A 56,687-nucleotide genomic window follows, 5' to 3' on the forward strand; every position below is an offset into this window, starting at 1 on the left:
CTGATGACGCCCATGATCTTCGTCGCTTTCATGGGATAACCGTTACGTTGGTAACTAGACGCGGGGAGCCGGGGGGCTCCTCAAGCCACTTCAACCGGGAGGCATCATGTGCCTTGGACGTGGTTCGCTCGACAGTGCGCCGCTGTGCGCACTGTCCGAGGAAGTGTTCGCTGCCCTGCCCTGGCCCTGCGCCGTCTGGCAGCGCGACAGCGGGCGGGTCGTCATGGTCAACGGAGCCTTCCTCAGCGAGTTCGGCATCAGCCGGGGGCGCGCCGGTCCGGCGTGGATCGACCGCCATCTGGAACCGGACGGCGATGCCGGCGAGGTCGTTTTTCGCGACCGGCATGCACCCGCGCGGCGATTCCGGATGACCCGCCAGGCCATCGACGCAGCCTCGGGGCCTTTCGAAGCGGTCTTCCTGATGCCACTGCCCGACGACGAAACCGGCAAGGATGGGGCGACCGTGACGTCGCACGCCACCTCGTTGCGACCGGGTGTGGGCCTGACACGCCGCGAGTCCCAGGTCCTCGACGGCATCATGCAAGGCAAGCTCAACAAGGTGATCGCCGGCGAGCTCGACATCAGCCCGAAGACCGTCGAGCTTCACAGGGCAAACCTCATGGCCAAGCTTCGCGTACACAATGTGGTGGAACTGGCGCGTGCCGTCCTGGACGGGACGGTGTCGCCCTACCTCGACGAGCCGGCGATCGCGATGCCCGTCGCGGTCGACTAAAGGCTCACCCGGGAACGACGGCCGGCGCCGACCGGGCAAGAAAAAAGGCCGCACCCAGGGGGCGCGGCCTTCTTTTTTTCTGGTGGCTAGAGGCGGGCTCGAACCGCCGACCTCAGCATTATGAGTGCCGCGCTCTGACCAGCTGAGCTACCTAGCCGTGAAACCTGGTCGTCCGCGAGACGGGCTCGCGAAGGCCGGGCAGTTTAATCGGCGCGGGCTTCCCGTTCAAGTGGCGCCTTGTACACGCTTCTCGCGGTGTGGTTGAATCGACCGTATCGCGTGAATCCGGCCACCGCCGGCTGGCGCGGCAGGTTCGCGGAGGGCGGATGATCGACGCTGATGGCTATCGACCGAATGTGGGGATCGTTCTCCTCAACGGGGACGGCCGCCTGTTCTGGGCGCGCCGGGTCAATCGTGACGGCTGGCAGTTCCCCCAGGGCGGCATGCGCAGCGACGAGACGCCGCTGGAGGCGATGTACCGCGAACTGGAAGAAGAAACCGGCCTGCACGCCCACCACGTGGAAGTGCTGGCGGAAACCCGGGGCTGGCTGAAATACCGGCTGCCGAGCCGCTTTGTCCGCCATCACCAGCGCCCCACCTGCATCGGCCAGAAGCAGGTCTGGTTCCTGTTGCGGCTGACCGGCAGCGAAGACGCACTCAAGCTCGACGCCTGCGAGAAGCCCGAGTTCGACCTCTGGCGCTGGGTGGACTTCTGGTATCCGGCCAACCACGTGGTGAACTTCAAGCGCCAGGTCTACGAACGGGCGCTGCGCCAGTTTGCCCCGACCGTCGAGGTGACCTGCTCGGTCACCATAGGCACCTGCCCGCAGGAAGCCGAGGCGCTGCGCCTGGCCCGCGGCGGCGAATAAGCCCGCCTTCACATCTGTGTAGTTGACAATCGTTCGCATTCGTATTCGAATGCGCACCCATGTACATCTGCATGTGCAACGCCGTCACCGACCACGCCATCCGCCGCGCCGCGGCCGAGGGAGTGGAGTCGTTCGCCCAGTTGCAGGCCCGCACGGGCTGCTCGGATTGCTGTGGCGCCTGTGAGCCCGAAGCCCGCCAGTGCCTGCGCGATGCCGTCGAGCAGACGCGGTCGGTGCTGAGCTTCCTGCCGACGCCGGCCTGAGCCCTTTCGCAGCGCGTTCGCGGACGCGAACCGTCTTCATTCTCGTTTCGTCGTGCGCTTTCGCCGCGACGTATAGTCATGCCCTTAACAGTCAGGGAGACCCCTCATGAAGGGCGACGCAAAGGTCATCGAATTCCTCAACAAGGTGCTCTACAACGAGCTCGCCGCCATTAACCAGTACTTCCTGCATTACCGGATGTTCAAGGACTGGGGCTACAACGAACTCGCCAAGCACGAGTACGAAGAGTCGATCGAGGAGATGAAGCATGCGGACAAACTCATCGAGCGGATCCTCTTCCTCGACGGGCTGCCGAATCTCCAGCATCTGGGCAAGTTGCGCATCGGCGAGAACGTGGTCGAAGCCCTCCAGGGCGACCTCGACCTCGAGATGATCGCCACCAAGGACCTGCGCGAGGCCATTGCCTATAGCGAGGGCATCCACGATTTCGTCAGCCGCGACCTGTTCAAGTTCATCCTTGGCCAGGAAGAAGAGCACATCGACTGGCTCGAGACGCAGTTCAGCCTGATCTCGGACATCGGACCGGAACGTTACATGCTGAGCAAGGTCGGCAAGCTGTCCGACTGATTCCGCATTTCGTGCCTGCGTTGGGAAAAGCCGCCGGTGAGGCGGCTTTTTCTTGGGAGCGATCGCTAGCACCCTTCGCCGATGAATCGGCTCCTGCAGCGAAGCGCTATCGACGTCCGAGCGCGTTTCCAAGGGTGACCCGGCTCCCAGAATTCGAGAGGTCTTGGGTCGCTTGGTTGACCCTGGGGGGAGGGGCGGGCTATACCATCCGGCCTTCACGCCCTCTCCACGGAATTCTGCATGGCCTCGCGGCACCCACCACGGTTTGTCGTGCGCACCCTCGCCGACACGGTGCGCGAGGGCCGCAAGCGAGTCATCTTGCTCGGCGCCTGGGCGGCCAGCCTCATCGTGGTCGGCTGGCTTGCCTGGCTGATCGCCGGACACGGGCCGGCGGTCGCCGCCGCCCGGAGCAACGGCGGGGTGTCCAGTGCGGAGGTCGAGGATTTGCGCCAGCAGGTGGCCAATCTGCAACGGGCCAGCCAGGTCGCCGGCATTGCGGCGAAGGAACTGACACGGAACCTGGCCGAGCGCGACGAAGAAATCAGCGGTCTGCGCACCGACCTCGCCTTTTACTCGCGGCTCGTCGGCGGCAATGGCCAGCGCGACGGCCTCAAGGTGCAGGGCGCGCGGACCGAGCCCGTGAAGGGTTCGCCGAATGCCTGGAACGTGGTGGTCACCCTCACCCAGAACGCCCGGCGCGGGGAACTGCTCAAGGGCAGCCTGACCCTGGCCGTGGAAGGCATCCAGGGCAACAAGGTCGCGACGCTCGAGGGCCCGGGCCTCGGCCAGGCCGCCGCGTCGCGGGGCCTGCCGTTCTCCTTCAAGTACTTCCAGCAGGTCCAGGGCAGCTTTACCCTGCCGGCCGGGTTCAAGCCGACGCGCCTGCGCGTCGTGGCGAGCGCGGAAGGCGATGAACCGGTCACCAGCACGATCCCCTGGGCAGACGCCACCCGCAACGACGAGGTCAACGATGTTCAGCAGTAACCGGAAGAACCAGGCGCCCTCCGTCGGTGCCGCGGCCACCAGCCTGATCGCCCGCGGGGTCACCATTCGCGGCGACGTGCAGTTCAGCGGCACCCTGCATCTGGACGGCATCGTGGAAGGTTCGGTCCACGCCGATGCCAGCGGCGACGGCGTGCTCACGATCAGTGAGACCGGGCGCGTCGTCGGTCGTATCGAGGTGCCGCATGCCGTGATCAACGGAGGCGTCACCGGCGATATCGAGGTCTCGGAACGGCTGGAGCTGGCCCCGCTGGCCCGGATCGACGGCGACGTGCAGTACCAGGTGCTGGAAATGGCGGCCGGTGCCCAGGTGAACGGCAAGATGATTCACCGCGCACCCGCCACGGTCCGCCAGCTCGCCCAGGCCGCCATCGAAGCTGCCCCGGTAGCCGCCGAGGCTTGACCTGCCGCCGAACGGCGCCATTATGGGTGGCATGAACAACCCCTTCCCCATGGCGCCGTCCCCGGACTACCGGTCCGCTGGTGCGCCGCTGATCTTCACCGAGGCCGCTGCCCGCAAGGTGCACCAGCTGATCGAGGAAGAAGGCAATCCCGGCCTGAAGCTGCGCGTCTACATCAGCGGCGGCGGTTGCTCGGGCTTCCAATACGGCTTCACTTTCGACGAGGACCAGGCCGAGGACGATCTCGCGGTCTCCCGGGAAGGTGTCACCCTCGTCGTCGATCCGCTCTCGCTGCAATACCTGACCGGGGCCGAGATCGATTACGCGGAGTCGTTCAGCGGCTCCCAGTTCGTCATTCGCAATCCGAACGCGAAGACGACCTGCGGCTGCGGCTCCTCGTTCAGCGCATGAGCGGCTGCACGGCGTGACGATCGACCAGGAGCGCGACCGGGCCGTGGCGGTGCGCGCCCGCGAGAACGTGTTCGCGGGCATCGATATCGACCGCATGGCGGAACGACGCGACGATCGTCTCTGGGTCGAAGAACTCGAGCGCGCGGCCAGCAGCCGCTTCCTCGTCCTCGACAGCGATGGCCAGGCATTCGCACGCGGCGCCGACGACGCCCCCGAGTGGATGTCGCCGACCACGCGTGGCGAGCGCTTCGGCGATATCCCGGCGACGTTCCTGGGCCTGGCCGACGATATCGGATGGTTCGCCCTCGTCGTCGACGAAGCGCAGGCCGAGCTCTTTACGACGCTGACCGGCGCACGCCGTGTCTCGCTGCGCGAGGCGGGCCTCGCCTTCGCCGCGTTCGACGCGGGGCTGTTCGCCTTCGCCAAGGGCATCACGCATTGGCAGCGCCAGACCCGCTTCTGCAGCCAGTGCGGCGCGCCGACCCTGGTGGTCGCCGCGGGCCACCGCGTGCAGTGCACGAACCCGGATGGCGCGCACATGCATTTCCCGCGGACCGATGCCGCGATCATCGTGATCGTCGAAGACGGCGACCGTTGCCTGCTCGGGCGCCAGCGTGGCTGGCCCGCCGGACGTTATTCCACCCTGGCCGGTTTCATCGAGCCGGGCGAGTCGCTGGAAGACGCCGTACGAAGGGAAGTGCGCGAGGAGTCCGGCATCGAAGTGCTCCACGCGACCTATCATTCGTCGCAGCCCTGGCCGCTACCCGCGTCGTTGATGGTCGGCTTCACCGCCACGGCGAAGACGCGCGAGATTCACCTGCGCGATGACGAACTCGAAGACGCCCGTTGGTTCACCGTCGACGACATCGTGACCGGCATGGCCACGGGTGCGCTCGGCGTACCGCCGCCGCTTTCGGTTTCCTACCGGCTGATCGAGCACTGGCTCGGCCTGCGCGGCGTCAGCCTCGACGAACTCATCGCGAGTGCGCCGCCCCGCGGCTGATCCCCTACAATCGGGGCATCGACCAGCGGATCGCGCTCGCCATGGCTCTACGTCTCCTCGCCGTTCTCATCGCCCTCGCCATCGTCTGGAGCGTGCCGCAGCTCGCGCGGTGGCGTGACGACCGCTGGTTCCGCGGGTGGGTGAACCGCCTGGGCGACACCTCCGGCCCCGGGCGCGTCGCTGTCGTCCTGCTCGTGCCCGTGGTCGCCGCCGCGATCATCGCCGGCCTGCTTGCCTCACTGCCCTTCTTCGACCTCGCGTGGCTGATCTTCTCGATCGCCGTCCTGGTCTATGCGCTGGGTCCGCGTGAAATCGAAACCGATATCGACGCCATCCTGCGCGCGCCCGATACGCTGCGTCGCGACGAGGCCATGGCCGCCCTGCGCCACGACGAGAACGCGCTGACCTGGTTCGCTCCGGCGCTGGTCGAAGCGGCGTTCTACGGCGCGCTGCGCCGCCGCTTCGGCGTGATGCTCTGGTTCCTGTTGCTGGGCCCTGCCGGCGGCCTCGGCTACCGGCTCGCGCAGATCCTCGGCCGCGACGCATCGCTCGCCCTGGACAGCGCCACCCGCGCCACGGCCCAGCGCGTCGCCGATGCGCTGGACTGGATTCCCGCCCACCTGATGGTGTTCGCCATGGCCCTGGTGTCCGATTTCGACGCCGTCATCGGCGCCTGGAAGCATTGGCACCACACCTCGGGGAGCCCGCGTTCGCGCCTCGAGCCGGACTTCCTCGGCGCGGTCGCTCGCGCCGGCGTGGACGCCGATGTCGAAGCCGGGGACGGCTACGTGCAGGACGTGAGCGATCCGGTGACCGAACTGGAGGACGCACGACGCGTGATCCGCCGTGTGCTCATCGTGTGGCTCGCCGTCGTCGCCGTGATCGTCCTCGCTGCCTGGGTCGCCTGACTCAGGCCTTGTCGCCGCGAAGCTCGCCGACCCGGTCGCGCAGCACCGACGCATTCACATCGCTGGCCGCCAACGGTGCGCCGCCGACCAGTTCGATCTTCGACCAGAACCGGCGCGGCAGGCGCGAACGGTGCAATGCGCTGTCGCGCCGGCTGAAGATGCTGCCCCACATGCCGCGCAGCGCCAACGGCACGACCGGTACCGGACGGCGCGCGAGAATCTGGTCGACACCGGGGCGGAAATTCGCGATGCCGCCATCCTTGGTCAGGCCGCCTTCGGGGAAGATGCAGACGACTTCGCCCGCCGCCAGCGCCTCGTCGATCCGCTCGAAGGCGCGCATCAGCAGCGCCTCGTCTTCGTGGCGACCGGCGATCGGAATCGCCTTTGCCGTGCGGAACACGAAGTTCAACACCGGGATATTGAAGATCTTGTAGTACATGACGAAGCGCATCGGCCGACGCACGCTGGCCATGAGGATCAGCGGATCCATGAAGCTCACGTGGTTGCAGACGACCAGGGCCGCGCCTTCGTCCGGCACGTTCTTCAGCCCGTCCACGCGGACGCGGTAAAGCGTGTGCACGAGCACCCAGGTGATGAAGCGCATCATGAACTCGGGCACGAGCGTGAAGATGTACACCGCGACGGCGATATTGATCAGGCCCGTGATGAGGAAGATGGTCGGCACGCTGAGGCCGAGCATCGTCAATCCGATACCGAATACCGAAGCGGTGCAGATCAGCAGCGCGTTGACGATGTTGTTGCCGGCGATGATCCGCGACAGCCGTTCGCGCGGTGCGCGACTCTGCACGAAGGCGAACAACGGCACCACGTAGAAGCCCGCGAACGCACCGATCATGGTGAGATCCAGCACGACGCGCCATGCACCCGGTACCGCCAGGAAGGCCATCCAGCCGAGCTGGACGCCCGACGTCACCGCCGGATGCGCGAAGAACAGGTCCACCGCGAACACGGTCAGGCCAAAGGCGCCCATCGGCACCAGGCCGATTTCCACGCGCCTGCCGGAGAGCCTCTCGCAAAGCAGCGAGCCCACGCCCGTGCCGATCGAGAAGAGCGTCAGCGCCAGCGTATTCACCGAGCCATCGCCGCCCAGCACGTGCCGCGTGTAATTCGGCAGTTGGGCGATCATCACCGTGCCGAAGAACCAGAACCACGAGATGCCCAACACGGCGTTGTAGATGGCGCGGTCTTCATGGGTGAGCTTGAGGACGCGCCAGGTTTCGCTCAGCGGGTTCCAGTTGAAGGTGAGGTCCGGTGCCGTGGCCGGCGCCGCGGGAATCGAACGACTCACCAGGTAACCGGTGACGGCGATGGCGATCGTGGTGAGCGACGCCGCCAGGGTGCCGTAGCCGGCGATCAGCATGAGCGAGTTGCCGACGATCATGCCGACCAGCATGGCCAACTGCGTGCCCGTCTCGACCAGCGCGTTGCCGCCGACCAGTTCAGCGCGCTCGAGGGCTTGCGGCAGGATCGAGTACTTGATCGGCCCGAACATCGTCGAGTGCATGCCCATCAGGAACAACACCACGAGCAGCAACGCGATGTGGTGGGTGAAGAATCCGACCGCGGCGATGACCATGGCCGCGATCTCGAACAGCTTCACGAAGCGGATGAGGCGGGTCTTCTCGAACTTCTCGGCGATTTGCCCCGCGGTGGCGGAGAAGAGAAAGTACGGCAGGATGAACAGCGCCGGCGCGAGATTCGTATAGAGCGACACCTGCGCATCGGGCAGGGCCATCTGGAAAGCGACAAGCATGACCATCGCGTTGCGAAACGCGTTGTCGTTGAACGCACCGAGCGCCTGCGTCCAGAAGAAGGGCGCGAACCGTCGCTTGCCGAGCAGAGAAAACTGGGACATTCCGTGACCACCACCGTTTAGTCGCGGTGAGTGTACCCGAGCCCCTGCGTCACGACGTCAGAGCCGCGCCAGCGCGCGATGGGCTATGTCGCGGCGAAAGAACGCCCCGTCGAAGCGAACCGTCTCCAACGCGGCATACGCAGCGGCCCGCGCAGCCATCAGATCGTCACCCACGGCGCAGACGGTGAGGACACGGCCCCCGGCGGTGACAGGGCGGCCATCGGCCGACAGGGCGCTGCCGGCGTGGAAGACCTTCACGTCCTCGCCGAAGTCGACATCGGCGCCTTCGATCGCATCGCCGGCGCGGACCTTGCCCGGGTAACCGCCGGCGGCAAGCACGACACCGAGCGCGGGACGTGGATCCCATTCGGCGTGCGCCTTTGTGACATCGACGTCGAGCGCCGCCTCGATCAGATCGACGAGATCGGAGGTCAGGCGAAGCATGATGGGCTGGGTTTCCGGGTCGCCGAAACGAACGTTGAACTCGATGACCTTGGCCACGCCGGCCTTGTCGATCATCAGCCCGGCGTAGAGGAACCCGGTGAACGGCGCGCCATCGGCGGCCATGCCGTCGAGGGTCGGCTGGATGATCTCGCGCATCACGCGCGCGGATACGTCCTCGGTCACGACGGGCGCGGGCGAATACGCACCCATGCCCCCGGTGTTGGGGCCGAGGTCGCCATCGTCGCGGCGCTTGTGATCCTGGCTGGTCGCCATCGGCAAGGCATGCTTGCCGTCGGCGATCACGATGAAGCTGGCTTCTTCGCCATCGAGGAATTCCTCGATGACCACACGCGACGAGGCGTCGCCAAACGCCTGCTGACCAAGCATGTCTTCCAGCGCCGCCTCGGCTTCGCCCAGGCTCATGGCCACGACCACGCCCTTGCCTGCGGCGAGGCCGTCGGCCTTGATCACGATGGGCGCGCCGGTCTGCCGCACGTGGGCCAGCGCGGGCGCCAGCTCGGTGAACACCGCGTAGTGCGCCGTGGGAATGCGATGCCGGGCGAGGAAGTCCTTGGCGAAGGCCTTGCTGCCTTCGAGCTGGGCCGCCTTCGCCGTCGGGCCGAAGCAGCGCAGGCCTGCCGCGGTGAAGCGGTCCACCACGCCGGCGACCAGCGGCACTTCCGGCCCGACCACGGTGAGACCGACGCCCTCGCTCTTTGCCAGCGCGAGGAGGCCGTCGATATCGGTTACGGCCACCGGCGCGTTACGCAGGCCCGGCTCGCGAGCCGTCCCGGCATTACCCGGCGCCACGATGACCTCGTCCACGCGGGCGGACTGAGCGAGCTTCCAGGCCAGCGCGTGTTCGCGGCCACCGCCGCCGATAACGAGGACTTTCATGGGGTGTCTCCAGACTTTGAACCCGGCATTCTACCCGGCGTCGCCGACAACGTGCCCTGGAATCGCCTTCTGGACGCCCCGCCGCGACCCCGACCCACCGGCAGGCTCGGTCCGGACAGCACCTCACCGTTAGGGAGATTCACCATGCCTCGTCTCGCCGCCCTGCTTGGCGCCCTCGCCGCCCTCGTCTTCGCGACCACCATTCACGCCGACACATGGCGCGAACATCCCGAGTGGGGTCGCGCGTTCGCCCGGGCCCATCTGCAGGGCACGCTGCTCGTCTATGAGGAAGGCACGAAGACCATGCATGTCTTCGACGCCAAGCGGGCACGCCACGCTTACCTGCCTGCCTCCACGTTCAAGATTTTCAACGCCATGGTCGCCATCGATACGGGTGCCGTGAGCGACGAGTTCGAACCGATTCCCTGGGACGGCACCGTGCGCTCCGTCGGCGGCAAGCCCATGGCCGAATGGAACCGGGCGAACAGCCTGGCGAGCGGCATGCGCTACTCCACCGTATGGTTTTACCAGGAGGTGGCGCGGCGCGCCGGACAGCAGCGCATGCAGGCCTGGATCGACAAGGTCGGCTACGGCAACCGCGATATCTCTGGGGGTATCGACCGTTTCTGGCTCGATGGAGGCCTGCGTATCTCGGCCGAGCAGCAGGTGAGCTTCCTGCGCCGCCTGGCCGACGGGACCCTGCCGTTCTCCGAGCGCGCCCAGGAAATCGCCCGCCGCATCACGGTCTACGAATCGGCACCGACGTACGAACTGCACGCCAAGACCGGATGGGGCACGAACGCGGCGCAGGACAACGCCGACCCGACCAAGGCCAGCGACATCGGCTGGTATGTCGGCTGGGTGGAGCACAACGGCAAGCGCTGGTTCTTCGCCATGAACATCGATATCCGCCTGCCCGACGATGGCGCCAAGCGCGTCACCCTCACCCGGCAGATGCTTCAGGACATGGGTGCGTTCAGCGGCTGACGAGCAGTTCGATCAACTGCGCCCTCGGCAGTTTGCCGGTCTCGTTACGCGGCAACGCATCCACCAGGCGTAGCGGCCGCGGCAGGAACACCGGATCCATCGCGTGGCGCAGCGCATTCAATACCGCATCGGCGGTGAGTGTCGGCGCCACGACCAGGCCGGCGATGCGGCGAATGCCTGCCGCGTCGGCTTCGTCCAGTTGGAACAACACGCCGTCGCGCACGCCATCGATGGCCAGCAGGCGGCGGTTGAGATCGCCCAGCGATGCGCGCTTGCCGGCGATTTCGAGCAAGTCCGTGTTACGCCCACGGAGACGGAAGCGACGTCCCTCGTCGTGCAGCGAGACGATATCGGCCAGCGCGATGGGCGCGTCCAGCTGCGGCGCGTCGACCAGCGTGCCATCCGGCTGCGGGTGCAGCACCACGCCTTCGTAGAGCTGCCAGTCGTCGTCGACCGCGGTCCGCCGGCTGGCGAACACACAGGTTTCGGTGGAACCGAATACTTCGTACAACGGTGCGCCGAAGCAGGCCTCGGCCGACGTGGCGAGCTCGACCGACATCGGCGCGGTCGCCGAGACGAAAGCGGCCAGCGGCGGCAGGTCGATACCGGATTCGATCAGGGCGCGCAGGTGCACCGGCGTGGTCACCAGGACACGCGGCTCTGGCAGCGAAGCGAGCGCGGTCGCGACGTCCGCCGGAAAGAACGGCCGGCCGGCGTGCACGCCGACATCGGAGAGCAACGGCATCAGCACGGACATCTCGATGCCGTACATGTGCTGCGGCGGCACCGTGGCGACGACATGGAACGCGTCGCCGATGGCGAGGCCGAGCATGCGGGCATTGCCTGCGTTGCTGGCGACGAAGCTGCCCCAGGTCTTGATGTTGGGCTTGGGTTTGCCGGTCGATCCCGAGGTGTAGCCGATGGCGACCACGGCCTCGGCGGGAATCGAGGGAATGCCACCGTAGGCGGGCGACACGTCGTCCAGCACGGGCATGCGCAGGTAACCCGGCGGCGACGGTGCCAGGTCGAGTTCGCCGATGGCGTATGCCCCGGGATGATTCGCCATCACTTCATCGACGGCGTGGGCCGCCCGCGAGGGTGGCAGCAAGTTGGTCTGGCCGCGCAGGACCAGGGCCGTGAAGGCGACGAGGAAGGCGTAGCGGTCCTCGCACAGATTGACCGCGCTGTCGGCCTCGGGAAGCGTCGCCGCCACCTGGCGCACATGACCCAGGAAGGTCGCCGCCGTGACGGCCTGTCCGTCGCGCCAGGCAACCACGCGGGAAGGCGCACCGACGAGCAATGGGAAAGACGCTGCGCCAGGGCGCCCGGAAATCTCGGAATGGAAGATCGACAACGGCGGCTCCCCCTCTCAGGCGCGGATGATAGCGCCGCTGAGGGCGTCGCGGATGGTGGTGGGGCGTTCCTGGCCGCCGAGTGGCGCCTCGAGCACACCGTCGAGGCGATCGCCGAAGTAGCGCGCCAGCGTGGTCACGTCGCGCGCCGGTGCTTCGCCGTGCGGGTTGGCGCTGGTGGAGACCAACGGCGCGCCGAAGGCACGACAGAGCGCGGCGGCGGGTGCGTGTGCGGTGACCCGCAAGGCGATGCCCGCATGCGCGCCGGCCACCCAGTCGGGAACCGCCGCGCTGCGCGGAAAAATCCAGGTGTGAGGCCCGGGCCAGGAGGCACGGACGTCGCCGAGGACGGCAGGCGGCACCGCGGCCAGGTCGATGTAGGGCGCGATCTGTTCGAAATCCGCGGCGATGAGCAACACGCCCTGCGTCGCCGGCCGTCCCTTCAGGGCGAAAAGTCGATCGAAGGCGTGGCGATCGTGCGGATCGCAGCCGAGGCCGTAAACGGCCTCGGTCGGATAGGCGAGCACGCCGCCATCGCGCATGAGCGCGGCAGCCGTGTCGACCGTGGCCGTCGTGAACCGGCGCATGTCAGTCGACGGAGGGAGAAACCGACTTGGCGACAGCCGATTTGGCGGGCGCCTTTTTCGCCGCGGCCTTTTTCGCGGCGCTCTTCTTGGTTGCCGCCTTCTTGGTCGCGGTCTTCTTGGTCGACGTCTTCTTCGCGGCGGCCTTCTTCGTCGCCGTTTTCTTCACCGCCGTTTTCTTCGCCGTGGCGTCCGCCGGAGCGGCGGCTTTCTTCGTCGCGGCTTTCTTGGCGGCGGCCTTCTTCGTGGCGGTCTTCTTTGCTGCCTTGCCGCCACGCGGCTTCTTGACCGGCGCGGCAGCGAGGAGTTCGAGACACTCGGGCAGGGTCAGCGTCTTGGGCTCGCGATCCTTGGGAATGCGCGCATTCTTCTCGCCGTCGGTAATGTATGGACCGTAGCGGCCGTTGAGCACCTGCACGTCGTTGCCGAAGTCGGTGATGATGCGGTTGGCTATGGCTTCCAGCTTCTCCTGCACCAGCTGCAGCGCGCGCGGCAACTCGATGGTGTACGGGTCGTCCTCCGGCTTGAGCGAGGCGTACGTGCTGCCCTGCTTCACGAACGGACCGAAACGGCCCACGCCGACGGTGATGTCTTCACCGGCCTCGGACTGGCCGAGGTTGCGCGGCAGCTTGAACAGCTCCATCGCATCGTCGAGCGTGATGGTGTGCATGCTCTGGCCGGGGCGCAGGCTGGCGTAGGTCGGCTTGGCTTCGTCGTCCTTGCTGCCGATCTGCGCATAGGCACCGTAGCGACCCAGGCGCACGGAAACCGGCTTGCCGGTCTTCGGGTCTTCGCCGAGTTCGCGCGCGCCGGTGGCTTCGTTGCGGTCCACCGATTCGGTCTTGTCGTCCACCAGGGTCTTGAACGGCAACCAGAAGCGCTCGAGCAGGGGCACCCAGGCTTCTTCGCCACGGCTCACGGCGTCGAGTTCGTCTTCGAGGCGGGCGGTGAAGTCGTAATCGACGTACTGGGCGAAGTGACCCGAAAGGAACTGGCTCACGGCGCGGCCGACGTCGGTCGGGCGGAAGCGACGGCTCTCCAGCAGCACGTATTCGCGGCTGAGCAGCACCTGGATGATGCTCGCGTACGTCGACGGGCGGCCGATGCCGTATTCCTCGAGCGTCTTGACCAGGCTGGCTTCGGAGAAGCGCGGCGGCGGCTCGGTGAAATGCTGGTCGGCCACGATCGCGGCCACGGGGACGACATCGCCCTGGGCCAGGCGCGGCAGGCGGCGCTGCTCGTCGTCGTCCTCGGTTTTCTGGTCCTTGCCTTCCTCGTAAACGGCGAGGAAGCCCGGATCGATCACGGTGGTGCCGGTGGCGCGGAACGCCGACTCACCCACCGGGAACTCGACCGAGACGGTGTTGAGGGTGGCGTGGACCATCTGGCAGGCGACGGTGCGCTTCCAGATCAATTCGTAAAGCTTGCGCTGGTCGTCGTTGAGGAAGGCCGCCACCGTGCGCGGCATGTGCATCGCCGAGGTCGGGCGGATGGCCTCATGCGCTTCCTGGGCATTCTTGGACTTGGATTTGTAGACCTGGACGGCGTCTGGGAGGGCGCCCTTGCCGTATTCGCGGGTAATCAGCTCGCGCAGCTCGGCGACGGCGTCGTCGGACAAGGCCACCGAGTCGGTACGCATGTAGCTGATCAGGCCGACGTTACCCTCGCTGCCCAGCGACACGCCCTCGTACAGGCCCTGGGCCACGCGCATCGTGCGGCTGGTCGAAAAGCCGAGCTTGCGGGCGGCTTCCTGCTGCAGGGTGGAAGTGGTGAAGGGCGGCGCCGGACGGCGCTTGCGCTCGCGACTGGTTACTTCGCCGACGGTGAACCGGCCCGCGGCAGCCTTCTCCAGTGCCGCGCGTGCGGCCGTGGCGTCGGCCTCGTTGGTCAGGTCGAATTGCTCGAACTTCTTGCCGTCGAGCTTGACCAGGCGGGCGTCGAACGCCCCTTCCGGGTGGGCCATGTTGGCCTGGATGGTCCAGTACTCGCGGGCCGTGAAGGCTTCGATCTCGAGCTCGCGCTCGACGATCATGCGCAGGGCCGGCGACTGTACGCGGCCTGCCGAGAGGCCCCGCTGCACCTTGCGCCAGAGCACCGGCGAGAGGTTGAAGCCGACCAGGTAGTCGAGGGCGCGGCGGGCCTGCTGGGCGTCCACGAGGTCGTGGGACAGCTTGCGCGGGTTGGCGACCGCTTCCTTGATGGCGCGCGGCGTGATTTCACTGAAAACGACGCGCTGGACGTCCTTGCCCTCGAGCAGGCCGCGCTCGCGGAGGATTTCGCTGATGTGCCAGGAGATGGCCTCGCCTTCGCGATCCAAGTCGGTCGCGAGATAGATGCTGGTCGCCACCTTCGCCGCCTTGGCGATCGCGTCGACGTGTTTCTCGTTGCGGTCGATGACCTCATAGGCCATGGCGAAGCCGTGGTCGGGATCGACCGCGCCCTCCTTCGGTCGCAGGTCGCGCACGTGGCCATACGACGCCAGCACCTGGAAGTCGGGTCCCAGGTACTTGTTGATCGTCTTGGCCTTGGCCGGCGATTCGACGATGAGGAGGTTCTTAGCCATGCGTTAGTCGGTTCCGAAGTCCGCCGGGGCGAGTGAACCCCAGCGTATGTATATATTTAGTTGGAAACATATCGCCGTGATGGCTGTCAAGCGTCGGGCGATCAGACCACGCGCTGATATCGGTTCCCGGGCAGGGAGGCGACCTCGCCTTCGAGCTCGAGCATCAGAAGCATCGAAGACAGCGCGCCAGCGGTGAAGCCCGTCGTACCGATCAGGGCGTCCAAAGAGGCGGGATCGTAACCCATGGCGTCGAGAAGGCGGCGATATTCGTCATCCTGGCGCCAGTCGAAGGGACCGGTCTTGCGCCGTCCGACCGCCGATCCGGCCTCGGAGCGCTCCAGACGGGCCCGCAACTCGGCACCCAGCTCCATGGCCGCAGGGGCCAGCACAGCCAGGATCTCATCGGCGCGCTGGACCAGGCGGGCTCCCTCGGCGATGAGAGCGTGACAGCCTTCGGCCAGGGCATTGTGAATGGAACCCGGTACGGCGAACACGTCGCGGCCCTGTTCCCCTGCCACGCGGGCCGTGATCAGTGAGCCGGAACGCAGGCCGGCCTCGATCACCAGGACGCCCAGGCTCAGGCCCGCGATGATCCGATTGCGCTGCGGAAAGTGCCGGGGCAGCGACGCTACCCCGGGCGGATACTCGCTGACGATGGCGCCGTGGGCGGCGATGCGCTGCGCCAATGCGTGGTGCTTGGCCGGATAGACGCGATCCGGTCCGGTCCCGACGACCGCGATGGTGGGCTCGCCGGCGTCCAGCGCCGCCTCGTGGGCCGCCCCATCGACGCCGTCGGCCATGCCGCTGGTAACCAACAGGCCACCCACGGCCAGCGCCTCGGCGAAGCGCCGCGCATTCGCGAGGCCGGGCGCCTGGGCCCGGCGCGCACCGACGATGGCGACCTGGGGCCTGAGCAGGAGCGAGGCATCGCCTTTGACGAAGAGCGCGGCGGGTGGATCGGGAATGGCTTCGAGCTGGGGCGGGAAATCCTCGTCCGTGCAACGCAGCAGCCGCTGGTCCTCGCCGGCCAGCCAGGCGAGGTCACGGGCGAGCGTGGCTTCGTCGGGGGCATCGACCCAGGCTCGTCCCTCCGCCGAAAGCGGGCCTTCGGGACGGCCCAGCCAGCGCAGCAGGGCGACGGCGCCGCCCCGGTTTACCAGGCCTTCGCGCAGGCGGCGGGCATTCATGCCCGGGGTACGCAGGAGGATCAGCCACTCGCGAAGGTCGTCGGAATCGATCATCCGGGCAGTGTAGACGCCGGACCGGCCGCCCGCGGAAGTGGAAACGGCCGCCCCGGGGGCGGCCGTTTCGTCGTCTTTCCCGGCAAGCCCGGCCCCACCGGCGGTAGGGGCGGGCTGAGGCCGTTATTCCGGAAGCGTGAGCTTGTCGCCCTTCTGGATCGGCTTGAGGGCATCCATAACCAGGGCGTAGCTGACATGATCGAAGGTGCGGAAGACCATGACGTGGCCACCGTATTCGTCAGGCAACTGGACCTTGCGCGAGGTATCGCGGCGGTTGTAGTTGCCGGACACTTCGTCGGCGATCTTGTCGCCCTGGTGCATCACGGTGAACGTCGTACCGTTGTCGATGCCGTCGGCCGTACCCGCCGAGATGGAGACCACCTGACGGCTGCCGGCGCCATTGAGCGCATCGGTATAGCCGATCACCCGCGGATCGGCCGGCATGGCCTTGGGCGCATGCGGGTAGAAGTACGGGTCATAGGGTTTGTCGTCGACCTGCATCAGGCGATCGCCCTTGCGTACTTCGAGCGTCGACTCCACGAGGACGAGGCTGGCGACCTCGCCGTTGGTGGCGATCACCTCGGCGGTACCGATGACGGAAACCTCGACGCCCTGATCGGTACCACGGCCGTTGTGGGTGTCGTGGCGCGAGTCCTCGCGCCACGGACCCGGTGCCATGGAGACGTCGCTGTCGAGTTCGTCGGCCACGAACGAGCCATGCTCGCGGTTGCCGAGCATGTCGATATTGCCGACGTCGCCGCCGTGATCGCGGAAACGATTGGTCGGCCGGACGATGGCCCAGCGCTGGCCCGGCGCGGCGGAGTCCAGGTCTTTGGCGTAGATCTTGTTGCCCGGTGTGGCGCGCAGGTGGTTCTCTTCGAATCCGACCAGGTACGGCGACTGCTCGACGGCATCGGCGTCCATGACACGAAGTTCCTTCAGGAACATACGCAGATCGGCAAGGGGGATCGCCGTGACGGCATCTCCCTCGGTGCGAACGCGCGGCTGCAGGCCGAGCTGTGCGCTGCCACCGTACATCGAGAGGTTGAGCACGTCGCCGGGGTAGATCAGATGCGGGTTGCGCACCTGCGGGTTGGCCTGCCAGATTTCCGGCCAGAGCCACGGCTTCCTAAGAAAGCGCGCCGAAATGTCCCACAGCGTGTCGCCCTTGCGCACCGTATAGGTGTCCGGGTGATCGGGACGGAGCTGGGCCGCCGCGGCATAAACGGCCACGGTAAAAAACATGCCGCCCAGCAGCATGGCGAACTTCTTGATCATGCGGGATTTCCCCCTTCCCCGGTGCTGTCGCGAGTGTAACTGAATCGTTAACGGGCACAATACGTGCGCAGGCTCGCCCGGCCCCTGCTGCCCGCGTAGAATACGGGGTCATCCTACAGGGTCGCGCTGCTTGGATTTCGCCGACTTGCCCGCATTTTTCCAGGCACGACGCGCCGCAGTGGCCCGTAAACGTTCAAGGTGACACCGTGTCTACGCTATCCATCCTGGAATTCCCCGACCCGCGCCTGCGCACCGTCGCCGCCCCGGTCACCGTCTTCGACGACGAGCTGAAGCAGTTCGTCGCCGATATGTACGAAACCATGTACGCGGCTAACGGCGTCGGGCTGGCGGCCACCCAGGTGAACGTCCACAAGCGTGTCCTGGTGGCGGACATGAGCGACGACCGCGACCAGCCCATGGTGCTGGTCAATCCCGAGATCCTCGAGAAGGATGGCCAGCAGGTCTACCAGGAAGGCTGCCTGTCGTTTCCCGGAATCTATGCCGACGTCACCCGCGCCCTGCGCGTGAAGGTCCGCGCGCAGGATGCCTCCGGCGAAGAGATCGTCGTGGACGTGGAAGGGCCGTTGGCGGTCTGCATACAGCACGAGATGGATCACCTCGCCGGCAAGGTCTTCGTCGACTACCTCTCGCCGCTCAAGCGGGGCATGCTCCTGAAGCGGATGGACAAGCAGCGCAAGGCAAGCGCCTGAGCGCGCCGGCCCGCCCCCTGCGCGTCGTCTTCGCCGGGACACCCGATTTCGCCGTTCCCTGCCTCGAAGCCTGCCGCGCCGCGGGCGCCGAGGTCGTGGCGGTGTATACGCAACCCGACCGTCCGGCCGGACGCGGGCGCAAGCTGGCCGCCAGCCCGGTCAAGACCGCCGCCCTTGCGGCCGGGATTCCGGTGGAGCAACCCGAATCGTTCAAGGCGGAATCCGACCGCGATCGACTGGCGTCGTATGCGCCGGACCTCATGGTCGTGGTCGCTTACGGGCTTATCCTGCCGCGCAAGGTGCTTGCCATTCCGCGCCTCGGCTGCTGGAACGTGCATGCCTCGCTGCTGCCGCGCTGGCGCGGCGCGGCGCCGATCCAGCGGGCCATCCTCGCCGGCGACGAGGTCTCCGGCGTGGACCTCATGCAAATGGAGGCAGGCCTGGATACCGGCCCCGTGCTGGTCGAGCGGCGCACGGCGATCGAAGCGAACGACACCGGCGGCACCCTCCACGATCGTCTCTCCGCGCTCGGCGCGGATGCGCTCGCCGAAGGCCTGCGCCGGACCATGGCCGGTGAAACACTGACCCCGCGCATTCAGGCCGAAGGGGGCGTCGAATACGCCCACAAGCTCGACAAGGCCGAGGCGCGCCTGGATTTCCAGCTTGCCGCCATCGCGCTCGAGCGCAAGGTCCGCGCGTTCAATCCCTGGCCCGTCGCCGAGGCCGATGTCGCCGGCGAACGCCTGCGCATCTGGTCGGCTCGCGCGCTGGACGGCGTATCGTCCTCCGCCGAACCAGGCCAGGTGATCGCGGCGACCCGCGAGGGCATCGATATCGCCTGTGCCGAAGGCGTGCTGCGCCTCACCTCGATTCAACGTCCGGGCGGGCGTCCCATCGGCGCCGCCGACTACCTCAATGCCAGGCCGGAATTGAAGCAGGCCGTCTCGTGAGCCCGCCGATCTCGGTTCGCGCGCTGGCCGCCGACGCGCTGGCCGACATCGCCCTGTCGGGCCATTCGCTGCGCGACGTGGCGGACAAGGCCTTTCCCCGACTCCCCGATTCCCGCGACCGCGCCCTGTTGACCGCCCTGCTCAACGAGGGGGCGCGCTGGTGGACGCGTTTCGATGCCGCCATCGACAAGCTGCTGGACAAGCCGATCCGGCGCAACGAGCCCGTCGTCCACGCCCTGCTGGTGATCGGGCTGGTCCAGTTGGAAGTGCTCGAACTACCCGCCTACGCCGCGGTGGCCGCCACGGTCGAGGCCGTGCGCGAGCTGCGACGCCCGCGCCTGGCTGGCCTGGTCAATGCGGTGCTCCGGCGCTGGCAGCGCGAACGCGAAACGCTCAACGCCGCGCTGGACGCCACGCCGGCGACGCGCCATGGGCATCCGGCGTGGCTGGCAGCGGCCATTGCCCGCGACTGGCCCGAACAGACCGAATCGATCCTCGCCGCGGCCAACCGGGAGCCGCCGCTCATGCTTCGCGTCAACCGCAACCGCGCCACCCGCGAGGAAGTCGTCGGGCGCCTCGCGGGCGCCGGGCAGACGGCGGAACTCCATCCCTGGCTGGCCGACGGGCTCGTATTGCCCCACAGCACCGACGTCACCCGACTGCCCGGCTTCGACCAGGGCGACTTCGCGGTCCAGGACGGCGCCGCCCAGGTTCCTGCCGATCTCCTCGGCCTGGCCAACGGCCAGCGTGTGCTCGATGCCTGCGCCGCCCCGGGCGGCAAGGCCTGCCATGCGCTGGAGCGGGCCAATGTCCATCTGGTCGCCGTCGAATCCGAAGCCAAGCGGATCCCCCGGATACGCCAGAACCTGGAGCGCCTCGGCCTGCGGGCCACGGTGATCACCGGCGACGCCGGCGATGCGTCCGGCTGGTGGGACGGCAAGCCGTTCGACCGGATCATGATCGACGCGCCGTGCTCGGCCACCGGCGTGATCCGACGTCGGCCGGACGTGCGCCTGCACCGGCGCGAAGCGGATATTCCCGCGCTGGTCGCCCAGCAGGCGCGGATTCTGGCCGCCTGCTGGGATCTCCTCGTCCCGGGCGGCAGCCTGCTCTACGTGACCTGCTCGATCCTGAGAAGCGAGAACGACGGCGTCGTGGCGGCGTTCATGACCGGCAGGTCCGACATCGTCGCCACCCCGCTCGCGCTGCCCGTCGGGCAACCGACCGCCTGCGGCTGGCAGGTTCTTCCGGGCGACGGCGACCTCGATGGCATGTATTACGCCCTGCTCCGCAAGCGCTGAGATCACCTGAACCAAAAGCAGGCACGCGCCCGCTAGACCTCGCTCACAGCGTCCGGACGGTTGCAGCGGTGATGTAACATCGCGGGCAATTCGCGTGCCCATGCGAACCCGCACCGCAGCCTGGCATGCCATGGCCGCGGCGTCCCTGACGGGCGCTTATGGAAGTTATGCATGACCGCAGCCATCCCGGCCGCTGATCCAACACGCTCCTGGCGAGCGCTTCTCCTGAGTGCGCTCGTCGCGATCATACCGATCGCCGTGTCCGTTCCCTGGAAGGTCAAGGCCCTGCCGATCCTGGTGCTGGTGATCACCGGCATCGTCATGCTCATCACGCGCGCGGAAACCCGCCTGCGCTACCGGGTCGCCTGGACGATCGTGGCGATCTGCCTGCTGCGCTTCGCCTATGCCGTGTTCAATATCGCCTTTCATCGGCTGGGCTGGAACGAACTCGACCTGCCCGCGCAGACCCTCGTATTCCTCCTCACCGCGGCGGCGTTTACCGGGCGACTGCATTGGCGTGGCATCTGGACCGCGTTCGCGGTAACCACCCTCGTGCTGGGCGGCTCCTGCATCGTCCAGCGCTACGTCATGGGGGTGGATCGGGCCTATGGCATCAACGGCGGCACCTGGAGCGCTATCGAGTTCACCATGGTCACGCTGTGCATGACCCTGTTCTCGATCATCCGGCTGATCCAGCCGGGCATCGCCCTGGGCGAGCGCTGGCTGCACGGCGTGGCTGTCGCCGTGGGCGCCTATGGTGCGATCCTGACCCACAGCCGCGGCCCCATGCTGGCCTTCATACCGGCCCTGCTCATCGTCATCGCGGTGCACGTGCGTCGTACGCGTCGATGGCGTGGCGCGCTGGCCTTCGTGGCCGTGCTGGCCGTGGGCGTGGCAACCGCCACGACGGCGCTGGACCGCGAAGTGGTCCGGCGCTTCAGCGAGGTCAGCGGCGAGATGTCCACGTTCAGCAAGGACAATTCGGTGGGGCCGGTGCGCGAGCGCATGGCGATGTGGGAATCCGCCTGGACCGCCTTCCGCGAGCATCCCCTCGCCGGCGTGGGCGTGGACCAATTCGGCACGTATACGCGCGCCAGGATCGCGAGCGGCGAGGCGAACGAGGTCATCGCCAAGTACGACCATCCCCACAACGAATACCTCGAGGCGGCGGCGACCGGCGGCGTGCCCGCGCTGCTGATCGTGCTGCTGCTGTTCGCCTTGCCGGCAATGCACTTCATCCGCCGCCTCGGCGATCGCGACGAATGGGTGGCCACGCTGGCCACGGCCGGACTGGCGGTAATCACCATGTACGCGCTCTCGGCCATGACCGACAACGTGTTCTACCGCGCCATGCCGCATTCGTTCTTCCTGTTCCTCGTGCTCGGCTTCGTGATGGCCACGGCACTGCCGCTGGGGACACGGCGCAGCACGCGCGTGGGCACCTGACCTTGCGTATCCACCTGCTCGCCTGGGACAACCAGCGCGGTCTCTCCCACGATATCCGCGTGGTCGAGGACGCCCTTCGCGCACTCGGGCACGAGGTCACGGTCTCCCGGCTCGGATCGCGCCGTCACGACGGCAAGTGGAGACTGCGCGGCATGCGTTTACGCATGCTGCTGGGCGCGCCCCGTTTCGATATCAACCTGTCGCTGGAACATGTGCGCCCGGCGAGTTTCGGCCTGGCGCGGCGCAACCTGCTCATGCCCAACCCGGAGTGGGTGTCGGCGCGGGCCCAGCGCTATCTGGGGCGTTACGACGCCTTGCTGACCAAGACGCACGAGGCGACGCGGATCTTCACCGACCTTGGCCTGCGCGCGCTGGACGTCGGCTTTCGCAGCCGCGACCGCTTCGACGCGAGCGTGCCACGCGACCCGAAGGGCTTTCTTCATGCCGCGGGCTCGAGCCAGCTGAAGGGCACGACCCGCCTGATCGAGGTATGGAAGCGCCACCCCGAGTGGCCGCTGCTCACCGTGCTTCGCGGTGGCCCCACGGCGGAAGACGAAGGCGGCGCGACCAATCTGCGCATCGTGCGGGAACACCTCCCGGATGCCGATGTCCGCCGGCTGCAGAACAGCTGCGCGTTTCACCTGTGCCTGTCGCAGACGGAAGGCTGGGGGCACTACCTGGTCGAGGCGATGAGCTGCGCCGCCGTCGTGCTGGCCTGCGATGGCGCCCCGATGAACCAGATGATCGACGCCAGTCGAGGCCTGCCCGTCCGCGCGACGGCGGGCGAGGCGTTCCACCTGGCAGGTACGTGGCAGTTCGACGAGCGTGCCCTGGAGCAGGCCGTGGAACGCGCCATCGCCATGTCCGCGGCGGAGCGCGAAACACTCGGCGACAACGCGCGTCGCTGGTACCTCGACAACGAGGCCGCCTTTACGCCACGGCTGGGGGCGGCGCTGGACGCCTTACGCTGAAGCGGGGCGAACGTCGGGCGGTGGCGTAACGAACTCGGCCAGGTGCCGGTCGACGCCGAGCTCGCAGCGCACCAGGCCCCGTTTCCGCGTTTCGTCGAGGATGCGGTCGTTCGGGTTGTCGACGATGTTCTTGCGCGTACGGTGGTACAGATGCGTGGCGAGCGCGCTGAAACGCAGGTCGCGCCGCAGCAGCCCGGCGTGAAACGCCCGCGTGACCAGTTCGGTGTCCTCGCGACCCCACCCCGTCATGCCCTCGTTGAAGCCGTTCAGGGCGAGCAGGTCCTCACGCCAGAACCCCATGTTGCAACTCTTGATGCCGCGGGTCTTCTGGCCCGGCTTCGCATACCAGCGCGCCAACGCGGGGATGCGCAGGGTGTGGCGGCGCCGCTCGATGCCCGGCGTAAAGAACGTGGCGCGAACGGACCCGTCGGCGAGCATGCGGCGAGTGAGGGCTTCGTCGCTGAGCACACGCGAGCCCTGCACGTAGCAACCGCGCGTGGCGAAGGCTTCGTGGTCGGCGACGAAGTGCGGCTCGGCCACCATGTCGCCGTCCAGGATGATGACGTAATCGCCCGTCGCCGCGGCGATGGCCCGGTTGCGCGCGCGGCTCATCCGCGCACCGTCGTCGGGCTGCCAGAGGTGAACCAGGCGCACGGGAAACGTGGCCGCCACACGCTCGATCACGCGGCGGGTCTCCTCGGTCGAGCCATCGTCGGTGACGATGACCTCGTCGGGCAGGCGGGTCTGCCGCGCCAGCGACTCGAGCACGCGCTCGAGGGCGGCGGGCCAGTTGTAGGTGATGATGGCGACGGTAATACGCATGGAGGCGAAGGATAACGGGAACGGCTCAACCTTGCCGGTCCGGGGCCGCGGGCGATTCGGTTAGACTTTGCCGATGGCGAGCCTCCCCCTGACCCTTGTAGTGATCACCTATAACGAGGCGCATACGATCGCCCGCTGCCTGGACAGCGTGCCGTTTGCGACCGAGAAGCTGGTGATCGACAGCGGCAGCACCGACGACACGGTGGCGATCGCGCAGGCGCATGGCGCACGCGTGGTTCACCAGGACTGGCTGGGCTTCGGCCCCCAGCGCAACTTCGCCACCACCCAGGCAAGCCACGCATGGTTGCTCGCCCTGGATGCCGACGAGTTCCTCTCGCCCGAGCTGGCGGTCGAACTGGAAGCGGCGCTGGCGTCGATACAGGCCAGCGGCGATGCCGCCGTCTTCCTGCGCCGGCGAACGATCTACATGGGTGCGCCGATGCGATGGTACCGGCCCGCGGTAGGCGAAAAGATGGCCCGCTTGTGGCACCGCGACCGCGCGCGCTGGACCGACGCCCGCGTGCACGAATCGCTGCGTTTCGACGGTGCGTCGCGCACGCTGCGCGCGCCGTTCGACCACGTGAACAACCCCAGCCTGGTCGAGAAACAGCTGAAAGTGCTGCGCTACTCCGAGCTGAAGTGCCGCGACTGGTACGACAAGGGCAAGTCGCCGCGCATGTGGCAGACCCCGTTCGTTTTCCTGCTCGCCTTCATCAAGGATTACGTGTTCCGCCTCGCCATGCTGGATGGCTGGCGGGGCTTCATCATCGCCCAGACGGCCGCCAGTTACGCGGTGTACAAGCGCATGCGCTATTACGAAATGCGGCACAACCCCGCCTCGCGTGGGTCCGCCGCCACGGCCCTGCAGCGTCACGGCCTCGACCGTGGCTCGGAAACCCCCACATGAAGAAGCACTACCTCCTCTACGGCTCGGAGCGCTATGCGCTGGCCATCCTGCGCCCCTTGCAGGAGGCGATCCGCGCGCGCGGCGACGAGGCGGCGTGGTTCTTCGACGGCCCCGGTGGCGAAGACCTCGTGGCCGGCGAGACATGGCTGCGGACGACCGAGGAAGTGCGCCGGTTCAACCCGATCGCGGTGGTCACCTCGAGCAACGCCGTGCCGCATTTCTTCCCCGGCGTGAAGGTCGAGACCTTTCACGGGTTCAATGCCGGCAAGCCGCGGCACATCTATATCCGTGGCTTCTTCGACCTCTACTGCACCACCGGCCCCAAGGACACCCGGGCCTTCGGCGACATCGCGGCGACCATGGGCCATTTCGCGGTGAAGGAAACCGGCTGGCCGAAGCTCGATCCCTTCATGGGCGAGATGGGCGCCAGGCCGGTGCCGCCGGTGCGCCAGCCGCCGGTGATCCTGTATCACTCCACGTTCTCGCCGTCATGGAGCGCTGCGGAAATCCTTTACGACAAGGTCCGCGAGCTGTCGCGCGACGGCCGCTACCGCTTCATCGTCACCTTCCACCCGAAGATGAATCCGGAGACGACGGCCAAGTACCGTGCCCTGGCGAACGAGAACCTGCGCTTTGCCGACGACGACAACATCCTCGACCTGTTCGGCCAGGTCGACATGATGTGCTCGGATACCTCGTCCGCGCTGAGCGAGTTCCTGCTCACCGGCAAGCCCGTAGTGACCTTCAAGAACCGCGCGCCAGGTCCGCAGCTGATCGATATCGACGATCCGGAACAGTTCGAGCCGGCGATCGAGCGCGCGCTCGCCCGTTCGCCGGAACTGATGAAGGCGATCGACGACTTCGGAACCAGCATCCATCCCTACCGGGACGGCAAGTCCAGTGAGCGGGTGCTCGACGCGATCGACCGGTTCATTGCCGAGGGCGGGCGTAACCGCCGCCGTAAGCCGCTCAATCTGTGGCGCAAACTGAAGATCCGGCGGCGCATCGGCTATTGGGGCCCCGCCTGACCGGCGTGGGCGTCTACGTCGCGGCGACGAAGGGGGCGGTAGGAGTGCAGTCAGCCATTCGACCGGTCGTACGTTTAGAATTCATGATCCTTTAACGGTGACGACGCCCTTGCCCAATAGCGCCTATATCCGCTCGGAACACCTTCGCGCCCTCTGGCCCTGGCTGCCGCTGTGGTCGGCGATGGCCCTGCTCGCCATCTTCTCGCACGGTCCCATGCCGATGTTTTCCACACGCACGCTGGCCGTGGCGTGGGAAATGTGGGCGCATGGCCACTGGCTGGTACCGCATATCAATGGCGAACCCTACAGCGAGAAGGTGCCCCTGCTGTTCTGGATGATCCATGCCGGTTGGGCCGTGTTCGGCGTCAACGACGTCTGGCCGCGTGTGCTCGAGGTGATCTTCGGCGGCGCCCAGCTGGTGCTGGCGTCCGTGCTCGCCAGCCGACTGTTCCCCACGCGTCCGTGGGTGGCCAAGGCCACGCCGTGGCTGCTGATGGCCTTCGCCTACGCCTTCCTGTTCGGCCTGCAGATCATGTACGAGGTGCTCCTCGTCGTCTGGGTGCTGGCCGCGCTGCTCTGCCTCACGCCAACGACCACGCGCGCCGAGCCGCGCTGGTGGCTGTTCGGCCTGATGATCGGCCTTGGCCTGCTGACCAAGGGGCCGGTGATGGCGGTGCACGTCCTCTTCCCGTTCCTGCTCGGCCCCCTGTGGAACCCCTGGGCCCGAGAAAACCGCGCACGCTGGTACGGCTTCGGGCTGCTCGGCCTGCTGCTTGGCTTCGCCATTTTGCTGGCCTGGGCGATTCCCGCCGGCGAGGCGGGAGGTGAGGCTTATCGCCAGCGCCTGTTCTTTACGCAAACCGCCGGACGCGTGGTCGACCGACAGACGCACGACCTGCAGAACCACGCCCGACCCGCCTGGTACTACCTGATCTTCCTGCCGGTGATCGTGTTCCCGCTGAGCGGCTGGCTGCGCGGCATCGTCGCGGTGCCGATGACGCTGTTCCGGCGGCCGTGGCCGGCGGGCACCGGCGCGACGCTGATCGTCGCCGGCGCCGCCCTGGCCCTGCTGCTCGTCTCGGCCGCTGGCGCCCATTTCAACGCGCATGTGGACCAGCTCCTGCTGGTCCTGGTACTCGTGCCGCTGTTCGTGGCGCTGGTGCGCCAACCGCTGGAGCCGGGCCTGACGTTCCTCGTCGCCTGGCTGCTGCCGGCCCTGCTCACCTTCTCGCTGATCAGCGGCAAGCAGCTCTACTACGTGCTGCCGGAGCTGGCTGGCGTGACCATGCTGGTAGCGGCCGCCGTCGCCGACCTGCGCGAGCGGCACAAGGGCCTGGCCGCGAACTACGCCCTGGGCACCTGGCCGCTCTCGTTGGGCGCCTTCCTGCTGGCCATCGTGCTGTTCGCCATGCCTTCGGTGGTACCGACGCGTTTCCCCGACAACATCTGGCTCACGGGGATGGCGCCTTTCTCGCGCTTCTTCGGCGTGATCTTCGTCGTCCTCGGCGCCCTGCTCCTGCTGCGCGGCCGGGGTGAAATGCGCCGCCTGGCGTTTGCCGGACTTATCGGCACGGCGGCACTCAATGCGCTGTTCACGCTGGGCCTGTGGTATCGCTACGACCTCACCCCGGCTTCGACCTTCCTGGGCCAGGCGGATGCGGCCGGCCACCCGATCGCCAACCTGGGCAACGAATACAACGGCCAGTACCACTTCGCCGGACGCTTGATGCATCCGATCGCCCGCCTCAACGAACTGCCGGGCGCCGCCCCGCAGGCCGACGAGGACGACGACAGCGGCGCGATCCACGACGGCGACAGCCTGGACGATTTCGCCAAACGCCACCCCGACGGCCTGGTGGTCTCCTACGCCAAGCATCCGCCGGCCAACGCCTTCCGCTTCGCACGGCTTATCCAGCCTTCGCGCACCAGTTGGATGATGATCTGGGACGCCACCACGCTCAACGCGCTGCACAATGACCGCCTGCCGCCGGAGCCAAAGCAGCCGACCCTGCTCTATCCGCAGGATTACTGGCGCACGCGGACGGCGGTGCGATGACCGATCCCCTCGTCGAACGTCTTCGCGCGCAGATCGGTGGCGTTCGCGATGGGGCCTTGTTGAGGTTTTCGATCGGCAACGCCCATCTGGGCGACGGCAGTTATGCCGATGCAGCTAGCGCCTTCCGCGAAGCGCTCGGCTTCGATCCCGCCTATTCCGCGGCGTGGAAACTGCTGGGCAAGGCGCTGCTTGCCATGGACGACGAAGCCGGCGCCGCCGAGGCGTGGCGCCAGGGTATCGCCACCGCGACCGGTCGCGGCGACAAGCAGGCCGCGAAGGAAATGACCGTCTTCCTCAATCGCCTTTCGCGGAACGGTTGATCCAGTAAGGATTGCGGCCCGATGCGTTGAAACGCTTGTAGTGCCACTGGTACTGCGTGAACGCGCGCTCCACGCACTGTTCGACACCGCGATTGAGCGCGGTGCAGGCAACGTCGAGATCGGTGCTGTCGATGCCCTCCGGGGCGGGCAGGACGTGGATGCGAAAGCCCGCCCCCGCCGGCAGGCGCTCGGCAAAGCTGAAAAGCACCGTCGCCCCCGTGCGTGCCGCCAGTCGCGGCAGGAGCACCATGGTCAGCGCCTCCTCACCGAAGAAGGGCGCGAACACGCCCTCGCCTTCGCGAGGCCGCTGGTCGGGAAGGATGCCGACGGTACCGCCTGCACCGAGGCGCTTGAACAGCGTACGCACCCCGGCACCCTCGGCCCGCACCTGCTCGGGCGCCAGCTTGCCGCGTACCTTGCGCAGCAGGCCCTCGATGGCCTGGATGCGCGGCGGCCGGTACAGGATCGCCATCGGGGTCTTGCTGCACAGCCAGTAGTTGAGCAGTTCCCAGCAGCCGAGATGGGGCGCGGCGACGATCACGCCCTTGCCGGAGGCCAGCGCCGCCTCGAACAAGTCGCCACCGATCACCTCGCGCACGAGCCCGAGCGAACGGTCGGCGCCGGCGCCCCAGATCGCAGCCACCTCGGTGACCGACTTCCCGGCCTCCTCCATGGTCTTGCGCAGGAGCTCGGCCCGCTCGGCGTCGGTGAGTTCGGGGCGTGTCAGGCGCAGGTTCACGGCGGTGACGTGCGTACTGTGCGAGTGGGCACGCAACGCGCGCCGCCCCATCCAGGCCCCGACCGCATGGACGGTCCGCAGCGAAAACAGGCTCACCAGCCGGAGCAGGAGATAGAGGAGGTAGATATCGGGACGCATCCGAGGAAGTGTACCGCCGCATGCCGGCCTCCTTTAAGCTTGGCCGCCATCCGCCGTTAGCCTTTCCATGATTGCAGTGATCCAGCGCGTGGAGTCCGCACGTGTCGATGTCGAGGGAGAGACCGTGGGCGCCATCGGCGCCGGCCTGCTCGCGCTTGTCGCGGTCGAGCCGGGCGACGGCGAAGCCCAGTGCGTCCGCATGCTGGAGCGCCTGCGCGGCTACCGCGTGTTCTCCGATGCCGAGGGAAAAATGAACCTCAGCCTCGCCGAGACCGGCGGCGGGCTGCTCCTGGTCAGCCAGTTCACCCTGGCCGCCGATACCCGCAAGGGCATGCGCCCCAGCTTCACCACGGCCGCCGCGCCAGCCGAAGCGAGCCTCTGGTTCGACCGTCTGGTCGCCCTGGCCCGCGCCGCGCATGCCCCGGGGGTGGAAACCGGGCGCTTCGGTGCCCATATGAAGGTACATCTCATCAACGATGGCCCGGTCACCTTCCGTCTGGAGGTGCGCTGAGGCGTCCTTACGGGGTCCCATGGCCCTTTCCTTCTCATCGCGACGCGCGACGCCCGGCCGGAAACGGCCATCTGGCGCGATTCTTGCGTCCCCTCGATGAGCCCGATCCACTTGAAAACTGGTCAAAAAATCATCAAATGACTATACTGATCGGTTCCTGTAACCCGCGGCGGTCGGCATGACTAATAAAGCTCACGAGCAGCAGTCTGAAATCAAACAGCTCATCTCCAAGGGTTTGGAGCAGGGCTACCTGACCTACGCGGAAATCAACGATCACCTGCCCGACGACATCGTCGATCCGGAGCAGATCGAAGACATCATGGCGGTGCTCAAGGGCGTCGGCATCGAGGTGCATGACTCCGCACCGGATACCGACACCATCTCCGACGGCGCTGCCCCCGGTTCCAGCACGGATGACGAATCCGCCGCCGAGGAAGCCGTGGCCCTGCTGTCGGCCGTCGATGCCGAAGTCGGCCGTACGACCGATCCCGTGCGCATGTACATGCGCGAGATGGGTACCGTCGAGCTGCTGACCCGCGAAGGCGAAATCGCCATCGCCAAGCGCATCGAGGAAGGCCTCAACCAGGTCCAGACCGCGCTGGCCAGCTTCCCCCTGACCATCCAGCTGCTGCTCGAGGAATACGACCAGCACGTGGAAGGCAAGCGCCGCCTGAGCGAGATCCTGGCTGGCTTCACCGACCTCGAGGAAGCCGCGGACGCCGCCAAGGCTGAAGCCGCCGAGGCCGCCGAAGCCGCTGCCGCCGAGGCCGGCGACGACGACGAGGAAGAAGTCGAAGGCGCCGCCGTGGTCGAGGAAGAGGAAGCCGGTCCGACCGGTCCCGATCCGGAAGAAGTGAAGCGCCGCATGGAAGAATTGCGTTCGCTCCACGGCAAGTTCCAGAAGACCGCGCCCAAGGCCGAGATCAACGACAAGAAGCTCGCCAAGGTCCGCGAGCAGATGTCGGAGGCCTTCCTCAACCTGAAGCTGCCGTCGGCCCTGATCGACAGCTTCGTGCGCAAGCTGCGCGAAGTGGTGAACGACATCCGTCACCACGAGCGCGTGCTCATGGACATCTTCGTCAAGCAGGTGAAGATGCCGCGCGCGGAGTTCCTCAAGAGCTTCCCGTCGAACGAAGGCAACCTCGAGTGGGCCGCCGAACTGGGCCGCAAGCGCCAGAAGTGGTCGCCGAACATCAAGAACTACCGCGAGGCGATCGACGCGGAACAGGAGAAGCTCGCCGCTATCGAGCGCACCCTGTACCTGCCGCTGACCGACATCAAGGAAATCAATCGCGCCATGTCCGTCGGCGAGGCGAAAGCCCGCCGCGCCAAGAAGGAAATGGTCGAGGCCAACCTGCGCCTGGTCATCTCCATCGCGAAGAAGTACACCAACCGCGGCCTGCAGTTCCTCGACCTCATCCAGGAAGGCAACATCGGCCTGATGAAGGCCGTGGACAAGTTCGAATACCGCCGCGGTTACAAGTTCTCGACGTACGCGACGTGGTGGATCCGCCAGGCCATCACCCGCTCGATCGCCGATCAGGCCCGCACCATCCGTATCCCGGTGCACATGATCGAAACGATCAACAAGCTCAACCGCATCTCCCGCCAGATGCTCCAGCAGTTCGGCCGCGAGCCGACGCCGGAAGAACTGGCCAAGGAAATGGAGATGCCGGAAGACAAGATCCGCAAGGTCCTGAAGATCGCGAAGGAACCGATCTCCATGGAAACCCCGATCGGCGACGACGAAGATTCGCATCTGGGCGACTTCATCGAAGACACCAACGCCAGCTCGCCCGTCGAGTCGGCGACCGAAACCGGTCTCATGGAAACCGTGCGCGACGTGCTCGCCGGCCTTACCCCGCGTGAAGCCAAGGTCCTGCGCATGCGCTTCGGCATCGACATGAACACGGATCACACGCTGGAAGAAGTCGGCAAGCAGTTCGACGTCACCCGCGAGCGTATTCGTCAGATCGAAGCGAAGGCACTTCGCAAGCTGCGTCACCCGAGCCGTTCGGAAACGCTGCGCTCGTTCCTCGATATCGATTGATCGGTAGCGACAGACGGTAAGGCGAGAACGCCCGCGCAAGCGGGCGTTTTCTTTTCTGCCACGCACGTGTTCAGTTTTTTGCGCTGTTCGCGTTACGTGAACACGCGACTTCACTGAACATGTCGACGCGGCCGAATTTATTCCTTGCGCGACTTCAAGGCACTCTCTGCCCGCGCAACCGCATCGCGAGTGACTACGCCGGCCCGCAGACCCATTGGACGCAGTAACTTGGCTACGGTTTCCAGCGTGGGACTCTTGATACCGCGCTCGATGTCCTGCAGCCCGCGCGCCGACACGCCACACAGCTTCGCGTACTCGGCCATGGTGAGGCGAAGGGTGGTGCGAACGAGGCGAATCACCTCCGGTACCGAACGCCCTGGGTTGGCTTCGATGTCATCCAGCAAGGCGCGCCGTACGGCGAGCTCTTCCGCCATGGTCAGCGGCTTGAATCGCTTGTCCACGATCAGAGCGCCTCGAGCTGGACGACGATGTCTTCGATGGTCGGTCGCTGCATGTCCATGATTTCCACGTCGACGCCGATATCGATGGCACGGTCGCGCAAGGTCCTCAACGGTTCCACCATATCTACCAGCGCGCGCCTCATGGCAGCCTCCTCTACACCCGTCGCATCCACCGTCTGCTGGATGACGCTTGCCCAGCGCGGTGCGCCATCATCCGAGGATGCGGCGACGAACAAACCATGCCTGGCAAGGTGCTCGGTGAATTCACCGTTCCGCCCGACAACCTCGTCCTCGGTGAACCCTCGGCGATCGTTCGCCGCATGATCCATCAGTCGCTCGGCGGCCTCTCGCACGCGGATGTTGCCGATCGGATTGGCCGCACCGGCAAGCAGTAGCCGCCAGTCGGCCGACGCAGCGGCGGTTTCCGGCATACCGAGTCGTCGCAACAGTTCCTGCCGACCGAATCCTTGCGGCAGCAGGTCGGTAAGAAAGGGCGGCCAGCTCGCACCGCGTGTCGACTCGAGCGACACCGGGAGGTTGACGCTCAGGGCCGCTGCATCGTTTCGGCTTTCGTGGTCCACGGCGTAGGCGAGTCCGTAGGCCAGATCGGTACCGACCTCCCACCCTCCCTCAGCCGGGCCAAGAAGGCGAACGGAAGCGGCGTCTCTCCAGACTCCCCCCACGTAGAGCTCAAGATTTGCGATATCAGGCATATACACACTGTTGTATCACAATAGGCAAACGATCTGGCTATATTTAAGCTACTTTAGTGCCTGTTTATCTTCAAACCATCAGGCCGACTCGCCAGGCGTTCATGCCGCCCTGCGGCGCCCCCGATTTCCCGCGGAGCTTTGCGCTATTGAGCGTCTCGCCGACGAGGCGCACGGGACGATGGTGATGAGGCACAGGTCGGAGATGCACAGGGTGATGCACGACAACCACACAGCGGGGCTGCGCCATCGACGGTGCCGGAAGCGCCAGCGCGGAAACGGCCAGCGCAACCGAAACATGAGCTTCGTTATGGAACCTCATTGCTTGTGGAGACTCGCCAAACATGGACGAGGCACGCTGACCTTTCGACTTCGAACTGCGGATCGATCACGTAGCCTTGTCCCTTCATGTGGGCCTCCGCCCATCGTCGAATGCGAATGCATTGGTTACACTTGGCGCCGCGCGCGGGCCTATAGCTCAATGGTTAGAGCAGAGGACTCATAATCCTTTGGTTCCAGGTTCGAGTCCTGGTGGGCCCACCAATTCTATTTCTTTAAAGGAACAGGTTGAACGTCTTCAGACGTTTCTCACCTGATTTGTAAGGGCTTTATATTCCACAAAGGTCCCTTGGATAGCGTGCACAGCGCCTATCAAAGCGGGATACGCAAAGGCATACGGATCGGTATCATTGGGATACCAATCAGGAGCCAGCATGCCCGCACGTCGTCCTCTCGGCGTGACCCTAGTCAGTGAGGCGGTAGACGGCGGCAGGTAAGTCGCCGAAGTCGACGTTGATCGCATTCGTGCTTTGCCCAACGGTGTCCCACAGGCCCGTCCCAAAGTTCAGCTTCTCAATCTTCGTGCGCCAGCTATTCAGTCCAATAGGAGTGGCGGCAATCGGCCCGTTTAATCGATTCACGAACACAACGATGTCTGATCCGTTAGTGGGACTCTTGAACTCGCTCGCCATGACGTTTTGCGAGGGCAGCCAGCCGACCACAACACCGGTTTGGACCCCGAGCCAAGGTGCGACGAAATCAACGTAACTATACCCGCGTAGCGCGTCCTGGACCTGGTGTGTGAAGCCGAAAACACTCTGCTGTTCGACAGCGATATCCCGCGGATTGTTCGAAGCGTCCAACATGCCGAAGCTATGTCCCTCATCGTGGCTAATGAAGTTCGCGGTGCCTCGGCCCCCGAAAGCATAAAACCACGCGGCGAACCAACGAAGTTCGCGGAACGAAGCATGCCGCAGTTCTTTGGGATTCGCAGTCGGAGCCTCTTGCTGCACGTTCTGTAAGTACGCAATCGGGACGATGCCCCTGGCGTTCGCCTGTTGCGCAATGATGCTGGCGTTTGCGGTCATGAGCTCTTCCCGGGCAACCGTGCAGCTGTCTAGCGCCGCATTGAACGGATATAGGTCGTATGCAATGTAGTCCGGTTTTATTCTGTCCAATGCTGATATGACGTGTTCGGCGTAACGGGATGACATCGCGTTAAGCTTTGTGCGGTCCACCACCGAGTTGGTATTGCAGTCGATCCCGATATCTATTGGATTTAGGGCGTCTGGACTATCCTCTGAAGACTTTGGTCCGTTGAGGCCCGCGTCATTTGCGTTCACAGGCACCAGGTTTACAAACATCTTGAGGTCAGAGATCAGAGGTTGGGCACGGACGCACGCGACCATGGCTCCCAGATTTGCATGTTGGTTGGAAGATGGCTCGTCCTTCAGTTGGAGCCCTACAAACGAATCTGGATGCCGCTGCTTAAGCGGGATGAGAAACGCATTGATTCGATCGGCCGTGTAGCTATCGCAGCTAAAAACCCCACCGCCATCACCAACAGCCTGAAAGAAGGTCCATGTTTCCATGGTAAGAAACTTCGCACCATTGGCCTCGATTGCTGTCGCGAGGACCTCAGTCTCTTCTGGAGTAGCGGAAGGAATCATGAAGTACTCGACGCCCGACGTCCGGAGGTTTGTTACGGCTTTGAATGCCTGAGCCGGGCTCGTCATGTAGCAAGTAGTTTGCGCCCCTGATCCATCAGCCGGACAGCTCTTGGTCGCTTCCATCATCACGAACGAGCCACTTGGTAGTGGAGCGCTTGCTCTACCCGTTCCTGAGATCAAAGTCACAGCTGATATGGCAGCAATGGCCCATACCTTCGGACTCTCCATGTGTCGCTCCTAGTGGGGTGATTCGATCTGTCTAAGCGTCTCTCCTGGAATCTACAGCCATGCAGTTCCCGACGAAAGAGCGCCGGACTGCGAGGGCATACGTTCGTTCTTGCCTCGATCAACGACGGCTTGGCCGTCACGAAGCCTCGCCGCTTACTCCCGCACTATGGCCTCTTCATAGTCGATGTTGCCGGCCTGCACTTCGTTCTCCAGGAACTCGCGAACCAGAGGAAGAAGCTTGGCTGACGGCACTGAGACGGCGAGCAGCTTTCGCTGCGCGAAGTACTCCGCTCGACAACCCAGGCGAACAAGAACGTCTTTGACGTTGTCTTTCGCTTCCTCCTTGAAGAACACTACTCGGACCAGGGAGTTGGCTGATGCCTTATGCACGTCTTCAAACCACAGCTGCCCATCTTCATTACGGACTCGAATCAGATCATCGAGCGTCGCCGCGTAGGTGAAAAATGGAATGTTATCGATCTGGACCACCGACGCATCGGCGGTGGCGAGAGCCCATACGGACTCGCTGGCAAAGCCGGGGTAGTCATCCTCGTCTTGCTTCAGGCTAAAGATAACTTTCAGTTGCTTCTCCACTAATCTGAACCCTTGTCGTTATTACATTCGCGACAGAGTACCTGACCATTCTCTGGCGAGCCGTCTCCGCCCTTGGACCGAGCTATGACGTGGTCCACTTGAGCCTAGTTGCACGGCGGCGTTACGCCCTTCTGACTTTGCTGTGATGAAACGGTCTCGGTCGTGGGCTGAAGCGAAGACAAGCCTTTTCGCTACCGTGCAGCCGGTTGGTCGCCCGCCTTCAGATCGTCCCCGACACCATGTGCCAGATAGCTTGCGTCAAGCAGTTGCGTCGCGAGGGCACCGATTTTCATGTGGTCGAAACTTGTGTTGTTCATCACGATGACGGTGTGCCCGTCCTCGATCACTCGCCAGGCGAGTACCCGGAATGCGCCGTTGGAGCCGTACTCCCAGGCGACAAGACGGGGTTTGCCGCCAATATCGAGCGTCTTGGTGCGACCGCCGAGCGCATAGTGCTGGTCGGGACGGATCACGGTCATCAACGTGTTCAGTGCTTTTGGCGACAACAGCTTGCCGGCAAATAGCCCATCCATGAGCTGAAGCATATCGTTGGCGCTGGCATAGAACCCACCTGCCATCACCAGAAAGTCCGGATTCGGTTTACGCAAAAGCTCCGGTTGCGAGTCGAGCTGACGGTATCCAAAGGCCATGCCTGGTACGTTTGCCGAATCGCCCACCCATACGCCGCTGTTGTGCAACCCCAGCGGCTGCAACAGCATGCGGCTCACCAGGTAGCCGTAGGTCTTTCCGGTGACCTTTTCCACAACCGCCTTCACGATCAACCAGTTCGAATGGGAGTAGTCCCAATCCGTGCCTGGTTCAAAACGAAGGTCGCCACTGGCGTACTTGCGCACAGCCGTATCGTTGTCCAGCGACAGTTCCTTGACGGTCGGGTCCTGTTTGGTTGCCGCGTCGATGTCGTTCGGGACGCCGCTCGAATGACTCATCAGCCAACGTAGCGTGATCTTTCGCCCGGTATCCTTGCGATAGTCGGGCAGATAATGCGTGATGGGTTCATCCAGCGAAAGCTGGCCCTGCTGGACAAGGCGCATGACGACAATGGCGGCGATCCACTTCGAGATGGAGCCCGTTTCAAAGCGGGTATCGGCAGAGAGTGGCGCCTGCGTCGATGCATTCATGACGCCAAAGCTTTCAACGTAGTCCGCTCGGGAGCCCTGTGCCACCAACACCACGCCGTTGAAGCGTTCCTTCTCGGCGAAGTTTCGAGCCACATCCTCGCATGCACTGCAAGTGGCCATGGCCGGGCTAGAGATGACCGCAACGAACAAGGCTAGACATCGAGCGACGACATATAGCCTTCTTGGCATCGCAGCCCCAGCGGAACGGGAAGCGCTTGAAAGGGAGCGATTGCGCATGATGCCTATGTGCTCGTGGGCAGGAGCACCGTTCGATGCCATACCCCTCTGGAACGTTTATAGGGGACCAACGCCAACTCCCCTCCGATGCCTGGGGCCATCCGCCGGTACATCGGGAAAAACGCATGCCGTGGGACGAACGCCGCCCGTGACACGTTCCGCGTGACCGGTAACCTGGATTGAAATGTCCTTGTCATTCAGGCGACCTACGGTGGGTCGCCAGACAAGCAATCAGCGATAACTTCCCATGGATAACTCCCGACGCCGTTTCCTGGGCGTCGCCGGCGGATTCGCCGGTGCATGCGTTTTCGTCGATGCCTTGCGCGTGGCCCAGGCGGCGGATACGCCGATGGCCATGCCGATGAAGCAACGGATGGCCATGCCGGGCCTGGCCGCGCCGAACGTGCCGCTGGTGAACCCGGTGACCATGGCAAAGTTCGTCGATGCCCTGCCGGTGCCACCGATCGCCTTGCCCACGGGCAAGCGTGCACACGCCGCGTTCGGAGGCAGGCAGCTACCCCTCTACCGCATGCCGATGCGGGCATTCAGTGCCAGGGTGCACCGGGATCTGCCGCCGACACCGCAATGGGGTTACGCAGGGTCCACGCCGGGGCCCACGATCGTGACGCGCCGTGGCGAGCCGGTGCTGGTGGAATGGGTCAACGAGCTTCCCACCCGGCATTTCCTGCCTATCGATCACGGTATTCATGGCGCGGAGAAATCCAAACCCGACGTTCGCACCATCACCCACGTTCACGGTGCACGCGTTTCGGCGCCGAACGACGGTTGGCCTGAAGACTGGTACGTGCCGGGTAAATCGTCGACTGCCCTTTACCCGGGTGACCAGGACGCCGCCACCTTGTGGTATCACGATCACGCCATGGGCATCACGCGACTGAATATCTACGCGGGCCTGTTCGGCAGCTTCCATGTGCACGACGACGACGAGCAGGCCTTGGGGCTGCCCTCGGGCGAATTCGACATTCCGTTGATGCTCTACGACCGCCTGCTCGCCAAGAGCGGCAAGCTTTACTACCCGGTTTCGGACGATCCCGAGGCGCCCTGGGTGTCCGAATGCCGCGGCGATGCGGTGCTGTGCAACGGCAAGCTGTATCCGTATCTCGACGTGGAGCCGCGCCGCTACCGCCTGCGACTGATCAACACGGCCAATACCAGCTTCTTCAACCTGTCGCTGTCACATGGCAAGCCGTTTCAGCAGATTGGCAGCGACCAGGGTCTGCTGGGAGCGCCCACCGATCGCATGAGCATCGAACTCTACCCGGCCGAACGCGCCGAGGTGATCGTCGACTTCAGTGCGTATGCCGGCCAGTCGGTGCAGCTACGCCACCAGGCCGACGGCATCGTCGAGTTCCGCGTTCGCGCCAAGGGTCGCCGCGATACCTCGGTGGTACCGGCCGCGTTGCGACCCGTCCAGCGCATCGATCCATCCACCGCGGTGCAGGACCGCGTGCTTGCACTGGGCGAACAGGACGATTCGGGCGGCAATCCGATGACGATGCTGCTCGATGGAAAGATGTGGAGCGATCCCATCAGCGAGAAACCCAAGAAGGGCACGGTTGAAACCTGGACATTCGTCAATGTGACGGGCGACGCGCATCCCATCCACCTGCACCTTGTGCGCTTCCAGATACTGGAGCGCCGTCCGTTCGACCTCTTCGCGTGGAACGCCCGCAAGGAACTGAAGTTCACCGGGCCATCGATGCCACCGGCCGCGCACGAGGCAGGCTGGAAAGACACCGTGCGCTGCGACCCCGGGATGGTCACCCGCATCATCGCGCGCTTCGACGGCGAGCCAGGCAAATACGTCTGGCATTGCCATTACCTCGAGCACGAAGACAACGAAATGATGCGTCCCTACGAACTGGTCTGAACTTTTCTCGCTCTTTGTTGCGGTGGTAACGATTGTTCGCAATATCTTGCGTTGACGCGTGAACGTCATCACGCCTTCGCCCATTGTCGCCTGCGTGCCAACAGTTGGTCACATGCGGGGCAGATGCTCACGGCAGTCGACGGGCCACCCACAACCTTAGTCGACAAGCATCAGGGGGAAGACTTCCAGTAGGGAGAGATTCACAATGGTTACTTGGTTGCGCCGAACACGCCTTTCGCCGCTGTTGATTGCTGCGCTTTCCGTCTGCCTTGCCGGCGTCGTCAGCGCGCAGGACACCACTCCGCCCGACCACGATGCGCCGTTCCGCCAGAACGTACCCGTGGCTCCCTTCAAGAACCCGGGCGGCCTTCCCGGCGGCGTCGTCGTACTGCACAAGCCGCCCCGGGGCCAGGACAACAGCAACAATACCGTCACCCCGATCAAGCACGTGATCCTGCTGATCGGTGAAAACCGTACGTTCGATCACGTCTATGGCACCTACACAGCGCCGAAGGGGCAGTCGGTGGACAACCTGCTGTCCAAGGGCATCGTCAACGCCGACGGCACGCCGGGTCCGAACGTGGACCTCGCCACGCAGTTCATGGCCTCGAGCACCGGCAAGTTCGACATGTCGCCGAAGAAGGCCGGCAAGTACAAGACGCTTCCACAGATGAACACCGGTGGCGCACCCACCGCGGCACCCTTCGCTTCCGCGGCGCAGGCGCAGGCCATTGAGCCGGCCCTGCCCGATGACACCTACGACATGCTCGCTACCGGTGGCACGGGCCTGCCCAACCGCGTGGTCGATACCCGTTTCCCGGCCAAGCTCGTCAACGCGCCGGTGGATATGCATGCGTCGATCAGCTACGACGCCTACGCCAACAGCCCCGTGCACCGCTTCTTCCAGATGTGGCAGCAGCTCGATTGCGACACCAGGGCCGCCACCGCCGCCAACCCCAGCGGTTGTCGCAACGATCTGTTTCCCTGGGTCGAAACCACCATAGGCGCGGGCACCAACGGCGCTCCGCAGCCGGCGAACTTCAACGATCAGACCACCGGTGAAGGCTCCACCGCCATGCAGTTCCTGAACATGGCCCAGGGCGATGCGCCTTACTTCAAGAAGCTGGCCCAGAAGTATGCGCTGAGCGACAACTTCCACCAGTCGGTGATGGGCGGCACAGGTGCCAACCACATCATGCTGGGCTTCGGCACCTTGATCTACTACGCCGATGCGAACGGCGACCCGGCCACCCCGCCGAAAAACCAGATCGAGAACCCGGACGCGCAGTTCGGCACCAACAACTGGTGGATGCAGGACGGTTACGGTGGTGGTTCATACGTCAATTGCGCTGACGAAAGCCAGCCGGGCGTGAAGCAGATCAGGAACTACCTGCGCTCGCTGCCGTACCTGACGTTCAAGGGCACGGACTGCAAGGCAAAGGCTTACTACCTGGTGAACAACTACAACCCGGGCTACCTGGGTGACGGCACGCCGGCTCCGCTGGGCGCCGACCAGTTCACCATCCCGCCGACCACGCAGGAGAACCTGGCGCTGCTGCTGGAGAAGCACAACGTTTCCTGGAAGTACTACGGTGAAGGCTTCGGTGGCGGCAAGGAAGACGGCGAGGCCGGCACCTTCTGCAACATCTGCGATCCATTCCTGTACTCCACCCAGGTCATGACCAACCCGGAACTGCGCGCCAAGAACCAGGACATCAACGACCTGTACAACGACATCCAGAACGACACGCTGCCGGCGGTTTCCATCGCCAAGCCGGACGGCATCCTCGATGGCCATCCGGCCTCGTCGAAGCTGGACCTGTTTGAAGGCTACGTGCGCAAGATCGTCGAGATGGCCGAAGCCAACCCGAAGGTATGGGACGACACCGTGATCATGGTGACCTTCGATGAAGGTGGTGGCTACTACGATTCCGGCTACATCCAGCCGATCGACTTCTTCGGCGACGGCACGCGCATCCCGCTGCTGGTGGTGTCGAAGTACTCCGTCGGCGGCCGGGTCGTGCACACGTACTACGATCATGTCTCGTTCGACAAATTCGTCGAGGCCAACTGGAACCTGAAGGACCAGATCTCCGGTCGCAGCCGCGACAACCTGCCTAATCCGGTGGCGTTCAAGGAGAACCCGTATGTACCGGTAAACGCGCCGGCCATCGGCAACCTCATGGACATGTTCAACTTCACCAGAAAGGACGTCAGCGACACCACCGCGATCGCCGACTGATCGCTCACGGTTCGCTCGATCCGACCCTGCCCGCGAACGCGGGCAGGGTTTCGTGTTTGCAAGGAGTCAGATGATGATGAAGCTTTCCCTGCCCAGCCTGGGGATCGGAGTAATGACTCTGGCCATGACGGCGGCCGCACCTGTCCACGCCGATGCCGGTGACTTCGGCGCCATGCCCGGGCTGTGGAAGATCCAGGTGCGGCATGTGGCCCACGGCAAGGCAGGTGCACCGGAAGTGCACTGGCATTGCGTGGATGAAGGCGCCGATCCGTGGACCACGTTCGCCGCGTGGACGCCAGCGGAGGGCGAGTGCACCGCCACGGACCAGCAACGCCGCAGTACCTCGCTGGCGTGGAAGCTCACCTGCAAGGCGGCCCCGGCGGCTTCGGCGCGTGTGGATTTCGACAGCGCCAAGCACTACACGGGCAGCGTCACGGCCGAAGGCCGCGGCGAGGTTACGCAGGTGGAGGGCGACCGTTACGCCGCCTGCACCAGTCCGCAAGATTAACGAGACGGCGGCTGACGCGGCTCCAGTGTATTGGGAGCGCTTCGCGCCCAGGACGCCACCGCTCGCTAGAACGCCGTGTCGTCCGATCCCTGCGCGGCCAGCTCCCTCTTCATATCCTTCAACCACAACTTCAGTCGATTCACGTCGTCGAATGCACGGAGATCCTGTTCGAAGGTCCGAACGGCATCGCGTAGTGAGGTGATACCCGCGGTCAGCGCGCGCTTCACGGTTTTCGGGGACACCGCGAGCGAAGCACTCATTCCGCACCTGGCCCGGTAGCCAACCTCGATGTCGACAAGCTCCCGATCGAGCCGGCGAAGTTGCTCCTTGAGGATCGTATTCCAGCGCTCGAGCCTATCCTCGCCGACGTTGTCCAGCTGAGCCCGATCGATGTGTTCCAGCTCCAGCTGAAGCTCCAGCAGGTCGAGCAGACTCTTGCTGGCATAGGCCTGGTTCACCCGCTGCATCAGCGCAGCCTTTCGTTCGCGTTCCACGGGATCGGGCTCACGATCGGGATGAAGCACGCTGGCCAGCTTGCGGTAGACCTCGCGGATCGACAGGTGGGTCTCCGCCTCCTCGGCCCGCGCGCGCTCTTCGGCCGCATCACGCTTTGGCTTCTTCTTGCGCCTGGCGTGGTACGCCTCCCGTGCTTCCCGATGCATGCGCTCGCGCTCATCCTGCTGTTCGAAGTGCTCCTGCACATGCCTGAGCACGTCCTCCGCTGAGCCGGGAGCGGCCTCGGCCTGAACGTCGGCGTCTGGCGTGCCTGGCGCCGCGTCGCGCGCATCCCGGAACGCGGCCGACCCCGCCCCGTCAAGCGAAGCGTTGTAACGGCGGTAGATCTCTGCGATCGCCGGATCGTCGACGGAGGCAAGCAGATCGCCGGCGATGTGGCCGATCAGTTCCGCGATCGTCTGACGCTCGGGCCTTGTAAGGCTCTTGATGTCGTGCGATCGATCGAGACGGCGGACCAGTTGCGCGCGCGTCGCATCGAAGCGCTGTCGAAGCGGCGAGAGCTCGTCGTTGTATCTCCGCCGAAAGATGGCGTCGAACGCCTCCCACTCGGCTAGCGTGGCACGTCGCTTCTCGATCTTTCCGACCAGGGTGCTGAAAGACGCCTGTCCCTTCGACGGCGCCTGCACGATGCCATGGCTCGCCATACCCATCGCGGTGAGGGCTTTCTTTGCCACGGAGCCATTTCCTCACAGAGCACGGAGACACGTGAGGTCATTTTACGCCACATCGCTCACAACGGCCCCGTTGCCTCGCCGATGACCGGGCCCGTCAACACGTAGTGGCCCGATCCCAACGAGAGCACGGCACCCGCGGTCCCGGCACATCGCGAGTAGTGCTTCGAGGCCATCCCCCAAGGCTGTCGTCATCGGCGAAAACCGTAATCAGCATGTTGCCGATGGTTTCTCAGCGTTCGACCGATAGGTCGCGCCCCTCGCGAGAGTGATCGTGACGGCGGGCGCATGGCCATCGCGTCGGCCAGCCATCGCCCGGCGGAGAACGTGCCTGCCGTCCATGGCCACGCAAGAGACGACATCGAGGAATTCCCATGAAGAACACGATCATCACCGCCGCGCTCGTCGCCTGCCTGTTGGGCCTGTCGTGCCCCGCCCTGGCGCGCAATGGCGACCCGGCACCGAAAGGCTGGCTTCTGGTTCGCAGCGGCGCGGCCAACACGGACGCCAACTACGACAAGGAAGACAGCGACAGCAACGGCAAGCTCCACGGCGTCTCGGTGCTCTGCGCGGGCATCAGCGATACCCCCGCCAAGGTGCAGCAACTGATAGCCACCGATGGCACGCGCGTGTGGGGGCCCAACCGCGGCGTCGCCCAGGCGTCCACGGCGATCAACCTCGGTGGCAACGTGGTCCTCGATGCGCTCCCGAACAATCCGAACCATTGCCTCATCAACGGCCTCACGGTGTCGAAGATCAAGGGCATCTGGCACTGATCCATCGGCAGCATGCCTGCTCGGGAAAAACCTCCCCTGCGCGCAGGGGAGGTGTGCGCCGCCTGCGCGCGCAGTCGGCTACGCCCCGATGCCCTTGGAGAAATAGGTTGACGGAAGCGCCCAGACCGCCCAGCGCGACAGCTCGATAGCCGGCTGGATGAGTTCCTCGACATGCGGCGGGACACTCGCCCCACTCAGCCAGCGCTGGGCGCGCCGAATCCACAGCCCGGCTAGGTCCGGATGCCAGACGAAGGTGCCGACGCTCTCCGCCGGCATCGTGTAGCCGAAGCGATTGCGCCCGTCCGCGACCGACACGCGACGCTCGTCCTTGTTGAGGTTCACCATCACCAGCACGATCGATCCGTCGGTTTCGTTCTGGAAGGCCACATTGGCGACACCCTTGTCGCCGACATCGGTATCGGTGGAGTTCACCCGGAACGCCCCGGGCTCGACGAAGCGACTGAAGTGCGCCAGGGCGTAGTACTCGTCGTTGCGAGTCACCGCGCCCGTCTCCGAATCGATCGTGATGACGCCTTTGCAGGCCGAGCAGCCGCCGAAATGCGGTCCATGGTTCTCGTCGAGCGCCAGGTTCCAATAGACCACACCGCGAGCCCACTGCCTGATCCCGGTAACCAGGAGGTTGCGGGTGAACCAGAGCAACTCGCCGTTGATGTACAGGGGCCAGTCGCCGCCGGTGCACTCGGTGATGTAGGCATCCTTGTCGGGGTGCGCGCGATGCACGCGCCCTTGTTCGTGCTGGCTGCCGCCATAGCAGTGCCAGGCCACGCCATCGATATAACGAGCCGCGTCGGGATCGGCCAGCACGTTCAGGGGTTCTTCCACCGGGGTCCAGTTGTGATCCCATTCCAGGATGCCGGTTCTCGGTTTGCGGGCGGCCAGCTTCGGCCCCAGATACTCCGAAACCAGCCTCGCGCGTGTTTTCGCCCCCATGGTCATGCCGGGGTAGCTGATCGGCGCGTAAGCCGGCTCGTTCTGCAAGGTCAGGGCGAAGATCGGAATGCCGTGGCTGCGGTACGCGTCGAGATACTTGACGAGGTAGTCCGCGTACGTGCTCTCGAACTGCTCCAGCAGCTCGCCGCCGAGCAGGTTCTGTGTCGTCCGCATCCACGCCGGCGCGCCCCAGGGCGAAGCGATGGTGAGCATGCCGGGATTCACGGCGAGGACTTCGCGCATCACGGGTATCACGTCCTGCAGATTGGACGCGATATTGAAGTGTTTCAGCTGCGGATCGGTCTTGCCGAAAGGAATATCGTCCAGCGTATACACGTTCAACGAGAAATCGGACGAGCCGATCGTCAACCTTGTCATATTGAAGTTGAGGTTGGGCGGCGGTCCATACAGCTCGCGCAACACGTCGTCGCGCTGCCGATCGTTCAACTTGGTGTGGAGAAGCCAGGCCGAGGAATCGGTCATGGCCGCGCCGAAACCGGTGATGGTCTGATACCTGGCCTTCGGATCGATCGTCACGTCGGCGGATGCCGAGCCTTGCGCGCTCATGGCGATATCGGGCTGCGGCGCGAGCTTGAGCTTGTGATCGGCGGTGCTGAGCCAGAGCTCGACGGAAGGCATGATCTGTGGCGCCGGCAACGCGCTTCTCGCTGCCCTGAAGGGGGCTACGAAGCGCGGCGCCTCGATGGCTGCCAGCGTGATCAGCACGATCAGGACGATAAAACCGCCAGCCACGCGGTTGGAGCGACCACACATCCTTTCGTTCGCTGTGCCGCTCACTTCAATCACGACGCTTCCGGACTCTCGTTACGCTACGTATGTCGACTCAGCATAGCGAACCTTTCAGGTACCCGCACCAGGCTCACCGTCCCGTCACGGGCGAAAACGAAGATGCTCGCTGTATCGTCGTCCGCGCCGGCAGGTTTCGAAGCCTTCGTAGCTTCCTGCGTGAAGGCCGACGATGGGTACTGGCCCCGCTCCCCTGGGACGATATCGAGACACTGCTCGGGCATGCGGGCGGCTTCGGTATTACGATCTTCCCTCCGGACAAGGGACCGTCCGAACCATGAGAGATCGTTACGATGCGCAATGCCATCCTGATAGCAGCCCTGATCGCCGTCGGCCTGTTCGGCAGCGTCGTCGCATTGCGCTGGAGAGCTTCGCATACGCCGCCCATCCTCATGGTGAAGCTCGATGGCGCCGCCGCGCACGCCGTCTCCGGCCGCCTGCTGATCTTTGCGACACTGGCCAGCAACGCGAGGGGCCAGGAGAAACACGGCAAGGTGACCCAGGTCGACGCCGACCCGTGGCATCCCAAGCGCACCGCGGTGGCGGCACGCGAAATCCAGCGGCTCGCGCCGGGACAGACCGCCGAAATCGATACGGACGCGATCGCCTTTCCCGAAGGCTTTTCGCAACTGCCGTCCGGCGAGTACCTGATGCAGGCCGTACTGGACCAGGACCACAGCTACAACTACAGCGGCCGTGACACCGGCGACCTGGTCAGCCCGGTCGTCAGCGTTCGCTTGCCGCTATTGCTCCCGACGACCCTGCCGTTGGTCGCGATGCGATCGCATCCCGATCCGTGGAAGCTGGACTGGGAGACGCCGGACATACGGGCCGACGCCACCGAGGCGCGCCGCGACACACGCCCGCTGGATATCACCAGTCGCCTGCTGTCGACGTTCACCGGGCGCCCGATCCACATGCGTGGATGGGTCCTGCTGCCGCCGGATTACGATACCGGCGATGGCGAACGCTATCCCACGGTCTATGTCACCCATGCCTACGGCGGCGACAAGGACAGCCTCGTCGACGACGTGGTCACCGTGCATCTGGCGATGCGCAAGGGCGAGATGCCCCCGATGATCTGGGTGTTCCTGGACCAGTCGAGTGCCACCGGTACGACGGAATTTGCCAACTCGGTGAACAACGGTCCCTGGGGAGATGCGCTGACCCAGGAGCTCATCCCCGAGCTGGAAGCGAAGTACCGCATGGATGCGAAGCCCTCGGGTCGCCTCCTCACCGGACATTCCTCCGGCGGCTGGGCCACGCTGTGGCTGCAGACGCAGTACCCGAAGCTATTCGGCGGCACCTGGTCGACCTCGCCCGATCCCGTCGACTTTCACGACTTCTCCGGCGTGGATATCTACGCTCACAACGCCAACTTCTATCACCGTCCGGACGGCGAGCCGTGGCCGATCAGCCGCGTGCATTTCCACGGCGAAGGCTCCTTCGCCGATGCGGCGCGACTCGAACGTGTCCTCGGCCCTTACGGCGGGCAGGTTTCGTCGTACGAATGGGTGTTCTCGCCGAGGAACGTCAATGGCACACCCATGCTGCTGTTCGATCGCTTCTCCGGTCAGGTCGATCCGCAGGTGCAGGCCTATTGGATCGAGCACTACGATATTGCACGGTACATCCGCCTCAACTGGCCGACGCTCGCCCCGGACCTCGACGGCAAGATTCACATCGTCGTCGGCACGGAAGACAGCTGGTACCTCGATGGCGCCGTGCACAAGCTCAAGGCCGTGCTCGACGGGCTGCATGCGAGGTCGGATATCCGCTTCCTGCCCAACAAGGCACACATGGACCTGTACGCCAAGGGCGACGATCCGAACGCGCTGCTCAAGGAAATGAGCAGGCAGATGTACGTCGTGGCGCGCGGAAGCGCATTCCCGGCACAGCCCAAGGCGGCCGAAGCGCACTGATACGCGTTACTCGCGGCGCGAACGCGCCTTCGCGCGGGGGCGCTTGCCGATCGTAGCGGCCTGCGGAACATCGCGCGGCGCGGCGGCCGCGCCGTGGCCGAGCTGTTCGAGCGACGACAGGTCGTCGACATAGGAAACGAAGTGCTGGAGGTAACCCGGCGACAGATCGCGCATCAGGGCGATCGACCGGTGAACCAGTGCGCTGGAGTTGAGCGGGCCGGCGTTCTCGGGGGCGTGCGCCAGCGACTGGCGCAACTGGCTCTCGGTGCGCATGCGCGACCAGAGTTTCTGGAAATGGTCGAGCGCCGCCAGCTCGGGAAACGACGCCGAGCGCGCAGTGAGCTCGTCCGCGATCCGGCCGAGCGGCCCACGATCACGGCGCATGGGGTGCCGGACCGGTCGATGACGGCTTCGAAATGGGCGCGATCTCCACGCGGCGGTTCTTTGCGCGCCCTTCGTCGCTGTCATTCGCGCTCACGGGTTGCTCCGAACCGAACGCGGCCGCGAAAACCGACGACGCAGGAACACCGTCCGCGATCAAGGCACGGGTCACGGTGAGCGCGCGCTGCGCGGAAAGCTCCCAGTTGTCGGCGAAGTGCCGGTTGCCGTCGTGCACCTGCTGGTCGTCGGTGAAACCACTGACCATGAGCACGTCGTCGCGGGCGGTCAGGTAATTGGACAGCGGGCCGGCGAGGCTCTTTAGGACCACACGCCCTTCGGGCTGCAACTGATCGGAGTTGAGCGCGAACAGCACGCTGCCGCGAATGCCGATACGGCCGTCGACCAGGGTGACCCGGCCGGCCGCCAACGGTGCGGCCAGCGCCTGTTCCAGCGTCATGCGGCGCTGCGCCTCGGCCTGTCGCTGCTTCACTTCCTCGTCGAGCCGGTGCGAGAGCTGTAACTGGACACCGATCACGCCGACCAGGATGAGGACGAAGGCGCCGAGCAGGACCGACATGAGATCGCCAAAGGCGGCCCAGATCGGCGCGACCGATTCGCCTTCGAACTCGATGTCGTCGCTCATGCGGTTTCCGTCCCGGCGGCGGCACGGTGTCGCGCGAGGTGCTGCATCTCTTCGATGATCTGCTTCTGCGAGAGCATGCTGAGGTCAACGACTTCCCTTGCCTGCGCGACATAATAGGCAAGCTGCTCGTCGCTCCGGGCCAGCGAGTTGTCCAGCGCGGTGGCGATGATCTGCAAGCGCTCCATCAGCGCCTCGTTGGACTGGCCGAACAGCTGCACGCCGCTGCTGAAGGCTTCGCCCAGGCTCGCCACGTCCGTCGCGCTGCCGGCGATCTGCGTGCCGACCGCCTCGAGCTTGCCGGTCTCGGTTTCGATGTGGTCGGTGAAACGCGTGCTCACCCGCTCCAGCAGATCCGCCGAGGTGGTGACCAGTGCGTCCACGGCGACGCGTTGCTCGGTGGAGGCGTGGTTCACCGCATCCAGCAAGGTCTCGAGCGTGGCGAGGAGACGACTGCGTTCCTCGAGCATGGCGGTGTCGCGAACCATGCTGTCGGAGAGCTTCTGGCGCAGCTCGGCGACGATCGCGGCGGCGGCCTTCGGTGCTTCCGATGCCGCGTCGACGAGACGGGAAATCTCGGCAATGGTTTCGCTGGCGTGGGCCTGGGTCTGCGTGGCGATGTCCGCTGCCGTGCGTGCCAGCGCGTCGCAGATATCCTGCTGGCGGGTGGCGACGTCGTTTCCGGCCTCCTGCCAATGGGCGTTCAGCGCGGAAACCATCGCGGCGAGCGATTCGGTCCAGGTTGCCAGGCGTTCCTCGTCGCGCGCCTGCAGCTTTGCCTGCAGCGACGACGCATGGTTTTCGAAGGCTGCGGACGCGGCCATGAGGGCCTGTTCGTTGCGCGTGGCCAGGCCCTCGTTCGCCGTGGCCTGCTTCGCCAGGGCGGCGGCCCAGGCATCGGCGACGTGGCCGGCCGTCGTATCGAGTCTCGCGGCGACGCCGTCGAGCAAGGTGAGGGAACGCTGCTCGAAGGTCTCGGCGAAACGCTGTTGCGACGTGCGTAGATCCTGCACCAGCGCCTCGTTCGACACCTGCTGCGCGGCGACGGCCCCGTTCCAGATCCCGGCGACGGCCGTCGTGCTGGATGCGAACGCGGTGGACAGGCCTTCGAGCTGCTGCTGCACGGCCTGCGTGACGGTGTCATGCAATACCGCCGTCTCGCGGGCGAGGGCCGCCATCGTCGATGCCACGACCGGCTGGAACGCAGCGCTCGCGGCGCGCGCGCTTTCGGTCACGCTGTCTTTCAGCGACTGCTCGACGGAGGATGCGAGCTTTGCATAGATCTCGCCGGTCGAGGCGTGGAAGGCCTCCTGGCTGGCGCGCTGGCGCTCGCTCGCCTCACGGTTCTGCTGCTCGATACCCGCCATCATGCCCTGCAGGCGATCGATCAAGGCCGGCATCGCGTCGGTCTGCCGCTGCAGGAGCCTGAATGATTCCTCGCGCTGATGGGCCTGCGAGTAGATGCGCAGTGTGCTTGCGATCTTGACGTCCAGCGACTGCACCGCTTCCAGCCGCTCGCGGCGACAAAGGGCCGACAGCAGTCCCAGCATCGCCGAGGTGGCGACGCCGGCGATGGAGGTGCCGAAGGCAAAGCCCAGACCCTTCACCGGCGCGGCCAGCGACCCACGAATCGCCTGAAGGTCCGTGGCGCTTTCCAGCGCCAGCCCCGTGCCGCGCAGCGTCGCCATCATGCCCAGCAGCGTGCCGAGCATGCCCAACAGCACCAGGAGGCCGACCAGATAGGGCGTGAGTGAAGGTGCAGGCAAGGCCACGCGCTCGCCTTCGACGCGCAGGCGCACGGCATGGCGCAGGCTCGGGTGAAGGCGCTCGAGGAAGCTGCCGAGACTCGACGGCGCAGCCGGCAGCTCCGCGACGGCTTGCTTGAGGGTTCCGGTCGCCTGGCGATAACGATGCAGCTCGAGCGCGCCGGCGAGGTAGCAGGCGCCGATCAAGAGCGCGACGGCAGCGCCCAGCGGATTCGAGCCGACATAGCCCACGCCGATCCAGCACACGGCGACGAGGCCGACGACGAACACCGCAAGGTTGAGAAAATTTCTGAACATGACTTTCCAGTTAGCTGGCACGAAGCGCTGCGAGCAGCCCTTCGACCGGTTGAAAACGAACGTCCAGTTCGGCGAGCAATACGCTCTGCATGTCTTTGCGAAACCCGTCCAGCCAGGCGGCGGACGGGTCGGCGCCGTTGGTTTGCGCGCGCTGGCGCAGGCTGTCGAAGTACTCGCCCAGCAGCGTGGGCAGCTTGCTCAGCAGGGACTGCTCGCGCGGACTCAACGCCATCTCCATCACCGCATCCACCTCCGCCAGCCGGGCCATCCCGGGGGACGCCTGGGCGAGCATGTCGCGCAGGTCGCCTCTCAGGCTGCCTGTGGTGGCCTGGATCTTTCTCTGCAGGGCGATATAACGCTGGCGGAGCGGCGCGTAGTCGTTCGCGGCATCAAGGCTCGGCATGCCCTGCGCCTCGCGCTGCCCGGCGGTCACGAAGGCCCGGTCGTTCGCGATGGCCTGGACCAGGGCCTCACGCGAGCGCAGGTATTCGTCCTCCGCGGCCTGCCCGAAGGCAGGCAGGTCGTCGGCCGGCTCGGCGGGCTTGCCGTCGAGGGCCGTGGACAAGGCGATCGCCTGCTTCCAGTCGAGCCAGTGGCTCAACCGGTCCGGAAGCGAGGCGCCGGATTGTGGGGCGTCGACGTCGGTGAGGCGGGTGAGCATGCGAATGAACGCGGGGCCCCGGACCGTCGACCGTTGAGGTGCTGCGTGCACGGTTCTGCCGGCTAAAAGACGACCATTTTACACGCGAACGCTAACCGCACTGTTTCCCCTGAAAGGCGATATCACGAGCCCTGAGAATGGGCTGCGGGGGCGCCATGGCCCTCGCGCGGGCGCATCGCCACGCGGACCAGGTAGATCACGATCAGGACGTTGGCCACCAGGATCGCCAGCTTGAGCCAGCTGAAGCGCTCGATGCACTCGTAGAGTTCCACAGGGACCAGCGAGCCGGTGGCAATGACGGTGAACCACTCGGCCCAGTACTTGCGCATCCACAGGCCGATGCCTTCGGTAGCGAAGATGGCCGCGTAGACGAGGGCGACGATGCCGACCGCGACGAACTTGGCCGGGCCCATGCTCTCGAGCAGGTGCACGAGGCTCCAGCGCATGTCGTTGCTGTCGGTCAGCTGCAGATGCTCCAGCCACTGGACCAGATGATGAAAGCTGTCCTGGCGGTCCAGCCGGAACGCGGCGATGGCGATGATGATCAGCCCAATGGTCTTCACCGCCTTGTAGACCGCGATGATGCGCAGTCCGGCGGGGTAGTGGGGGGTCTCATCCGGATCGTTCGAAGTGCTTGCAGGGGCCATGGAACGATCTTACCGCTCCCAGACATAGTCTCGACAAGGGCTGGCTTAGCTTGCAGCGTCAGCCCGCGGGCCCGTCCCCGCCCCTCCTATCGAGCAGTCGCCCATGAGCTACCGTGCCGCTCCGCGCCGCTCCGTCGTGGCCAACGCCATCTACGGCCTCCTCAACCCCATTCCCTTCGGCTTCTTCGTCGCCGCGCTGATCTTCGACATCGTCTACGCGAAAACCGGCGAAATGCTCTGGATGAAGGCGGCCGCATGGCTGATCGCCATCGGCCTGGTGTTCGCGGTCATCCCGCGCGTGGTCAACCTCGTGCAGGTGTGGGTCACCTCGCGGCGCACCGCGGTAGCCGCCGAGCGCCTGGATTTCTGGCTGAACCTGCTCGCCATCGTCGTCGCGGTGGTCAATGCCTTCGTGCACAGCCGCGACGCGTATTCGGTGGTTCCGGCCGGTGTCTGGCTCTCGGCCCTCACGGTCCTGCTGCTGGCCGTCGCCCATATCGTGATCGCCGTGCAGCCGACCGCTCCCGGGAACCTCGCCCATGAATAAGATCCGCTACCGCAGCGTGCTCGCCGTGGCCTGTGTGGCTGTCCTCGGTGGATGCGACGAGAAGGCTTCGTTCCAACCGGACCAGCAGTCGGGAAGCAATCCGCCGCTGCCCACGGCCCAACGCTTCCTCCTGCCGCCCATGCAGGTCCCCGACAAGGCGGGCTGGAAACCGGGCCAGACCCCGACCGTCGCGCCGGGCCTGAAGATCGATGCCATCGCCACCGGGCTGATGCACCCGCGCCAGCTTTATGTCCTGCCGAACGACGACGTGCTGGTGGTCGAATCCAATAGCCCGGGAAGCGAACCGGTCACGACACCCAAGCAGCTGATCGCCGGCATGGTGAAAAATCAGTCCGGCAAGGGTGGCAAGGGCGGCAACCGGATCACCCTGCTGCGCAGGAAGGCCGGCGCGAGCGGCGAATGGGAAAAACATGTCTTCATCGAGAACCTCAACTCGCCCTTTGGCGTGCAACTGATCGGCAATTCGCTTTATGTCGCCAATACCGATGGCATCGTGAGGTTCCCCTACGTGACCGGCGAGACCGAGATAAAAGTGCCCGGCGTCGGCTTCACGGACCTGCCGAACACGATCAATCACCACTGGACCAAGTCGCTCCTGGCCAGCCCTGACGGCAGCAAGCTGTACGTGGGCGTGGGGTCGAACAGCAATATCACCGAGAACGGCCTGGCTGTGGAATATCGCCGCGCGGACATCCTCGAGGTGGACGTTGCCACGGGGGCGAGCCGCATCTACGCCTCGGGCCTGCGCAATCCGACAGGCCTGCAGTGGGAGCCGACGACCGGCAAGCTGTGGGCCATCGTGAACGAGCGCGACGAAATCGGCGCCGATCTCGTGCCCGATTACATGACCTCGGTGCACGAGGGTGCCTTCTACGGCTGGCCCTATAGCTACTACGGCCAGAACGTGGACACCCGTGTCAAGCCGCAGCGTCCCGACATGGTCGCCAAGGCGATCAAGCCGGACTACGCGATCGGTTCGCATGTCGCCCCGCTGGGCCTGTTGATGTCGGCCAGCAATGCGTTGCCGGCGACCTTTCAGGGCGGCGCCTTCATCGGCGAGCACGGCAGCTGGGATCGCTCGCCGCTGAGCGGTTACGAGGTGGTCTTCGTGGCCTTCAAGGACGGTACGCCGGTCGGCAAGCCGGTGTCCGTGGTGAGCGGTTTCTACTCGAAGGACGAGAAACAGCTGTTCGGCGCCCCGGTCGGCCTGGTGCAGGACAAGGAAGGCGCGCTCCTGGTTGCCGACGATGTCGGCGACACGGTGTGGCGGGTGACTTCCGCGACCCACTGACCGAACGGCAGAACGCATGTGGGAGCCGCTTCGGCTCCCACATACACCAGGCTTACCTGACGTTCTTTTTCTTTTCTTCCTTCGCGGCCTTCTTTTCTTTCATGGTCTTGGCCGGTTTTTTCTTGTCGCTCTTCTTTGAATCCAGACCCTTGCTCATATCGCCTCCTCAGTCAGGGTTACCGCGCGTGTCCTGCGCCCGATGCAAGACTACGCCAATCCGCGGTAGCGCAGCGCGTCGACGAACAAGCTAAACGCCGAAGACATGTGCCGCCGGTTGGGGTAGTAGAGGTGGTAGCCGGGGAACGGAGCGCACCAGTCCTCCAGGACGGTCACCAGCTCGCCCGTGGCGAGGTGTGGCGCGGCCATGTCTTCCGGGACCCACGCGATGCCCAGCCCGTCCTGGGCCGCACGCAGGATGTGCGCCGTGCTGTTGAAGGTCAGCTGCCCTTCGACGCGGACCTTGATCTCGCGGCCGTCCTTCTCGAACTCCCAGGGAAACAGCGTGCCGTAGGTGGGCAGGCGAATGTTGATGCAGTTGTGCGCGGTGAGGTCCTGCGGCAGGGCCGGTTTGCGCCGATGTTCGAAGTATGTCGGCGCGGCCACCACGACCATACGGAAATCGGGCCCGATGCGGACCGCGATCATGCCGTTGCCGACCTGCTCGCCCAGGCGGATACCGAAGTCGTAGCGATCGGCGACGATGTCGACCAACTCGTTGTTGGCCGATATTTCCACCTGGATGTCCGGGTAGTTCGGCAGGAAGGTCGCCAGCATCGGCTGGAGCACGGCTTCCACCGCGTGTACCGAGGTGCTGATGCGAATCGCGCCAGCCGGTTTCTCGCGGAAGGAACTCAGCCCGGACAGCTCCGTTTCGATATCGTCGAACATCGGGCCGATGCGGGTGACCAGCCGCTGCCCGGCTTCGGTCGTCGAGACGCTGCGCGTCGTACGGGCCAGCAGGCGCACGCCGAGGCGGCCTTCGAGCTTGCGGATGGTATGGCTCAAGGCGGACTGGGTGGTGTCCAGTTTCGCGGCCGCTCGGGTGAAACTGCCCTCCCGGGCAACGGCAAGGAAGGCGACGAGATCGTGGAGATCCTTGCGCATGACACGTGAACCCTGCTCATGAGTGGCCGTGAAACAGTAGCACCCAAGCTCCGCCACCGCGCATGAAACGATCGATTGATGAATTCCAGCTATAAGACCAAGCCGTTTCCGCCGTCTAGTCGCGCGGGCGGGTGGTCCCTAGATTGGTCGTCTCGAAGAGGAAATGTCATGCAGACACGCAAACTTGGATCCACCGGCCTCGAAGTCTCCGCCATTGGCCTGGGCTGCATGGGACTGAGCTTCGGCTACGGCCCCGCCACGGAACGCGAACCGGCCATCGCCCTGATCCGCGCGGCGGTGGAGCGCGGGGTGACTTTTTTCGATACCGCCGAAGTCTATGGTCCTTTCACCAACGAGGAAGTGGTCGGCGAAGCGCTCGCCCCCTTCCGCGACCGGGTCGTCATCGCGACCAAGTTCGGCTTCGACGTCGGTGGCGTGCAAGGCGCGCTCAACAGCCGCCCGGAGCACGTCAAGGCGGTTGCCGAGGCCTCGCTGAAGCGGCTTCGTACCGACGTGATCGACCTGTTCTACCAGCATCGTGTCGACCCCTCGGTGCCGATCGAAGACGTGGCGGGCGCGGTCAAGGACCTGATCGCCGAGGGTAAGGTGAAGCACTTCGGCCTCTCCGAGGCGGGCGTGCAGACGATTCGCCGCGCCCATGCCGTGCAGCCGGTCGCCGCCCTGCAAAGCGAGTACTCGTTGTTCTGGCGAGAACCGGAGGCCGAGGTCATCCCCACCCTGGAAGAACTCGGCATCGGCTTCGTGCCGTTCAGCCCCTTGGGCAAAGGCTTCCTGACCGGCAAGATCGACGCGGATACGAGCTTCGACAGCAAGGACTTCCGCAACAGCGTGCCACGCTTCTCGGCGGAATCGCGCAAGGCCAACCAGGCGCTCGTCGAACGGCTCGGTGGAATCGCCGCGGCAAAACATGTCACCCCGGCACAGATCGCCCTCGCCTGGCTGTTGCACCAGAAGCCCTGGATCGCGCCGATCCCCGGGACGACCAAGCTGCACAGGCTGGAGGAGAACCTCGGCGCGGCCGACGTGGCGCTCAGTGCCGACGACCTGCGCGAAATCCACGACTCGGTGTCGAGGATTCCGTTGCAGGGCGAACGTTACCCCGCGCACCTCCAGGCCCTGGTCGGTCGCTGAGTTCTACCGCACTGCAGCTTGAGCGGTTCCACCGCGCGGCTACACTCGGGAGATCACAGGTGTCCTGTCGCCGCTCACGCGGCGCGCAGGGTGAAACGGGAAGCCGGTGCGGATCGCGAGATCCCATGCCGGCGCTGCCCCCGCAACGGTAGGCGAGAACACCCGACGAAGAGACCACTGCGCGTAGCGCGGGAAGGTGTCGGGGTGGTGCGCTACGCATCGCTCGCAAGCCCGGAGACCGGCCTGTGCAGGTGCCTTCGGGCGCCTTCTCGGGTGTTGCGGCGGGCAACCGGACGGGCTGATACGGCGCGGCCGTCCGCTGCTCCGCGTCCCCTTGTCTGCTCCGCAGCACCCATCCGCGGGTGAGCGTACGGAGCAGGACCATGAACAAGCTGGACTCAGTAGCGACCGAGGTCGCGACCGTTAAGTTGCTGATCGACGGTGTTTTCGTCGAATCCCGATCGAGCCGATGGCGCGAGGTGGTCAATCCGGCCACGCAGGCGGTGCTCGCGCGCGTCCCGTTCGCCACCACCGCCGAGGTGGATGCCGCCGTGGGCGCGGCCGCGCGCGCCTTCAAGACCTGGCGCAAGACGCCCATCGGCGTCCGCGCGCGCATCTTCCTCAAGTACCAGCAGCTGATTCGCGAACATATGGGCGAGCTTGCCGCGCTGCTCAGCGCCGAGCAGGGCAAGACGCTTCCCGATGCCGAAGGCGACGTGTTCCGCGGACTGGAAGTGGTCGAGCACGCCGCCGCCATCGGCAACCTGCAACTGGGCGAGCTGGCCAACAACGTGGCGGGCGGCGTCGACACCTATACGCTCCTGCAACCGATCGGTGTCTGCGCCGGCATCACGCCCTTCAATTTCCCGGCAATGATTCCGCTATGGATGTTCCCGATGGCGATCGCCACCGGCAACACCTTCGTACTGAAGCCGTCCGAGCAGGATCCGATGGTGACGATGCGCCTGGTCGAGCTGGCGCTCGAGGCGGGCATCTCGGACGGTGTGCTCAATGTCGTCCACGGTGGCGAAGAGGTGGTCAACGCGATCTGCGATCACGCCGACATCGAGGCGGTGTCGTTCGTCGGCTCCACCCGTGTCGGCACGCACGTCTACCATCGCGCATCGCAGGCCGGTAAGCGTGTGCAGTGCATGATGGGCGCGAAGAACCACGCCGTGGTGCTTCCCGACGCCAACAAGGAACAGACCCTCAATGCGCTGGCCGGCGCGGC

53 protein-coding genes, 2 tRNA genes and 1 riboswitch (1 of these 56 only partly in view) are annotated in these 56,687 nt (G+C 65.3%); of the genes, 31 read left to right on the top strand and 24 right to left on the bottom strand.

Annotated elements, in window-relative coordinates; genetic code table 11:
- The first annotated feature begins 106 nt into the window (after positions 1–106).
- The gene (locus VM621_RS16265) at positions 107–733 is read left to right on the top strand and encodes a LuxR C-terminal-related transcriptional regulator (protein ID WP_325470008.1); all 627 of its coding nucleotides are present in this window, start codon (positions 107–109) and stop codon (positions 731–733) included.
- 80 nt (positions 734–813) lie between these two features.
- Here VM621_RS16265 and VM621_RS16270 read toward each other — a convergent pair.
- A tRNA-Met gene (locus tag VM621_RS16270) sits at positions 814–890 on the bottom strand.
- Between the two features lie 169 nt (positions 891–1,059).
- Here VM621_RS16270 and VM621_RS16275 point away from each other — a divergent pair.
- From VM621_RS16275 to VM621_RS16310, 8 genes are all read left to right on the top strand, one after another.
- Positions 1,060–1,602 (top strand): RNA pyrophosphohydrolase, encoded by a 543-nt coding sequence (locus VM621_RS16275; RefSeq protein ID WP_325470009.1) that lies wholly within the window; start codon positions 1,060–1,062, stop codon positions 1,600–1,602.
- 59 nt (positions 1,603–1,661) lie between these two features.
- Positions 1,662–1,865, top strand: a complete 204-nt coding sequence (locus tag VM621_RS16280) for a (2Fe-2S)-binding protein (RefSeq protein WP_325470010.1) — start codon at positions 1,662–1,664, stop codon at positions 1,863–1,865.
- A gap of 106 nt (positions 1,866–1,971) precedes the next feature.
- Positions 1,972–2,451, top strand: coding sequence for a bacterioferritin (bfr, locus tag VM621_RS16285; RefSeq protein WP_046966945.1), 480 nt, complete (start codon positions 1,972–1,974; stop codon positions 2,449–2,451).
- Positions 2,452–2,691: 240 nt separating this feature from the next.
- Positions 2,692–3,435, top strand: coding sequence for a DUF6776 family protein (locus VM621_RS16290; protein ID WP_325470011.1), 744 nt, complete (start codon positions 2,692–2,694; stop codon positions 3,433–3,435).
- Entirely contained in the window at positions 3,422–3,856 is a 435-nt protein-coding gene (locus VM621_RS16295) for a polymer-forming cytoskeletal protein (RefSeq protein WP_325470012.1), read from the top strand. Before VM621_RS16290 ends, VM621_RS16295 begins: the two co-directional genes overlap by 14 nt.
- Before the next feature lie 31 nt (positions 3,857–3,887).
- Positions 3,888–4,265 carry an iron-sulfur cluster insertion protein ErpA gene (gene erpA / locus VM621_RS16300; RefSeq protein ID WP_078023462.1) on the top strand — a complete coding sequence of 126 codons (378 nt, stop codon included), beginning with the start codon at positions 3,888–3,890 and terminating at the stop codon, positions 4,263–4,265.
- 13 nt (positions 4,266–4,278) lie between these two features.
- Positions 4,279–5,268, top strand: a complete 990-nt coding sequence (gene nudC / locus VM621_RS16305; protein WP_325470013.1) for an NAD(+) diphosphatase — start codon at positions 4,279–4,281, stop codon at positions 5,266–5,268.
- Positions 5,269–5,309: 41 nt separating this feature from the next.
- The gene (locus VM621_RS16310; protein WP_325470014.1) at positions 5,310–6,176 is read left to right on the top strand and encodes a beta-lactamase induction protein; all 867 of its coding nucleotides are present in this window, start codon (positions 5,310–5,312) and stop codon (positions 6,174–6,176) included.
- Between the two features lies 1 nt (position 6,177).
- Here VM621_RS16310 and VM621_RS16315 read toward each other — a convergent pair whose 3' ends face one another.
- Both VM621_RS16315 and purD read right to left on the bottom strand, forming a co-directional pair.
- Complete coding sequence (locus tag VM621_RS16315) at positions 6,178–8,052, bottom strand: MFS transporter (protein ID WP_325470015.1); 1,875 nt, start codon at positions 8,050–8,052, stop codon at positions 6,178–6,180.
- A 57-nt stretch (positions 8,053–8,109) separates the two neighbouring features.
- Positions 8,110–9,393, bottom strand: coding sequence for a phosphoribosylamine--glycine ligase (gene purD, locus VM621_RS16320; protein ID WP_325470016.1), 1,284 nt, complete (start codon positions 9,391–9,393; stop codon positions 8,110–8,112).
- Between the two features lie 144 nt (positions 9,394–9,537).
- Here purD and blaOXA point away from each other — a divergent pair, with 144 nt between their 5' ends.
- Positions 9,538–10,380 carry a class D beta-lactamase gene (blaOXA, locus tag VM621_RS16325; protein ID WP_325470017.1) on the top strand — a complete coding sequence of 281 codons (843 nt, stop codon included), beginning with the start codon at positions 9,538–9,540 and terminating at the stop codon, positions 10,378–10,380.
- Here the strand turns inward: blaOXA and VM621_RS16330 are convergent.
- The 5 genes from VM621_RS16330 to VM621_RS16350 all read right to left on the bottom strand — a co-directional run bounded on the left by VM621_RS16330 (position 10,370) and on the right by VM621_RS16350 (position 17,398).
- The gene (locus VM621_RS16330) at positions 10,370–11,728 is read right to left on the bottom strand and encodes an AMP-binding protein (protein ID WP_414674559.1); all 1,359 of its coding nucleotides are present in this window, start codon (positions 11,726–11,728) and stop codon (positions 10,370–10,372) included. The genes blaOXA and VM621_RS16330 overlap by 11 nt on opposite strands.
- 21 nt (positions 11,729–11,749) lie before the next feature.
- Positions 11,750–12,319, bottom strand: a complete 570-nt coding sequence (locus VM621_RS16335) for an L-threonylcarbamoyladenylate synthase (RefSeq protein ID WP_325470018.1) — start codon at positions 12,317–12,319, stop codon at positions 11,750–11,752.
- Position 12,320: 1 nt separating this feature from the next.
- On the bottom strand, positions 12,321–14,879 hold the full coding sequence (locus VM621_RS16340) for a DNA topoisomerase I (protein ID WP_325470019.1): 2,559 nt from the start codon (positions 14,877–14,879) through the stop codon (positions 12,321–12,323).
- Positions 14,880–14,980: 101 nt separating this feature from the next.
- Complete coding sequence (gene dprA, locus VM621_RS16345) at positions 14,981–16,120, bottom strand: DNA-processing protein DprA (protein WP_325470020.1); 1,140 nt, start codon at positions 16,118–16,120, stop codon at positions 14,981–14,983.
- 123 nt (positions 16,121–16,243) lie between these two features.
- The gene (locus VM621_RS16350; protein ID WP_325470021.1) at positions 16,244–17,398 is read right to left on the bottom strand and encodes a LysM domain-containing protein; all 1,155 of its coding nucleotides are present in this window, start codon (positions 17,396–17,398) and stop codon (positions 16,244–16,246) included.
- A 206-nt stretch (positions 17,399–17,604) separates the two neighbouring features.
- Here VM621_RS16350 and def point away from each other — a divergent pair, with 206 nt between their 5' ends.
- From def to VM621_RS16375, 5 genes are all read left to right on the top strand, one after another.
- Positions 17,605–18,108, top strand: coding sequence for a peptide deformylase (gene def, locus VM621_RS16355; protein WP_325470022.1), 504 nt, complete (start codon positions 17,605–17,607; stop codon positions 18,106–18,108).
- A 17-nt stretch (positions 18,109–18,125) separates the two neighbouring features.
- Entirely contained in the window at positions 18,126–19,058 is a 933-nt protein-coding gene (gene fmt, locus VM621_RS16360; protein ID WP_325470125.1) for a methionyl-tRNA formyltransferase, read from the top strand.
- A complete protein-coding gene (rsmB, locus tag VM621_RS16365; RefSeq protein WP_325470023.1) occupies positions 19,055–20,359 on the top strand; it encodes a 16S rRNA (cytosine(967)-C(5))-methyltransferase RsmB in 1,305 nt (434 codons plus the stop codon). The genes fmt and rsmB overlap by 4 nt, the downstream gene beginning before the upstream one ends.
- A 171-nt stretch (positions 20,360–20,530) precedes the next feature.
- Positions 20,531–21,805, top strand: a complete 1,275-nt coding sequence (locus tag VM621_RS16370; protein ID WP_325470024.1) for an O-antigen ligase family protein — start codon at positions 20,531–20,533, stop codon at positions 21,803–21,805.
- Between the two features lie 2 nt (positions 21,806–21,807).
- Positions 21,808–22,776, top strand: coding sequence for a glycosyltransferase (locus VM621_RS16375; RefSeq protein ID WP_325470025.1), 969 nt, complete (start codon positions 21,808–21,810; stop codon positions 22,774–22,776).
- Here VM621_RS16375 and VM621_RS16380 read toward each other — a convergent pair.
- Complete coding sequence (locus tag VM621_RS16380; RefSeq protein ID WP_325470026.1) at positions 22,768–23,598, bottom strand: glycosyltransferase family 2 protein; 831 nt, start codon at positions 23,596–23,598, stop codon at positions 22,768–22,770. The two genes, VM621_RS16375 and VM621_RS16380, sit on opposite strands and share 9 nt — an antisense overlap.
- 73 nt (positions 23,599–23,671) lie before the next feature.
- On the opposite strand from VM621_RS16380, the gene VM621_RS16385 reads away from it, so the two are divergent.
- The 4 genes from VM621_RS16385 to VM621_RS16400 all read left to right on the top strand — a co-directional run bounded on the left by VM621_RS16385 (position 23,672) and on the right by VM621_RS16400 (position 27,909).
- The gene (locus tag VM621_RS16385; protein ID WP_325470027.1) at positions 23,672–24,505 is read left to right on the top strand and encodes a glycosyltransferase family 2 protein; all 834 of its coding nucleotides are present in this window, start codon (positions 23,672–23,674) and stop codon (positions 24,503–24,505) included.
- Positions 24,502–25,533, top strand: coding sequence for a CDP-glycerol glycerophosphotransferase family protein (locus VM621_RS16390; protein WP_325470028.1), 1,032 nt, complete (start codon positions 24,502–24,504; stop codon positions 25,531–25,533). Before VM621_RS16385 ends, VM621_RS16390 begins: the two co-directional genes overlap by 4 nt.
- A gap of 109 nt (positions 25,534–25,642) precedes the next feature.
- Positions 25,643–27,589: an ArnT family glycosyltransferase gene (locus tag VM621_RS16395; RefSeq protein WP_325470126.1), complete on the top strand. Its 1,947-nt coding sequence runs from the start codon at positions 25,643–25,645 to the stop codon at positions 27,587–27,589.
- Positions 27,586–27,909, top strand: a complete 324-nt coding sequence (locus tag VM621_RS16400) for a tetratricopeptide repeat protein (RefSeq protein WP_325470029.1) — start codon at positions 27,586–27,588, stop codon at positions 27,907–27,909. Before VM621_RS16395 ends, VM621_RS16400 begins: the two co-directional genes overlap by 4 nt.
- Here VM621_RS16400 and VM621_RS16405 read toward each other — a convergent pair.
- Complete coding sequence (locus VM621_RS16405) at positions 27,884–28,786, bottom strand: lipid A biosynthesis acyltransferase (RefSeq protein ID WP_325470030.1); 903 nt, start codon at positions 28,784–28,786, stop codon at positions 27,884–27,886. The two genes, VM621_RS16400 and VM621_RS16405, sit on opposite strands and share 26 nt — an antisense overlap.
- Positions 28,787–28,853: 67 nt before the next feature.
- Between VM621_RS16405 and dtd the strand changes: the two genes are divergently transcribed.
- Positions 28,854–29,297 carry a D-aminoacyl-tRNA deacylase gene (dtd, locus tag VM621_RS16410; protein WP_325470031.1) on the top strand — a complete coding sequence of 148 codons (444 nt, stop codon included), beginning with the start codon at positions 28,854–28,856 and terminating at the stop codon, positions 29,295–29,297.
- 178 nt (positions 29,298–29,475) lie between these two features.
- Positions 29,476–31,347 (top strand): RNA polymerase sigma factor RpoD, encoded by a 1,872-nt coding sequence (gene rpoD / locus VM621_RS16415; protein WP_325470032.1) that lies wholly within the window; start codon positions 29,476–29,478, stop codon positions 31,345–31,347.
- A 137-nt stretch (positions 31,348–31,484) separates the two neighbouring features.
- Here rpoD and VM621_RS16420 read toward each other — a convergent pair whose 3' ends face one another.
- Together VM621_RS16420 and VM621_RS16425 are read right to left on the bottom strand one after the other, a co-directional pair.
- Entirely contained in the window at positions 31,485–31,808 is a 324-nt protein-coding gene (locus tag VM621_RS16420) for a helix-turn-helix transcriptional regulator (RefSeq protein WP_325470033.1), read from the bottom strand.
- A gap of 2 nt (positions 31,809–31,810) precedes the next feature.
- Complete coding sequence (locus VM621_RS16425; protein ID WP_325470034.1) at positions 31,811–32,521, bottom strand: HipA N-terminal domain-containing protein; 711 nt, start codon at positions 32,519–32,521, stop codon at positions 31,811–31,813.
- Positions 32,522–32,985: 464 nt separating this feature from the next.
- Here VM621_RS16425 and VM621_RS16430 point away from each other — a divergent pair.
- Positions 32,986–33,061 (top strand) — tRNA-Ile (locus VM621_RS16430).
- Between the two features lie 200 nt (positions 33,062–33,261).
- Here the strand turns inward: VM621_RS16430 and VM621_RS16435 are convergent.
- From VM621_RS16435 to VM621_RS16445, 4 genes are all read right to left on the bottom strand, one after another.
- Entirely contained in the window at positions 33,262–34,695 is a 1,434-nt protein-coding gene (locus VM621_RS16435; protein WP_325470035.1) for a hypothetical protein, read from the bottom strand.
- Between the two features lie 153 nt (positions 34,696–34,848).
- Entirely contained in the window at positions 34,849–35,289 is a 441-nt protein-coding gene (locus tag VM621_RS16440) for a DUF4265 domain-containing protein (RefSeq protein ID WP_325470036.1), read from the bottom strand.
- Positions 35,289–35,387, bottom strand: a complete 99-nt coding sequence (locus VM621_RS19645) for an HNH endonuclease (RefSeq protein WP_414674555.1) — start codon at positions 35,385–35,387, stop codon at positions 35,289–35,291. Before VM621_RS19645 ends, VM621_RS16440 begins: the two co-directional genes overlap by 1 nt.
- A gap of 93 nt (positions 35,388–35,480) precedes the next feature.
- Positions 35,481–36,578: a serine hydrolase domain-containing protein gene (locus VM621_RS16445; RefSeq protein ID WP_325470037.1), complete on the bottom strand. Its 1,098-nt coding sequence runs from the start codon at positions 36,576–36,578 to the stop codon at positions 35,481–35,483.
- Positions 36,579–36,912: 334 nt separating this feature from the next.
- On the opposite strand from VM621_RS16445, the gene VM621_RS16450 reads away from it, so the two are divergent.
- The 3 genes from VM621_RS16450 to VM621_RS16460 all read left to right on the top strand — a co-directional run bounded on the left by VM621_RS16450 (position 36,913) and on the right by VM621_RS16460 (position 41,306).
- Positions 36,913–38,556 (top strand): multicopper oxidase family protein, encoded by a 1,644-nt coding sequence (locus tag VM621_RS16450; protein WP_325470038.1) that lies wholly within the window; start codon positions 36,913–36,915, stop codon positions 38,554–38,556.
- 217 nt (positions 38,557–38,773) lie between these two features.
- Entirely contained in the window at positions 38,774–40,798 is a 2,025-nt protein-coding gene (locus VM621_RS16455) for an alkaline phosphatase family protein (RefSeq protein ID WP_325470039.1), read from the top strand.
- Positions 40,799–40,871: 73 nt separating this feature from the next.
- Positions 40,872–41,306, top strand: coding sequence for a DUF3617 domain-containing protein (locus VM621_RS16460; RefSeq protein WP_325470040.1), 435 nt, complete (start codon positions 40,872–40,874; stop codon positions 41,304–41,306).
- 65 nt (positions 41,307–41,371) lie between these two features.
- Here VM621_RS16460 and VM621_RS16465 read toward each other — a convergent pair whose 3' ends face one another.
- The gene (locus tag VM621_RS16465; protein ID WP_325470041.1) at positions 41,372–42,496 is read right to left on the bottom strand and encodes a J domain-containing protein; all 1,125 of its coding nucleotides are present in this window, start codon (positions 42,494–42,496) and stop codon (positions 41,372–41,374) included.
- Between the two features lie 371 nt (positions 42,497–42,867).
- Here VM621_RS16465 and VM621_RS16470 point away from each other — a divergent pair, with 371 nt between their 5' ends.
- Positions 42,868–43,269, top strand: a complete 402-nt coding sequence (locus VM621_RS16470) for a hypothetical protein (RefSeq protein WP_325470042.1) — start codon at positions 42,868–42,870, stop codon at positions 43,267–43,269.
- A gap of 78 nt (positions 43,270–43,347) precedes the next feature.
- On the opposite strand, the gene VM621_RS16475 is transcribed toward VM621_RS16470, so the two are convergent.
- The gene (locus VM621_RS16475; RefSeq protein ID WP_325470043.1) at positions 43,348–44,994 is read right to left on the bottom strand and encodes a glycoside hydrolase family 30 protein; all 1,647 of its coding nucleotides are present in this window, start codon (positions 44,992–44,994) and stop codon (positions 43,348–43,350) included.
- 326 nt (positions 44,995–45,320) lie between these two features.
- Here VM621_RS16475 and VM621_RS16480 point away from each other — a divergent pair, with 326 nt between their 5' ends.
- The gene (locus VM621_RS16480; protein WP_414674556.1) at positions 45,321–46,949 is read left to right on the top strand and encodes an alpha/beta hydrolase; all 1,629 of its coding nucleotides are present in this window, start codon (positions 45,321–45,323) and stop codon (positions 46,947–46,949) included.
- A 6-nt stretch (positions 46,950–46,955) separates the two neighbouring features.
- Here VM621_RS16480 and VM621_RS16485 read toward each other — a convergent pair whose 3' ends face one another.
- The 5 genes from VM621_RS16485 to VM621_RS16505 form a co-directional block, all read right to left on the bottom strand.
- Positions 46,956–47,333: a DUF2894 domain-containing protein gene (locus VM621_RS16485; RefSeq protein ID WP_414674557.1), complete on the bottom strand. Its 378-nt coding sequence runs from the start codon at positions 47,331–47,333 to the stop codon at positions 46,956–46,958.
- Complete coding sequence (locus VM621_RS16490; protein ID WP_325470044.1) at positions 47,323–47,973, bottom strand: OmpA family protein; 651 nt, start codon at positions 47,971–47,973, stop codon at positions 47,323–47,325. Before VM621_RS16490 ends, VM621_RS16485 begins: the two co-directional genes overlap by 11 nt.
- On the bottom strand, positions 47,970–50,033 hold the full coding sequence (locus VM621_RS16495) for a DUF802 domain-containing protein (RefSeq protein WP_325470045.1): 2,064 nt from the start codon (positions 50,031–50,033) through the stop codon (positions 47,970–47,972). The genes VM621_RS16490 and VM621_RS16495 overlap by 4 nt, the downstream gene beginning before the upstream one ends.
- A gap of 10 nt (positions 50,034–50,043) precedes the next feature.
- Positions 50,044–50,694 carry a DUF3348 domain-containing protein gene (locus VM621_RS16500; protein ID WP_325470046.1) on the bottom strand — a complete coding sequence of 217 codons (651 nt, stop codon included), beginning with the start codon at positions 50,692–50,694 and terminating at the stop codon, positions 50,044–50,046.
- A 122-nt stretch (positions 50,695–50,816) separates the two neighbouring features.
- Positions 50,817–51,341: a DUF2127 domain-containing protein gene (locus VM621_RS16505; protein WP_325470047.1), complete on the bottom strand. Its 525-nt coding sequence runs from the start codon at positions 51,339–51,341 to the stop codon at positions 50,817–50,819.
- 103 nt (positions 51,342–51,444) lie between these two features.
- Between VM621_RS16505 and VM621_RS16510 the strand changes: the two genes are divergently transcribed.
- Positions 51,445–51,888 carry a DUF2231 domain-containing protein gene (locus VM621_RS16510; RefSeq protein ID WP_325470048.1) on the top strand — a complete coding sequence of 148 codons (444 nt, stop codon included), beginning with the start codon at positions 51,445–51,447 and terminating at the stop codon, positions 51,886–51,888.
- Positions 51,881–53,200 (top strand): sorbosone dehydrogenase family protein, encoded by a 1,320-nt coding sequence (locus VM621_RS16515; RefSeq protein ID WP_325470049.1) that lies wholly within the window; start codon positions 51,881–51,883, stop codon positions 53,198–53,200. Before VM621_RS16510 ends, VM621_RS16515 begins: the two co-directional genes overlap by 8 nt.
- Positions 53,201–53,407: 207 nt before the next feature.
- On the opposite strand, the gene VM621_RS16520 is transcribed toward VM621_RS16515, so the two are convergent.
- Positions 53,408–54,304, bottom strand: coding sequence for a LysR family transcriptional regulator (locus VM621_RS16520; RefSeq protein ID WP_325470050.1), 897 nt, complete (start codon positions 54,302–54,304; stop codon positions 53,408–53,410).
- Positions 54,305–54,472: 168 nt separating this feature from the next.
- Between VM621_RS16520 and VM621_RS16525 the strand changes: the two genes are divergently transcribed.
- Both VM621_RS16525 and VM621_RS16530 read left to right on the top strand, forming a co-directional pair.
- Positions 54,473–55,456, top strand: a complete 984-nt coding sequence (locus VM621_RS16525) for an aldo/keto reductase (protein ID WP_325470051.1) — start codon at positions 54,473–54,475, stop codon at positions 55,454–55,456.
- 40 nt (positions 55,457–55,496) lie between these two features.
- Positions 55,497–55,717: riboswitch (cobalamin riboswitch) on the top strand.
- Between the two features lie 122 nt (positions 55,718–55,839).
- Positions 55,840–56,687, top strand: partial view of a CoA-acylating methylmalonate-semialdehyde dehydrogenase gene (locus VM621_RS16530; protein WP_325470052.1) — the 5' portion only. The gene runs 676 nt beyond the window's last position; the window shows 848 of its 1,524 coding nt (coding positions 1–848); it begins with the start codon at positions 55,840–55,842; the stop codon falls past the right edge of the window.

Origin of the sequence: Luteibacter sp. (assembly GCF_035539195.1) — a bacterium.
Classification (GTDB): domain Bacteria; phylum Pseudomonadota; class Gammaproteobacteria; order Xanthomonadales; family Rhodanobacteraceae; genus Luteibacter.

What these genes read in the sequence shown, in the direction of transcription:
- VM621_RS16470 (WP_325470042.1), top strand. Translation starts at nt 42,868, where the DNA reads ATGAAGAACACGATCATCACCGCCGCGCTCGTCGCCTGCCTGTTGGGC.
- purD (WP_325470016.1), bottom strand. Translation starts at nt 9,393, where the DNA reads ATGAAAGTCCTCGTTATCGGCGGCGGTGGCCGCGAACACGCGCTGGCC.
- VM621_RS16475 (WP_325470043.1), bottom strand. Translation starts at nt 44,994, where the DNA reads ATGTGTGGTCGCTCCAACCGCGTGGCTGGCGGTTTTATCGTCCTGATC.
- rpoD (WP_325470032.1), top strand. Translation starts at nt 29,476, where the DNA reads ATGACTAATAAAGCTCACGAGCAGCAGTCTGAAATCAAACAGCTCATC.
- dtd (WP_325470031.1), top strand. Translation starts at nt 28,854, where the DNA reads ATGATTGCAGTGATCCAGCGCGTGGAGTCCGCACGTGTCGATGTCGAG.
- VM621_RS16505 (WP_325470047.1), bottom strand. Translation starts at nt 51,341, where the DNA reads ATGGCCCCTGCAAGCACTTCGAACGATCCGGATGAGACCCCCCACTAC.
- VM621_RS16520 (WP_325470050.1), bottom strand. Translation starts at nt 54,304, where the DNA reads ATGCGCAAGGATCTCCACGATCTCGTCGCCTTCCTTGCCGTTGCCCGG.
- VM621_RS16425 (WP_325470034.1), bottom strand. Translation starts at nt 32,521, where the DNA reads ATGCCTGATATCGCAAATCTTGAGCTCTACGTGGGGGGAGTCTGGAGA.
- VM621_RS16390 (WP_325470028.1), top strand. Translation starts at nt 24,502, where the DNA reads ATGAAGAAGCACTACCTCCTCTACGGCTCGGAGCGCTATGCGCTGGCC.
- VM621_RS16400 (WP_325470029.1), top strand. Translation starts at nt 27,586, where the DNA reads ATGACCGATCCCCTCGTCGAACGTCTTCGCGCGCAGATCGGTGGCGTT.
- VM621_RS16490 (WP_325470044.1), bottom strand. Translation starts at nt 47,973, where the DNA reads ATGAGCGACGACATCGAGTTCGAAGGCGAATCGGTCGCGCCGATCTGG.
- VM621_RS16480 (WP_414674556.1), top strand. Translation starts at nt 45,321, where the DNA reads ATGCGCAATGCCATCCTGATAGCAGCCCTGATCGCCGTCGGCCTGTTC.
- VM621_RS16275 (WP_325470009.1), top strand. Translation starts at nt 1,060, where the DNA reads ATGATCGACGCTGATGGCTATCGACCGAATGTGGGGATCGTTCTCCTC.
- VM621_RS16335 (WP_325470018.1), bottom strand. Translation starts at nt 12,319, where the DNA reads ATGCGCCGGTTCACGACGGCCACGGTCGACACGGCTGCCGCGCTCATG.
- VM621_RS16405 (WP_325470030.1), bottom strand. Translation starts at nt 28,786, where the DNA reads ATGCGTCCCGATATCTACCTCCTCTATCTCCTGCTCCGGCTGGTGAGC.
- VM621_RS16290 (WP_325470011.1), top strand. Translation starts at nt 2,692, where the DNA reads ATGGCCTCGCGGCACCCACCACGGTTTGTCGTGCGCACCCTCGCCGAC.
- VM621_RS16310 (WP_325470014.1), top strand. Translation starts at nt 5,310, where the DNA reads ATGGCTCTACGTCTCCTCGCCGTTCTCATCGCCCTCGCCATCGTCTGG.
- VM621_RS16385 (WP_325470027.1), top strand. Translation starts at nt 23,672, where the DNA reads ATGGCGAGCCTCCCCCTGACCCTTGTAGTGATCACCTATAACGAGGCG.
- bfr (WP_046966945.1), top strand. Translation starts at nt 1,972, where the DNA reads ATGAAGGGCGACGCAAAGGTCATCGAATTCCTCAACAAGGTGCTCTAC.
- VM621_RS16350 (WP_325470021.1), bottom strand. Translation starts at nt 17,398, where the DNA reads ATGATCAAGAAGTTCGCCATGCTGCTGGGCGGCATGTTTTTTACCGTG.
- VM621_RS16500 (WP_325470046.1), bottom strand. Translation starts at nt 50,694, where the DNA reads ATGCTCACCCGCCTCACCGACGTCGACGCCCCACAATCCGGCGCCTCG.
- VM621_RS16450 (WP_325470038.1), top strand. Translation starts at nt 36,913, where the DNA reads ATGGATAACTCCCGACGCCGTTTCCTGGGCGTCGCCGGCGGATTCGCC.
- VM621_RS16525 (WP_325470051.1), top strand. Translation starts at nt 54,473, where the DNA reads ATGCAGACACGCAAACTTGGATCCACCGGCCTCGAAGTCTCCGCCATT.
- VM621_RS16495 (WP_325470045.1), bottom strand. Translation starts at nt 50,033, where the DNA reads ATGTTCAGAAATTTTCTCAACCTTGCGGTGTTCGTCGTCGGCCTCGTC.
- VM621_RS16460 (WP_325470040.1), top strand. Translation starts at nt 40,872, where the DNA reads ATGATGAAGCTTTCCCTGCCCAGCCTGGGGATCGGAGTAATGACTCTG.
- VM621_RS16435 (WP_325470035.1), bottom strand. Translation starts at nt 34,695, where the DNA reads ATGGAGAGTCCGAAGGTATGGGCCATTGCTGCCATATCAGCTGTGACT.
- VM621_RS16340 (WP_325470019.1), bottom strand. Translation starts at nt 14,879, where the DNA reads ATGGCTAAGAACCTCCTCATCGTCGAATCGCCGGCCAAGGCCAAGACG.
- VM621_RS16295 (WP_325470012.1), top strand. Translation starts at nt 3,422, where the DNA reads ATGTTCAGCAGTAACCGGAAGAACCAGGCGCCCTCCGTCGGTGCCGCG.
- VM621_RS16380 (WP_325470026.1), bottom strand. Translation starts at nt 23,598, where the DNA reads ATGCGTATTACCGTCGCCATCATCACCTACAACTGGCCCGCCGCCCTC.
- blaOXA (WP_325470017.1), top strand. Translation starts at nt 9,538, where the DNA reads ATGCCTCGTCTCGCCGCCCTGCTTGGCGCCCTCGCCGCCCTCGTCTTC.
- erpA (WP_078023462.1), top strand. Translation starts at nt 3,888, where the DNA reads ATGAACAACCCCTTCCCCATGGCGCCGTCCCCGGACTACCGGTCCGCT.
- VM621_RS16265 (WP_325470008.1), top strand. Translation starts at nt 107, where the DNA reads ATGTGCCTTGGACGTGGTTCGCTCGACAGTGCGCCGCTGTGCGCACTG.
- VM621_RS16315 (WP_325470015.1), bottom strand. Translation starts at nt 8,052, where the DNA reads ATGTCCCAGTTTTCTCTGCTCGGCAAGCGACGGTTCGCGCCCTTCTTC.
- VM621_RS16510 (WP_325470048.1), top strand. Translation starts at nt 51,445, where the DNA reads ATGAGCTACCGTGCCGCTCCGCGCCGCTCCGTCGTGGCCAACGCCATC.
- VM621_RS16515 (WP_325470049.1), top strand. Translation starts at nt 51,881, where the DNA reads ATGAATAAGATCCGCTACCGCAGCGTGCTCGCCGTGGCCTGTGTGGCT.
- dprA (WP_325470020.1), bottom strand. Translation starts at nt 16,120, where the DNA reads ATGATCGATTCCGACGACCTTCGCGAGTGGCTGATCCTCCTGCGTACC.
- VM621_RS16485 (WP_414674557.1), bottom strand. Translation starts at nt 47,333, where the DNA reads ATGCGCCGTGATCGTGGGCCGCTCGGCCGGATCGCGGACGAGCTCACT.
- VM621_RS16370 (WP_325470024.1), top strand. Translation starts at nt 20,531, where the DNA reads ATGACCGCAGCCATCCCGGCCGCTGATCCAACACGCTCCTGGCGAGCG.
- VM621_RS16280 (WP_325470010.1), top strand. Translation starts at nt 1,662, where the DNA reads ATGTACATCTGCATGTGCAACGCCGTCACCGACCACGCCATCCGCCGC.